Raw genomic sequence first — 48735 nt, 5'->3', positions numbered from 1 at the left:
CGGATCAGAATCGACCACTGGCCGATTTTCGGGGAGCGTGACGGACGGCGGACGCGTCCGGGAAGTGAGGCAGTGGGCGATCCTCGACGTCAGACAGATCAGAATCGACCAGTGGTCGATTTTCGGGAGTCGGACCGGGTGGCGACGCGTCCGGCATGGCCACGCGGGGCACCCGCTCGACCCCACTCCTCCGGCGCCCACACCGGCCGTCCCTACCCACATCCAGGCTTGCCGACGGGCCATCGCGCTGCCCCATCCGCCACAACCACCGCAAAGCCGTCCCCACTGCCGGGATGCTTGCCGACAGGCCATCGCGCCGCCCCATCCGCCACAACCACCGCAAAGCCGTCCCCACTGCCGGGATGCTTGCCGACGGGCCATCGCGCCACCCCGTCCGCCACAACCACCGCGAGGTCGTCGCCCACACCCAGGCTTGCCGACGGGCCATCGCGCCGCCCCGTCCGCCACGGTTCCCCTCTCGGGCAAATCTTCCATCGGATTTGTATTGACAATTCGTCGCCAGGTGCTATCGTTGGATCCATGGAGCGCTCCAAGTTGCGCGGACCTGTTCATCAAGGAGGATGAATGACCATCGGAATCGCCGTCATCGGCGCAGGCATGGCGGGCAGGGCACATATCGCGGCGTACCGGGTGGCCCCCACTCTCTACGCCCCGACGCTGCCGGAACTCCGCTACATCTCCGTGTGCGACATCAACGCCGAGTTGGCCGACGTCACCGCACGCAAGTACGGCTATGAACGCAGCGACAGCGACTGGCGGGCCATCGCGGCCGACCCCGACATCAACGTAGTCAGCGTCGTCATCGCGAACCGCCTTCATCTGGAGGTCGCACGCGGCCTCGTCGAGGCAGGCAAGCACGTGCTCTGCGAGAAACCCCTGAGCGACACGATCGAGTCGGCCAAGGAAATGGCCGAACTGGCCGCAGCGGCCAACACCGTCGTGCGAATCGGCTTCACCTACACCCGGCAGCCAGGCATCGCCGCCATCCGGCAGTGGATCCAGGACGGCACCCTTGGCAAGGTGCTGCACTTCAGCGGCCGCTACTGGTGCGACTACGGCTCCTCGCCCAAGGCCCCGATCAGCTGGCGCTACAAGGGGCCGATGGGCTCCGGCGCCCTGGCCGACATCGGCAGCCACCTCACCTACCTGTCCGAGTTCCTCTGTGGCCCGATGACCGCCGTCTCCGGCGGCTCGTTCTCGACCGCGATCACCGAGCGTCCGGTGCCGGTCGGCGCCGTCACCGGGCACGGCCTCGCCGAGGTCTCGGACGAGCTTGAACCAGTGGAGAACGACGACTACGCCACCTACACCGCCCACTTCGGCGACACCGTCGGCAGCCTCGAGGTCTCCCGCGTCGCGGCCGGCTATCCGAACGCCTTGTTCTTCGAGGTCTTCTGCGAAAACGGCGCCGCGAGCTTCCACCAGGACACCCCGTCACAGGTGCGCCTGTACCTCAACGACGATTCGTCGGCTACCAACGGCTACCGCACCGTCAATCTCGGCTCCGACCATCCGTATCTCGCCGGCGGCATGGCGATGGACGTGTCCGGTGTCGGCTTCGGCCAGAACGAGGGCTTCATCTTCCAAGCCCGCGCATTCCTCGAAGAGGTCGCAGGTATCGCCGCGGCCGACTCTCTCCCCCAAAACGCCGGTTTCGACGCCGGTCTGCACAACATGGAAATCCTGGCTGCCGTCGCAGAGTCGGCCGGCCACAATGGTATGGAGGTAACACTATGAAGTACGGGTTCTACAACGCGGTCCTGCACGACCGCTCGCTCGACGAGGCCATCAAGGTCGCGGCCGACCTCGGGCTGGACGGCATCGAGATCAACTCCGGCGGCTTCCTGCCCCCGGTCCACATCCCCGAGATCGACGAGATCATCGCCGACCCCTCCGTCGCGAAGAAGTATCTGGCCCGCTTCGAGGGCACCGGCGTCGGCATCGGCGGCCTGAACTGCAACGGCAACCCGCTGCACCCCAACCCGGTCATCGGGTCCAAGCATGCAGGCGACGTGCGGCGCTCCATCCGAGCCGCCGCGGCCCTCGGCCAGACCCGCGTCGTGACCATGTCGGGCCTGCCCGGTGGCGAGCCCGGCGCGACCCATCCGAACTGGATCGTCAACGCCTGGAACTCGGCCGCGCTGGACGTGCTCGACTACCAGTGGGAGATCGCCGCCGCCTTCTGGAGCGACATCGACCAGCTTGCGAAGGACAACGGAGTCAAGGTCGCCCTCGAGCTGCACCCCCAGAACCTGGTGTTCAACGCCCGCGACATCCGCAAGCTGGTCGACCTGACCGACGCGACCAACATCGGCGTCGAGCTCGACGCGTCGCACCTGTTCTGGCAGCAGGCCGACCCGATCGCGGTCGCCCGCGAACTCGGACCCCTGATCTTCCACGCTGCTGCGAAGGACATCCGGATCAACACCAAACACGCCCGCCTCAACGGCGTCCTCGACAACGGGTTCCGCCGCCTGTCCCCCGACGAGCAACGCACCAACCTGGGCGGCGACGAGTGGGCCAACGAGTGGCCGAAGGACTCCTCGTGGGACTTCGTCGCCCTTGGTAGGGGACACGACGCGCAGTACTGGGCCGACTTCATCCAGGCACTGGATGACATCGACGCGAACATGTGGCTCAACATCGAGCACGAGGACGTCGAACTGGCCGGTCTGCCGGGCCTCGAGGTCGCCGCCGCGGTACTCAACGAAGCCCGGCAGCTCGCCGGGCGCGACTGATCGGACAGAGGTGAAATCACAGTTCAACCGCAGGATCATCGGGGCGGTCGCCGCAACCGCGCTCACCATCACCCTGACCGCGTGCGGTCAGGGTGGCAACGAGGCGAACGGCGAGGGCAACTCCGTCAGCGTCGCGATCATCGCGAAGTTCAACGCCGGCGAGTTCTGGGTCGCGGCCCGCCAAGGTGCGATGGCGGCCGGTGAGGATCTGGGCGTCGACGTCTCCTTCAACGGGCCCGACACCGAGAACGAGGGCGAAAAGCAACTCAATCAGTTGCAGGCGGCGATCAACGCAAACCCGGACGGCATCGGCTTCGCGGCCCAGAACGGGGCGGAGGAGGGGGCCCCGGCCATGCTGGACGAGGCCAAGGCGAACGGCATCGACATCGTCGCCTTCGCCACGCCGATGTCCTTCTCGGACGCACCCATCGCCACTGTCGCCTCGAACAACGAGAAGATGGGCCAGATGGCCGCCGAGCATCTCGCCGAGCTGCTGGGCGGCAAGGGCAAGGTTGCGGTGATCACCAACGGCATGGTCGGAGACGCAGCCGTTCGCCGCGACAGCTTCATCGAGCACCTCGCCGAGATTGCCCCAGACATTGAGGTTGTCGATGTGCAGGACGGGCAGGCCGATCGTGCCATCTCGCTGAACAAGGCGCAGGGCATCCTGCAGGCGCACCCCGATCTGAACGCGTTCTTCGGCACGTCCGACAACGCGACGATCGCGGCCGCCGACCAGGTGAGCGCGATGAGCAAGGATGTCCGGGTGGTAGGTATCGACGCCACCCCTGAGATGCTCGACATGATCAGGGACGGTGAGATCTCGGGCATCGTGACCCAGAACGCGTTCGAGGTCGGCTACCAGACGGTCCAGGTCCTCGCCGACGCCGCAGCTGACAAACTGCCGGAATCCGACTATATTGATATTACATCTGTATGGGCGGATGCTGACAACCTGGACGACCCGGAGGTCCAGAAGGCCCTCGGCTTCTGACCCATGAACTGACCTGATGCCTGGCCGCACGTCTCCTTGCGGCCAGGCACCAGGTCCCTCAAGCTTTGGAAAGGAAAAACGATGGTAGACATCGCACTGGACCCGAACATGTACTACGCATCGATGTCGACCGCCGACACGCTGCACAAGGCCGCCGAACTCGGCTTCGAGTACGTCGAGCTCTCCCCCAACGCCGAATTCCACTTCTGGAACCGCTACCCGAAGGGCGACGACGACTTCGTCGCGGGCCTGCTCCGCGCCGAGAAGGAATCCGGCGTCAAGGTCCGCACCCTGAACCCCGTGTTCAACTGGTCTGCGGTCGACGAAGCCGAACGGACAGCCCAGGTGCGAAACTGGCGGCGTCTGTTGCAGCTCGCCGACCAGCTCGATGTCCGTGAGATCACCTCCGAGTTCGCCGGCAACCCCAACACCCCCCGCGAATGCGAGGGACAGTGGTACCGCTCGATCGAGGAACTCACGCCCGATTTCGAACGCTACGGGATCCGTCTCAACATGGAGGCGCACCCATACGATTTCGTCGAGTTGCACGACGACGCCTACGCCACCGTGCGGGGCGCGAACCTCGACTGGCTCGGCTACGAGTTCTGCTGCCCACACGCCTTCCACCTCGACGACGGGGCCGGCGACGTGCGTCGGATGCTCACCTCGAGCGCCCCGAAGCTGCGCGAGGTACATCTCGCCGACACCCTCAACCACCGCGCCAACGACGGCAACCGAATCATCGTCAACCCGCCGGGGGTCGACGCCCGCGTACACCAGCACGCCGAGATCGGCAGGGGCGAGGTCGACTTCGACGCGGTCTTCGCGACGCTGCGGGAGCTGAAGTTCGACGGTGTCGTCTCGATCTGCGTGTTCGGTTGGCATGAGGTCTCCGACGAGGTCAACCGCCGGATGCTCGAGCGCGTCCGAAGCGAACTGGCCTGACCATCCCGAAGGTGCCCCACGCGCCCCGCGCGTGGGGCACCGCCACGTCCTGCACCTGGTCGCCGGGCGACCTCTCGTATCAGGACGCACCGCTGCCGACTCCTGAATGGTATGAGCGCCCCCCGTCAGCCGCTTGATGCCCTCCGGCGCCCGTTCCTGGTCGCCGCACTGCTGTGTGTGGTGGCCAGCTTCTGCATCTGCCTCGGCGCGCCGCTGCTGGTCGCCCCACCTCCATTCGACGCCCGGGTTGACAACGTCTTGTCCAACCCACAAACCCAGGACCTGCTGGACGCCTTCGACCTGGATGCCGATGACGTCGGCGATGCGCTGGCCGACGCTTCGCCAGATTCCCCGCCGGGGCTCGGGATCCCTGCGCTGGCCCTGATCAACGCGGTTCTCGTGCTCGTGCTCGCCCTGACCGCTGCGCGGCTGCTGATCGGTGACCGTGCCGTGGGTGCGGTGCAGGGGATCGTGAGCGTGGTCGTCGGGTTGGTGGGTCTACTCTGCGCCGTCGGCGTCGCCCTGGCCTCCTTCACCGCTCTCCTGGCGATGGTCTCGCTGCTTGTCTCCGCGCCGTTCGGGACTCTCGCCTATCTGGCGGTGTTCGGCTCGTTCCCCGTCGGGTCGGCCGCGGTTCTGGTCGGGTTGATTCTCGTGCTGCAGCTGAGTGGGTTGGTGTGCCTCGCATTGGCCCAGCAACGGTTCCTGACGAGCAAGGGGCTGGTGCTGCTTTTCGCCTCTGCTGCCGCGCTGACGATTGTCACCGGTCTCCTGCACAGTTTCGTGCCCGGGTTCATGGCCAGCATCACCGACGCCCTGGCTGCGTTGATCTCCGCGGTCGTGGCCGCAGTCTGGTTCGTCCTGCAACTAGTGCTGGGGATCGTCGCGGTGTTGCGGGTCTTGCAGTTAGGTCGTCAGACCAGCCTCAGGACACAGGGCGCTGCGAGCGAAGGGCAGGACACCACCAGCACAGAGTCCTCGTCGTAGAGGTCGATCCGTCGAGGCTCGTCTGCACATGCGCGTACGTCCCGCACCTCTTGGCGACCGTATCGGGCCCCCCTCACCTGGACCCTGGGCGGGTCCCCGGTCTCGACACAGAGCAGCATCCGCGTCCGGTCCTGGGGTAGCCGGGTCAGGCACGACGCCCCGACAGGTACCGTGAGCCGCCCGGTGTCATCCCAGCAGTCGCTGTCCCCGACATCGCTCACCTCCACGGTCGATACAGGTAGCAGGCTCGCCACGACCGACACGATGGCGCCGGGCTCCTGGAAGTCCCCGTCGCTCCGGGACCCCGGGCGCCATGCCAGGAGCCCGAGTGCCAACACCGCAACCATGACGCAGGCGAGGATGGCCGCGCGCCTCACGGTGTGGCTCCCTCACCGGCTGTCCGGACCGCCACGACGTCGGCGAAGAGGTGGGCGGGCTTCTCCTGTGCCACCACCTCTCTGACCAGGTTGAGTTGCGCGGGGCTCGGGTCGGCGACCTCGATGCGGACCCGGAACGGGGCGACCGGTTGGATTCGGCAGTCCCGGACGCCACTGGCCACAAGGACCACCTCGCGAAGGCCGACGGCGGTTCCCCTGCGTGCCCCGAGCAGAGCCGCCAGGTGGACCAGCTGACGGAGTCGCTCCGGCTCGAGCGGCCCCGCCACGGTCCGGTCGAGCCGGTCCAACCCGACCCACGCGGCGAGCCTCGCCAGATTCGGTTCCGGCGCCCCGAGCGGATCCAGGTCTGACCAGAAGGAGCGCAACGACGCATCGGCCGGACCCTGAAGCTCCACCATGACCTCGATCAGAGCGTGCAGCACCGATCCGGGTTGATCTGCCCGCCGGTAGACCTCGGGCAGCAGCAGTGCCACTTCAGTGGCGCGCATCGTCGTGCCCGACATTCAGGACATGCTCACCCGGTGCGAAGAGCCACGTCCGCGGCAATGTGACGGCGTCGGTGAAGGTATCGTCGCTCGCATGGCGCCAGGTGACGCCGTCGGTCGATGCCCAGATCCCTCCCACGCACCCTGCCAGTACCCTCGTCTGGTCTCCGGCGACACTCTGGATCGGCCGGAACCTCCCCACCTCCTGCAGCGGTAGACCGCTGTCTACCGCTGCGGCGCGCCATGGCCTGTCAGCGGCGGACGTATCTGCACGTGTGACGGCCGACCGGGCTGTCGCGGCGAAGACCCGGTCGCCCACTGTGATCAGGTCACGGCAACTGCCGCCGACCCAGTTCGATCCCACCGGCCGCCAACCCTCCGGGGAGGGCTGATACGGCTGCAGTTCCAGGCGTTGTACCCCTGCCCCTGCCTCTTCACCGGTCGCGTAGGCACCTGCCAACAGGAACCTTCTTCCAGGGCTGCGTTGTACTCTCAGCAGTCGAATGTCGATGCCTTTCAACCCGACCTCCTGGTACGTTCCCGGCTTCGCACCGCTGAAGGAGACCATCACCCCGCCCAGTTCCTGCGCCGCCACCGCCACCTGAAGTTCCGACCCCGGCTCGGAGACGACCGCGACCGCATAGCACGCACGATCCGGCTCCTGTGCGGCCAGAAGCACTGGTTCCGGGACCTCGCCGGGGGTCAGCGCCAAGCGGTAGAGCCCCTTGTCAGTCGCGAGGAACGCCACCGGGCCGAGGGGTGAGGCACCCACGGCGATGTCCTCAACATGGAACTCGAACTCCGCGGCCAGATACCAGGTCTCCCCATGGTCGGCCGAGGCGTGGACACGGGACCGGTCATCCTCTCCGATACGGCTCACCGCCAGCACCGAACCGGGCCGACCGGCACACGCTGCCAGCCGTTCGACGTGCTCCCCCGGCCAGCGTGCGACCAGTTCCCAGCCTTGGGCGTCCCTGCTTCGGAAGACCCGCTCATCGCTGCCACAGAACCACATGCCCGGCTGGTGCGGGTCTGCGATCACCGTGGACACGTCACCCGGCACCTCGTCCACAACCAACCGGACATCGTCGACATAGCGCACCCCGCGCTCCGAGAGCAGCACGTCGAAGATGGTCGAGGCACGCAACGGTTCCCCGAAGTCCCAGCCTGGCCGCCCCTCGAACGGGAAGGGGGTCAGGGTGCGTGCCAGCCTCCCGGCCAGGCGCTGCCGGGCCGCATCGAGGTTCTCCGCCCGATGGAGCACCACGGAGGCCTCAATATGGAACCTCTTCCAGCCAACCCACCCCACGCGATGCGTGATGCCAAGAGGCTGCCGCAACGCGATCTTCCCGGACACCTCGGCCGCCACCTCGGGAAGCTGACGGGCCAGGATCTCGTCGACGCGCAGGCTCAGCGCCTCGGCGTCTGAGGCACTCGGCACCAGGAGGACGCTGACATCGCCAGGCTCCCCGCCGTTCCACAGTTCGGCGGTCGTGTGGACGGCGGCGCGGCCGACCCCTCCGTGCGCGGCTACCGCAGCCCGCTCGTAGTCGGTGGCGGTGACGACCCGATCGCCGTCGTAGAGCCCAGCAGCAATCCGATCCAGCGCTGCGGCAACCGTCTCTCCGTCGCGACCTCCGGTGGCCGGTTCGTGGTTCACCACGGTGACCCCTTGGACCTGATCAACCAGTGAGGTGAGCGTGCCTGCCCGCACGTTCCCGGAGGCTCCACCTCCTGTGCGGTAGCTGACGGCGACGCGCCGACCAACCGGTGCCGGGCCCCCGACGGCCCCCGAGCCCAGCGTGATCGTGCCCGAGGTCCGATCCACAACGAATGCGTCCCTGTCCCGCTCGGCGGCGTCGAGGCGGGCCACCTCATGCCACAGCCGATAGCTGCCGTCACCGAGTCTGGCTGCCGGGACCCGGTCGTCGAGTTCGCCCTCGAACACCTCGGTTCCGAGGAACAACCCTGCCGCATCCGCCGCAGGCAGCACCAAGGGTCGGTACCCGGTCTCGAAGCGCTGGAACGGTCGCCCGGATGTGGTGCCGAGCACCTCCGCATCGTGCACGACGCAGTGCTGCGCCGTGACGGTTACCGTGTCTGTGGCCGAGACGGTTACCGAGGCGAGCGTGACGAACTCGGGCCCTCCTGCTGCGGCGGTGGTGACACGAGTGCCCCGCGGCACCGTGGCGTTCTGCTCGCCGGAGCCTGAGAACGTGAGGGTGACGCGCGCCGAGGCGGGGGGCAGGAGTGAGGCGCCATACAGGTTGCAGAATGCGATCCGTGCCTTCTCCGGCAGCCTGTTGAGGCGGAAAATCATGTTCTCTGTGAGGAATGCAAACAGTTCCAGAAGCGTGACACCGGGGTCGCCTGGGGTGAAGTCGGTCCATTCTGGAGCATTTCGCGCCGCGATCAACTTGGCGTCGGCCAGGAGTCGCCCGTAGTCGCGGTCGTCAAGGTTCGGCAACGGGAGTGACATGTTCACACCTCCACGGACGGAGCATCGAGGGGAAGCCCGACGGTCAACGAGTCGGGAAATCCCCAGTCCGGCTGGTAGTCCAGCCTGATCTGGAGCACGTTCGGTGCCTCGGGGAGGCGGGTGGCGGAGACATTGAGGATCCGGACCCGCGGCTCAGATCTGGTGATGGCCTCACGCACGTAGTGCATCGCCAGGCCCGCCGTGGTGTCGTCGTTGGGCGAGAAGGCGAGGGTCAGCAACTCACATCCGTATTCAGGTCGCATCACGCGTTCACCCGGCAGCGTCGACAGGAGCAACAACAGGCTCTGCCGCACGAGTACTGCTCCTGCGACCCGCTCCGGTCTGCCGTCAGCACCGCAGAGGAGTCCTGCTTCGCGTCCCTCGTCCAGATCGGGATGCACGAAACGCAGCCCGACCGGGGGCTCCACCCTGATCATGCCTTCTCCCACAAGAGTTGTTGCCCGGCATCGCTGATCCTGTATTCCACCGCGCCGGGCGGTGTCCCATCGGTGAATCCCACCAGGTCGGCGCGAACCACCGGCACCCGGTCGATCCGTACGAGCGGCGACAGACCCTGACGCACTGCAAGGGTCCCGGTACACGGCTTGATGCTGATGCCGATGTTCGGGCAACCGCCGATGCTGCGACCCACCGGGTCGGGAGCGACGAGCAGAGGATGCCCCATCACCTGCACCCAGTTCTGTGACGCCTGCTGGGGGGCCCGACCCAGGACATGGGTGCAGCGGACATCTGCCTGGTCCGTGGCCAGCGGGAGAGCTGTCATCTCAACCCCTTTCAAAGTCGATCCGGTCGGCCCGCACGACGATGGTGCGGCCCGGAGCCTCAAGGGTCAGGTTGGTCTCGGCGTGCAACCTGACTTCGTCTGCGCCCAGTTCGAGGTAACTGCCGGCCCCATTCGTGACCACCACGGTGTCACCGTCGCGGTTGAGCCGGATCTCCTGACCATCGGGGGTTCTCCACGCCAGCTGCCGGACGGCGCCGTCACGGACACCGGCACGGTCGGCCGGAGCACCGTCGGCGAATAGCCCGCCGAGCACAACCCCACGCCCAGGATCGTCCAACGCATACAGCACCACGACGGCATCACCCACGTCGGGTTGACAGGTCAGCCCCTTCCCACCTCCGGCGCCGGCCGTCACGACCGGTAGCCACTCGGACTCGGCCCCGTCCCATCCGGGGAACGAGCACCTCACCCGCCCCATCCCATCGGGATCGGACACCTCCAGCACCACCGCCTGCGTGAACCCGCAGCCGTCGGCCGGCTGAGGTGGGGGGTCCGGCGGAGGCACCGAGGTCGCAACACACAGATACCCGGTGGCCTGATCCAGGACGTGCTCAACCGAGGTCAGCACGAACGCTTCAGTAGGAGTCCCCGGAACCGCGGCGACGTGCACCTTCACCCCCGGTCGCCACCCGGAATCCCCGCGCAGCACGGCGCGCAGGGACAGTCGCGCCGTGCCGGAGCGGTCCACGACCACGCGGGCGGCCCGGGCTGCGTGCTCGCTGCCCGCAAGCACACCCGCAGCGAGGAACCTCACTTCGCCCTCACCCACAGGGGTTCCGTCAAACACGGTCCGTTCGACTGGGTCCCATCCAGATGCCCGGACTGTGCGGGGCGGCGTGTCTGAGTGGGTGATCTCGGCCTCAACCAACTCCTCGCCCCACCGGGCATTCCGCTCGGGCCCGCCCGTCCAGCCTCGCAGGCGCAGTTCGCCACCTTCCACCTGCCACCACAGCGACGCGCGTGAGGCCAGCCGGTCGATGAACGCGAGGTCGGACTCCCCATGCTGCATGACCCTGGGCCAGAGGGGCCCCTGCTCCTCTGCGGAGGAGCCCAGGCCGTGCTCGGCCGCGAGTCGACGCACCACGTCCGCGACCGTCACCTCGGTGTAGGCAAGCACCCGAAAGCCTGCGCGCAACCGACGGGCCCGGTCCTGTGCGCGTACACGGAGCCGGGCACGGCCGTTGGGTCCGAGGACGTGTACCAGGCTCACCACCTCACCGTCGAAGAGCTGGTCAAGTTCGCCCTCCAGCGTCAGGGTGATGGCATCGCCCAGCTCCGGGATCGGCCCAGGATCCCATTGGAGTTCACATGCGGCGGGCGCAGAGGTTTCAAACCGCACCCGGATGCAGCCGAGCGTCCCCAGCTCTGCGGGAGGCAGCACCCGGCCAGCCAACGTGACTGTTGGCGTTGGGATTGCCGCAATGCCCGGGATCATGGCCCCACCCCCGGAGGAGGCTCGGGGATCGCAAGCGGAACCCCTGGGGGGACGAAGGGTCCGTCCACCTCGTCGAACAGCGAGGCGATCAGCCGCCACAGCCACGGCCTTCCGGGATAGTGCTGCTCCGCCACCGCGACCCAGGTCTGTCCCCCTGACACCTCACCGTCTGGCCCTACCCCTGGGACGGGGGCGACGTGATGCGTCCGGATCGTCGTCACCTCATCCACGGCCGCCAGCACGGATTCAGAGGAGGGCGCCACTGTGGCGACCTCGGCCGTGGCATCGCTTGCCGGCTCCGCGAGACGGACAAGCCGCATCCGCAGCCAGGAACGCTGCGGATGCCCCGACACGTCGAATCGTTCAAGCCGCTCCGCGACCGCTTCCACCGCACAAAGCACGTTCCATGTTCCCCAGAACATGCGCACCGCCGACACCGGGTCGGTCAGCGAGCGGCCAGGCTGGTTCTCGGCGAGATCCCACAGCGGCCCGGTGAGATCGCGGACATCGGTGATCGGGACCCCTCCCTTGGTTGGGCTCTGCCCCGCGAGTTCGGTGTCGAACAGCAGGTCGAGGTCGTACTCGGTCCGTCCGCCCCCTGTGGCGAGCAGAAGGTCGTCGCTGGCAAGTCGGGCCGTGACGTGGCCGCTTCCCGACTCGCTACGACGCAGCCCGGCCTCACGTCGCCGAACCAGGTGCTCCGGGTTCAGCAGGCACGAGATTCGCGTGCCGTTGACGGGCAGAAAGGTGACGCGTTCCACGGTCTCCGTCCAATCTTGCGCGCTGCTCAGCGATGATCTGGTCCTCCGTGACCCAGAGCCGAGCCACGAGCGGAGCGGTCCGCGCCTCATGTGCAGGCTTGGCGGACGGGAGTGTGGGCCAAGGGTCGTCCCGTGCTCCAACTTCCTCACCCACCACTCCGGTGCGGCGATGCTGCGGAGCGTCAAAGGCGGGGCCGCGGTCCGGCGTCACGTTCACCTCGCTCAGTTGGGTCGAAGCGGTAGGCCGGGGCGCCTCGGGCCCGGTCTGGGATGAGGGTCGCCGCAGCCAGAATCGCATCGCGACCGGTTCCGGCGACCGAGGCATTGTGACGTGGTCTGCAGCCAACTGCTGCGACGCCGGAGACGCCAGGGCAGCTGTCTCCGGCGCAGGCGGCCTGTTCGACGCTGGCCGGGGGGCCTCAGCAAGCGAGGGCGCCGGGCGGACCAGACGAGGACGTTCCCGGACTTCACGGAGGGCTGCTGGCGGCCCCCGGTGGACGCCGACGGCAGCCAACTGTCCCACGCCTCGGCCTTGCCAGTGGCCACTTTCGGCGGCTGCGGCGGCTGCGGCGGCGCCGCCGTCGGTGGCCATGACCGGCCCGGAGGGTTGCTCGCGGAGTTGACCCACGCCGCCCCGCGCGGCGGGCAAGGGACGCCGAACCGACGCACGGCGACTGGTGTGGTCGTCCGGCGCATGAGCTCGCACCACCGGACGTGCGGTGGATTCGTTGAACCAGACGGGATCCCTGGCTGCCACGTAATCGAGCCAGTGCTGTGGCGGGTCTCCCGGTTCGGGCCAACCCGGAGGCTCTGGATGCCGGGACGCTCGACGTCGACGTGCCTGCCAGAGCGCACGCAGTAGGGCTGCGAGGGCGCCGACGAACGCCTCCCAGGCCTCGCGCACGCCTCCCGCCGCTCGCATGGCCTCAGGCCGCCCTTCCAAGCGACTCGTAGGCCAGTACGATCTCCTCGATCGCGACCTCGCGGGCCGTTGCCCTCAGCACCGCACCCGTCCATCCCTTGATGAACGCATTCTTCAGGTCGAACTGCAGCACGGGGGTCGAGCCAGCGGCGTCGAGCAGCACGATACTGACGTGTTGCCGCCTGACCTGGCCGGAGACTGTCGTCATAAACCAGTCCCACAAAGCGTTCGATGAGGTGAGCCCGTATCGGAGCGTGACGTCATGGAAGGTCGTGATGGTGGGGACTTGGCGGACAAGTGCCGCGACGCCCGACTCGCGGTACGCCACGGTGGCCACATCGACGCCGATGCCGGAACACTCGGTGAAATGGGCCACGGTCTCCCCGCCCACCACCACCTTGAAGTTGTACGCCGGGTAGGGGTCAACCCAGTCTGGCTCAGCCATGGCCTTATCTCACTTCCTGAGTAGTGGCGCCGCCCGAGAACTGCGACACCTTGAACACGATGAACTCGGCCGGTTTCACCGGCGCCAGGCCGATCAGCGCCACCACCCGACCGGCGTCGACGACATCGGCGGGGTTGGTCTCGGAGTCGCACTTGACGAAGAACGCCTCCGCAGGCGTTCGACCCATCAGTGCTCCGTCGCGCCACAGCCGCGTCAGGTAGTCGGTGATGTCGCGGACGATCAGGTTCCACAGAGTGTGGTCGTTGGGCTCGAAGACGATCCACTGGGTGCCCAGCGCAATCGACTCCTCGACCATGCAGAACAGCCGACGAACGTTCAGGTAGCGCCATTGAGGATCGTCGCTCAGGGTGCGGGCACCCCAGGGACGGGTCCCCATCCGGTCGAACAGCCGGATGACGTTGACGCCGACCTGGTTCAGTTCTCCCTGCTCGGCGGAACTGATGCGCCGCTGTACCCCTACCACCCCGCGCAGCGGCTCATTGGCAGGGGCCTTGTGGACGCCTCTGGTGGCGTCGGTGCGGGCCCACAACCCAGCCATATGCCCTGACGGTGGGGCGGCCACCACTTCGCCGGTCACCAGGTCCCGCACGAGGATCCAGGGGTGGTAGAGGGTCGCCAGGTCGCAGGGGCGCGGCCTGTGCGCCTCGAGTTGTCGACGCGTGCGGGTTGGGGGACGCTCGCGCGCCGCACCCGAATCCACGCCGTCTCCTCCGGTTTCGGGGGGCGACTCCGACGTCACCGGTGCCTCAACGGTACTCACCCGGGTCAGTGACATGATGTCGGTCACTTCGCGGGGGGCGTCGAGGATGGCCACGCGGTCTCGCATCTTCTCGCAGTGGGCCATCACGGCCTCCTGGTCTGCCGGTTCGGTAAACGCCGGCGCCAGGACGATCGAGATGTCCTCGATGCCCTCCAGCACCGAAAGCCCCGGCTGCTCAACGGTTCCGGCCAGGCTGCCCGCGCGGCCGATGTCGAGGATGTAGCAGCGTCCCTGGGTGTTCATGAAGAACCCGTTGACGGCGTGGGACAGCGGCGTCATGGCACCCTCGCCAAGGAATGTGCCTGCGTACTGTGTCCAATTGTTCACGGCGAACGGAACGCCGAACTCGGCTCCTTCTGGGAGGCTTGCGCGCCCCCCGGTGCCGATGATCACCGGTGTCGAGGTGGATTGGGATTCGATCGGGCGCGGTCCTCCCTCGACCTCTTCGACATAGACGCCTGGTGTCAGGTAGGTGGGCAAGGCGGTCTCCTTATCTACTTGGTCACGTGCTCGGTCTCCAGCGGATGCCGGACGAGCGGGGCAGGGGCGTACGGGATCTTGGATTCAACGGCCACGCTCACGATGAACGCGACCTGCGGGCGCTGGCCCAGCGCTGACCAGAGCAGGTCCGGCACAGCTTCGAGCCGACGCGTGGCGTCAGCCTGCAACTCCAGCAGCGCCCGGACCACGGAGTCCGCTCCGGCGTCATCTGCCGCTGTGACCAGCACCCTTGCCTCTGCCCGGCTCACGTGCCGGTTCGGGTCGGTGAACCCGGGCACCAGCCCGACCACTTCCAGCCGCGTCCCGGCACCATCGAGCGCCGAGCCCAGCGTGGTCAGCGCCTGGGCCAACGGCGAGGACACCGCCTGGCTGGTCACGGTCCCTCTCCCTGCTGAAGGGGGATGGTGATCTCAAAGGGCAGATAGCGGTCGTTGATCGCGCCCAGGTCGGGCAGGAAGAGGCAGAACTGCTGATATGCCACGGTGAGCGTCACCGCGGTGCCCCGTTCGACGAGGGTTCCGGCCTGGATGGACTGTGTCAGGACCACTGAACACCAACTGTTCTGCCCAATCACATTGGCCGTGAGACCGAGCGCGTCGATCAGCGTCTGGCCGTCTCCCAGTTGCAGACCCAGCACGAGCGGCACCGGCACCTTGGCCACGCCGATGGGCCCGAGCGTATTGGACGACAACATCATGGTGCCGCCCGGGTTGGTGGCCGTGACGTCGGCCCGCACCATCTGTGCCGTCAGGGTCTCCCCCACGAGGAGCGTGGTTCCCGTCGCGCCGGCGATCGGGGTACACGCCGAAGCGTCGTCCATCGGACAACTCATCCACTGCTGCTCAATCGTGACGGCATCGTCCCAGGTGCCGACGTCGAGGGTGAGGGTGCGACCCGTCTCAGGGGTTCCGGACAAGGCGGGCAGAGTCGTGTTCCTAGGCGGCGCCTGGGCGACGCGCGAACGGTTCGAGCTTGCGGTGAGCGCCCCGTCTTCGTTGGTGCCGGTCACCTGAAGTTGGAGATCCAGGGTCGCATCCGGCACCGTCGGAACATAGCTGTCTGCGGTGGCGTCGTCGATCGGCTCACAGGTGGAGCCGGTGCAGCGGAACCACTGGTAGGTGAGTTCGGGCTTCCGCTCCCAGCGACCCACGTCGGCCTTCAGTTCGACGCCGACCATGGCCGTGTCGGGGATGGTCGGGGCTGCCGGATTGAGCGGTGGTTGCTTGCGCATGGCGAAGAACCAGAATGCGCCTCCACCCAGCAGCACGAGAACCAGCACCGCCGCGAGGATCGGCACGAGGGGGAGCTTCTTCGGAGGTGGAGGCGGAGGGGGGACCGTCACCGCGACGGCTGGGCCGTCTGTGAGCCTCTCGGGGTCTGCCTCGTCGACGGCACGGAGGCTGAGTGTGCTCGTGCCTTCGGGCGCATCTCCGGGCACCCTCGCCATAACCTCGACGCTGAGGGTCGCCCCGACCGCCATCGGGACCTCGCGCTCCCCGGTGACCTGATACCAGGCCTCGTTTCCCGGTGCGGCGGCCCTGGGCTGAAGCCGGACACGGATCGGACGACCGGTCAGGTTGGTGACGGTGAAACTGGTGGCACCGATCCTCTCCGGACCGAGGCGAAGCTCGGCGGGGCCGGCGATGGCGAACGGCACCGGCGCGTCGGCGCGCGGGCCGACAGACGTGGAGACACTCATGGTATTCAGGAGTTGGCTTCATCGCCCCTGATACGTGCCCGTCAAAGAAACCGCCGGATTTGACCGGATCAGGATCTGGCCACCGCGGTTCAGTCGGAGCAGCGCAACTGCACGCCTGCACCGAGGCCGAGCCCCAGCCGAACGAACCCCTCATGTCCGCACTCGTCGGCGACCCGGATCTGCTCGGCCGTCCCGATCGCAAACACCGCAGGCCCCGCCCCCGAAATAGCGGCGGGCACCCCGTCCGCCCGGAGCCTGTTCATCAGGTCCCAGGACTGTGGCATCAAAGAAGCCCGGTAGCTCTGGTGCAACAGGTCACCGGTTGCCTTCAGCAGCAGGTCGTGGCGGCGCTCAAGGGCCAACGGCAACGCCGAGGAGGCGATCGCCTGCGCTACCGCGTCCGCACGGGGCACCGAATCCGGCAGCACCGCACGGGCCCCGGCCGTCGGCACCTCGAACTCGGGGATCCACACCCTCGTGGCCAAGGCGTCGGGCACGTCCAGCTGGATGAGACGCACCTCGTCGGTGGTGAACCAGGCCAGGATCGCACCACCCCACACCGCGGCACCCGCATTGTCCGGGTGTCCTTCGAGCCGACTCGAGATCCGCGTCAACTCAGCCAGGTCGAGCGGCTCACCCGGATGGGCGATCCCCCACGCCAGCGCCAACCCGCCGACGATCGCCGCCGCCGAGGACCCGAGCCCGCGCGAGTGGGGAATCCGGTTGCGGCAGGCCAGCGCCATGCCTGGGCGGGCCACGCCCCAGGCTTCGAGCCCCGTCAACAACGAAGAGACCACAAGATGGCGCTCGTCCAGCGGCACACTGCCCGCACCCTCACCGAATACCTCGATGCTCAACTCCCGCGGGTCGTCCAGCAACGTGAGGCTCAGGTCGTCGTAAAGATCCAGCGCGATCCCGATGCAGTCGAAACCGGAGCCTACGTTCGCGGTGGTAGCGGGGACACGGACGGTGACCCTTCGCCCCACGTCAGAACCCCTCGACCCGCATCACGCGCACGTTGGACCCGACGAACTCGGACTGCCTGAGTTCGTCGACGACGCGCGCCAGGTTCGCCTCCAGGGTCAGGTGTGTCATGATGCCGAGGCGCGCCGGGAACCCGTCAACCGGTTCGCCGTCCTCCCTCAGCGATTGCTGCACGATCCGCAGCGACACGCCGTGCCTGCCGAACACGGCTGCGCACTTGGCCAGGATGCCGGGACGGTCGACCACATCGAAGCTGACGAAGAACTGCGCAGACGACTCCGCGATCGGGGCCACCACGCGCCGCGTGTACGCCGGGCTGAAGTGTGCGGCGGTGCCGCGCGCCCTGTTCCTCGCGACGGTCACGACATCGCCCATCACGGCCGAGGCGGTCGGATTCCCGCCTGCCCCCTGCCCGAGGAACATCAACTCGCCGGCTTCCCGGGAGTTCACGAAGATGGCGTTGTAGGCGCCGGAGACGCTTGCCAGGGGGTGTTTGTTGGCGACCATGGCGGGGTGGACCTTCACGATGATCCGGTCGTCGTGGGTCAGTTTCGCGATGGCGAGCAGCTTGATCTTGCAGCCCATCTGTTCGGCTGCGGCGATGTCGGCCGACGTCACCTGCGTGATGCCTTCGCAGAACACCTCCGACCTCAGTACCTCGGTGTGGAACGCCAACCCGGCGAGGATCGCGGCCTTGGCGGCCGCGTCGTGGCCCTCGATGTCGGCGGTGGGATCGGCCTCCGCGTAGCCCAGCGCCTGTGCCTCCTCAAGGGCCTCCTGGAATGAGACCCCGTCGGTGACCATCTTGTCCAGGATGAAGTTGGTGGTGCCGTTGACGATCCCCATCACCTCGTCGATCTCGTCACCGACGAGCGACTCGCGCAGTGGACGGATGATCGGGATGGCCCCGGCCACGGCGGCCTCGTAGTAGAGGTCGACCCCCTTGGCCTCCGCAGCCCTTGACAGCGCGCCGAGGTCCTCGGCGAGCATCGCCTTGTTGGCGCTGACGATGGAGGCTCCGTGCTCGATCGCCTTCATGACCAGGCCGCGGGCGGGCTCGATCCCTCCGATGAGTTCGATCACGACGTCGAGATCCCCACGGGTCACCAGCCCCTCGAGATCATCGGTCAGAAGCGCCGGATCAATCCCGGGACGAGGGAGGTCGACGTTTCGCACACCCACCCCGACCAGCTCGAGCCTCCTGCCGATGCGCGACTCGAGGGTGTCGGCCTCCTGCACCAGGATCCGGGCCACCTGCGAGCCGACGACCCCCGCACCCAAAAGGGCTACCTTGAGCGGCTTTCTCACTGTCCCACGTCCAATCTCATCAGGTCGTCGAGCGTCTCCCGGCGCAACATCGTTGAAGTGACACCGTCCTTGGCGCTCACCACCGGTGGTTTCGGTATCTGATTGTAGTTACTGGCCATGCTGCGCGCGTACGCGCCCGCGCCCGGCACCGCGATCAGGTCCCCGATTGCCACGTCACTCGGGAGGAACACGTCACGGATGAGGATGTCGCCGCCCTCGCAATGCTTCCCCACCACGCGGCTGAGCACCGGCTCCGCGTCCGAGGTCCGGTTCGCGACGGCGGCCGAGTACTCGGCCGCATAGAGCGCCGGACGGATGTTGTCGCTCATACCGCCGTCGACGCTCACGTACAGACGGGTCCGGCCGCCCTCGAGTTCGACGTTCTTGATGGTTCCCACACGGTAGACGGCGACCCCGGCGGGCCCGCAGATCGCCCTTCCCGGTTCGAGGCTGAGCCGCGGACGGGCCAGCGCGAAGGCACGGCACTCGTGCTCGATCATCTCCTCAAACGCCGCGGCAAGATCCGAGGTGGGTTGCGGGGTGTCGGCCGAGGTGTACGCAATGCCGAATCCGCCACCCAGGTCGAGTTCCGGCAGTTCGACGCCGGTAGCGGTGCGGAACTGCGCCGCGAGTTTCATCGTTCGGCGGATGGCGACCTCGAAGCCCAGCGTCTCGAAGATCTGCGACCCGATGTGGCTGTGGATGCCCAGGAGGTCGAGATACTGCGACGAATGGCACCGCACCAGCGCGGTGAGCGCCTGCCCACCCATGATGCTCAGCCCGAACTTCTGATCCTCATGCGCGGTCGCGATGTACTCGTGCGTGTGCGCCTCGACACCCGTGGTGACGCGCACCAACACCTTCGCCCGGTGACCGCCCTCGACGCAGGCCGCCTCAAGCCGCGCGATCTCATCGAAGGAATCGACGATGATGCGGCCGACACCCTGCGCGAGCGCGAACGCGATCTCTTCCTCGGACTTGTTGTTGCCGTGGAACCCGAGTCGCTGGGCTGGCATGCCGCCTTCCAACGCGATGCGCATCTCCCCGAGCGTGGTTACGTCGAGGTTCAGCCCTTCCTCCGCCGCCCAGCGGGCGACCGTGCGGGTCAGGAGCGCCTTGCCCGCGTAGTAGACGTCCCAGTCGGGGAACGCGGCCCGGAAGTCGCGCGCCCGCGATCGGAAGTCGTCCTCGTCGATGACATAGACCGGCGTGCCGTGTTCGGCCACGACGTCGGTCAGCGCGACCCCCGCAACCACGACGCGCCCGGTCTCATCACGGTGGGTACCCCGGGGCCAGAGCGACAGGTCGAGTTCGTTCAGGTCGTCAGGCACGGTCAGCCACGTCGGCCCACCCTGGACGGCGTCCGCGTGGATCGACCCGGCGATGTGCATGTGCGTCATGCCGCAAGCCTGCCAGAGCCCGCAACCTCGGCGCTATCCGGGAACGCGGCTGTCCATGCTCAGGACACGCTGACGGCGACCTGGTCAAGGCCGCGCAGCGTAAGTTCCGTGGGCGCATCGACGGGTTGCCCGTCCGCGGTGACGGTCAGGTCGCCGCACACGTCACCGAGGCAGCCATCCCCGAAGCGCACGCCCCACAAGTTGAAGAAGTCGCCAAGCGTCGAGGCCCGATCCTCTTCACCTTCCAGCCATACCTCGCCTCCCGGTTCATGCGTATGGACGGGGGCTTGGACGGCCCTGAGCCGGTCGATTCCGATGTAGGCGGGGATCTCGATGTCCTCTCCGCGGTACTGCACCGAAATCTCGAGGATCCACGGATCCTCGTCGGCTCCGAGGCTGAGCTCTGGCAGTCCCGCAGCCTGGATGTAGGAGATGGCGTCGCGTGGCGCGTCCCATGGCGGTGGGGTCGAGCGCAGCACGGCTGGTTCGGGGTCGGGGCGGCCGACGCAGCCGACCAGCAGCAGCGCCGCGAACACGGTTATCAGGGCCCTTCGCACGAGACCAACCGTAGCGGGTGCGACAGGCGGGTCCCAGGGGTGCTAACCTTGCCGTCGTCGCGCACTCGTGGCGCGTCGGCCCCCGTAGCTCAGGGGATAGAGCACCGCCCTCCGGAGGCGGGAGCCGAGGTTCGAATCCTCGCGGGGGCGCCACGCGGCGCATGGACATGGAGGCCGTCGGCGCCTCAATCGACGTCGGACGGCACCGGTAAATTTCGATCACTGACGAGGAGACCGGGTTGTCACACGCAGCGATGGTCGACAAGGGCCCAATCAGCACCCGCCAGTTCATGGTCGTCACGGGACTCATCCTCGCCTTCCTGGCCACACGGCTGTTCACGGTCCTGACGCTGCAGCTCGAGAGCGTGAAGTTCGTCATCAACGACATCTCGTACTACGGCGCGAACCTCTACAGCCTGCTCGAAGGACAGAGCGACGTGATGGGGGAATACCCGGTACCTGCGGTGTGGATCCTTCAGTCGCTGTACGTCGCCTTCGGCGGCTTCTACGAGTGGACCGTCCCGTTCATGATCGTGTTCATCCTGCTCGACGCTGCGGTGACGATCTCCTTCTACCGCCGTGACAACGCGGCCGGGGCACTGTTCTGGATCGTCTTCACCGGCGTCCAGGGGGCCGTCGTCTGGTCCCGCTTCGACCTGATCCCGGCGGCGCTGGTCGCCTGGGCGTGCATGCTCGTGATCACCCACCCCCGTATCGCCGGTGGGCTGGTCGGTCTCGGGGCCGCCATCAAGCTGTGGCCCGCACTCCTGATCGGGCCGATGCTCACACCCGGGCTGCGCGAGGATCAGGGAGCGAGGAGGCGTGCCGCGGGCTTCGCTGTGGTCGGGTTCGGGCTGGCGGCCGCCTCGCTGATCACCAGCGGCTGGACCAGATCGGCGTCGCCGATCACCTGGCAGTCGGAGCGTGGGCTCCAGATCGAGTCGATCCCCGCCATGCCCCTGATGTTCCTGCGCACGTTCACCGACAACCCCTCGTGGGAGATCAACCTCTCCGAGTTCAACGCGCTCGAGATCTTGCCCGGGCAACCAGGGGTCGCGTTGCTGCTCAAGGTCTCCACCGTGTTGACGGTGCTCAGCATCCTTCTCGCCTGTTACCTCAGCTACCGGCTGATCCGGAACCTGCGTGCGGGCGACGAGCGGATCCCGGAAGCGGTGGTGCTGGCGATCCTGACCATCGTGCTAGCGACGATCATCGCGAACAAGACCCTGTCACCTCAGTACATCTTGTGGCTGGGTGGCCCGGTGGCGGCCCTCTACCTGCACCGTCGCAGCCAATGGCTGCGCCGCCACCTCAACGTGTTGGCCGTGACCCTGGTCACCGTCGGGGCGCTCACCCAGTTCACCTACCCGTGGGGTGCCTACGGCGTGATGGCCAATCCCCTCGGCTCCGGGCCCGAAACCTCGGTGCTGCTGATCCGCAATGTGGCGCTGCTGGTGCTGACCGGATACTGCCTCTGGCTGACGCTGCGGTCCACCCGCCGTCGCGAGCATCCAGTTTCCGTCTGATTGGGTAAGCTTCGTTTCGCAGCCGCAGGAGCCTGCGGTCGACGTCCAACAGAGGGGATCGTGGCCACCGCCACTAGGCATATGTCAGCACCTGACTCCACCGACGCATTCGGGGCAAACTCCTGGCTGATCGACGAGATGCGGGAGGCCTACGCGGCCGACCCGCAGTCGGTCGACGAAACCTGGCGGGCGTATTTCGCCGCCGAGAAGACGACACCGGAAAGTAGCCCGGTTGAGGCGACGCCTGCCAAGGCCACCACCCGGTTGGCCGAACCGCAACCAGCCAAGCCCAGCCAACCAGAGGCCGAGCGGCCAGCCGAGCCGCCAGCCCAGCAACCCGCAGAGCAACCGGCCACCAGGCCCGCAGCTTCCGCTGCTCCAAAGGCCAAGCCGAAGGTCGAGCCGGTTCGCCGCGGCACCGGAGCCCCGGCGAACCCGGGCAGCGGGGCCGGGCTGTCTGCCAACGCCCCCAACCCGTCACACCGGCCCGAGCCGACCACGGCCGAGCCGAGGCACGTGGCGCTGCGTGGCGCCCCGATGCGCACCGCGAAGAACATGGACGCCTCCCTCAGCGTCCCCACCGCCACGTCGGTGCGCGCCGTCCCCATGAAGCTCGTCATCGACCAGCGGACGCTGATCAACAACTTCCTGCGCACCTCGAAGGGCGGCAAGGTCTCATTCACCCACATCATCGCCTACGCGATGGTGCAGGCTCTGAAGTCCCTGCCCGAGATGAACAACGCCTACACGGTCGTGGACGGCAAGCCCACGCTCGTCGAGAACCCGAGCATCAACCTGGGCATTGCGATCGACCTGAGGAAGGGCGACACCCGCCAACTACTGGTGCCCAACATCAAGGGCTGCGAGAGCCTCAACTTCTCCCAGTTCTGGTCCGCGTACGAGCAGGTCGTGGCGAAGGCCAGGGCCGGCGAGTTGCAGGTGACCGACTTTGCCGGAACCACCGCGTCGCTGACCAACCCGGGTGGCATCGGCACCAACCACTCCGTACCGCGCCTGATGACCGGGCAGGGCATGATCCTTGGCGTCGGCAACATCGACTACCCGGCCGAGTTCCAGGGGATGAGCACGTCAAGGCTCACCGAACTCGCCGTCAGCAAGGTCACGACCCTCACCAGCACCTACGACCACCGCGTCATCCAGGGCGCCACCTCCGGCGAGTTCCTCAAGCGGATCTCCGCCCTCCTACTGGGCGAGGACGGCTTCTACGACCAGATCTTCGAGGCGCTACGCATCCCGTATGAGCCGCTGCGTTGGTCGTCGGACATCTCGGCCCACCGCGATCAGCAGGTTGGCAAGACCGCCCGTGTGCTGGAACTGGTCAACGCCTACCGCACCTTCGGCCACCTGGTCGCCGACACCGACCCACTGGAGTACCGGCAGCGCGCGCAGGAGGACCTGCGGCTGGAGAGCCACGGCCTGAGCATCTGGGATCTGGACCGGGAGTTCGCCGTCGGCAACCTGAGCGGCAACGCTCGGACCTACCTGACGCTGCGCGAGATCATCTCAATCCTGCAGGATTCCTACACCCGCACCGTCGGCGTTGAGTACATGCACATCTCCGACCCCCGCCAACGCGAATGGTTCCAGCGGCGGATGGAGGTGCCCCACCAGGCCCTCACCCACAACGAACACATGCACGCCCTCGACAAACTCAACGAGGCCGAGGTCTTCGAGACCTTCCTGCAGACCAAGTTCGTAGGTCAGAAGCGGTTCTCGCTCGAAGGGGGCGAATCCCTGATCGTGTTGCTCGACGAAATCGCGCAACTGGCGGCCAACGATTCCCTCGACGAGGTGTGCATCGGCATGCCACACCGCGGCCGACTCAACGTGCTGGCCAACATCGTCGGCAAGAAGTACGCGCAGATTTTCAAGGAGTTCGACGGCCTCCTCGACGTCACAGGCACCGGCGACGTCAAATACCACCTCGGCGCCGAAGGCACGTTCGTGGCGGCCAACGGCGCCACGATCAAGTCGTCAGTCGCGGCGAACCCGTCACACCTGGAGGCAGTCAACCCGGTGCTGCAGGGCATCACGCGTGCCAAGCAGGATTCGCTGGACACCTCCGACTACCCGGTGCTGGCGCTCACCCTCCACGGCGACGCCTCGTTCGCCGGGCAGGGTGTGGTCTTCGAGACGCTGCAGATGAGCCAGCTACGCGGTTACAAGACCGGTGGCACCATCCACGTGGTCGTCAACAACCAGGTCGGGTTCACCACGGCACCCACCGAGTCGCGCAGCTCGACCTACTGCACCGACGTCGCCAAGGCGATCTCGGCCCCGGTGCTCCACGTCAACGGCGATGACCCCGACTCGTGCATCCGCGCGGCCCGCATCGCGTTCGACTACCGGCAGAAGTTCCACCGCGACGTTGTGATCGACCTGGTCTGCTACCGTCGCCGCGGTCACAACGAGGGCGATGACCCCAGCTTCACGCAGCCCAACATGTACGACCTGATCGAGCAGAAGCGGTCGACCCGACGGATCTACACCGAATCGCTGATCGGTCGTGGCGACATCTCGATGTCCGACGCCGAAGACGTGATGAACCGGTTCCGCAGCAGGCTCGAGAACGTGTTCCGAGAGGTGCGCGACAGCTCCGGTTCGGATGACGACTACCGTCGCGTGCCCTACTACCCCACCAAGCCCGACGAGCGGCTGACCGAGATCACCCCGGACATGATGCGGACGATCGCGGATGTGCACACCCAGTTCCCCGAGGGGTTCACAGTACATCCGAAGGTGAGGCCGCAGCTCGAGCGGCGCGCCCACGCGATCCTCGAGGGGCCCATCGACTGGGCGACCGCCGAGATAATCGCAATCGGCTCTCTGCTGATGGAGAACCGCCCCGTGCGGCTGGCGGGCCAGGACTCCCGACGCGGCACCTTCTCGCAACGATTTGCAGCCATCGTCGACCGGGTCACCAACGAGGCCTGGGTGCCGCTCAAGCACCTGACCGACGACCAGGCGACCTTTGACGTGTTCGACTCGTTGCTGAGCGAGTACGCCGGCCTCGGTTTCGAGTACGGCTACTCCGTTGCGCGTCCTGATGCCCTGGTGTTGTGGGAGGCGCAGTTCGGCGACTTCGTCAACGGCGCCCAGACGATCTCGGACGAGTTCGTCGCGGCTGGCAACGCCAAGTGGGGCCAGAAGTCCGGCGTCGTCCTGCTCCTCCCCCACGGCTATGAGGGGCAAGGGCCTGACCACAGCTCGGCCAGGATCGAACGGTGGTTGCAGCTCTGCGCCGAGAACGCCTTGGCCGTCTGCCAGCCGTCAACGCCCGCCAGCTACTTCCACCTGCTGCGCCAGCACGCCTACGTCAACTACCATCGCCCGGTGGTGATCGCGACGCCAAAGTCCATGCTGCGCAACAAGCTGGCCACCTCCCAGCCGAGCGAGTTCACCACGGGGCAATGGCGACCGCTCCTCGACGATCCGACGATCGAGGACGCAGGCAAGGTGCGCCGGCTGGTGCTGTGCTCGGGCAAGGTGCGTTGGGATCTGGTCGCGGCCCGCCAGAAGGCAGGCCACGACGGCTCCATCGCAATCGTTGCCCTCGAACGGCTCTACCCGCTCCCCGCGGCCGAGCTGGCTGAGGTGCTGCGCCGCTACGGGCACGTGACAGATGTGCGCTTCGTGCAGGACGAACCGATCAACCAGGGCAGTTGGCCCTTCATGTCGGCACACCTGCCCAACGCGGTCAAGGCGCACTTCCCCGAGTTCAACCTAAACATGTTGCCAGTTACCCGCGAATGGTCCTCGGCCCCGTCTGTCGGGTCGCTGAGGGTCCATAAGTCGCAGGAGGACGACCTCATGGCCGCGGCGCTAGGGTAACCGGCATGTATTTCACCGACCGCGGACTCGAGGAGCTCGTGGATCGGCGCGGCCACGAGGAGATCACATTCGAGTGGCTCGCCGAACAGCTGCGCACCTTCGTTGATCTGAACCCAGAATTCGAAACCCCGGTCGAGCGGCTCGCCTCGTGGCTGGCCCGGCTCGACGATGAGGAGGACTGAATGCTCGACCTCGACGCACTTCGTCGACGCTATGTTGAAGTAGCGGGCGCCCAACCGGAAGGTCTGTGGTTCGCCCCGGGCCGAGTCAACCTGATCGGTGAGCACACCGACTACAACGACGGTTTCGTGCTGCCCTTCGCGCTGGACCGGAAGGCCGTCATCGCCGCAGGGAGGCGCGATGACGCCGTCTTGCGGCTCGTCTCGCTGGAGCTGGACGAGGACGTCACGGTGCCGTTGGACGCCTTGGCGCCCGGCCAGGAGGGCTGGGCCGCGTATCTGGCAGGCGTTGCCTGGGCGCTGCGGGAGGCCGGGCACGACGTCGGCGGTGCCACGTTGGTGCTCACCTCCGACGTGCCGCTGGGAGCCGGGCTCTCCAGCTCGGCTGCGATCGAGTGCGCCACGGTGGCGGCGCTCTGCGACCTGTACGGCCTGCAGATCGCGCCCATCGACCGGGCCAAGCTGGCCAGGGTCGCGGAGAACGCCTACGTCGGGGCCCCGACCGGCCTCCTCGATCAGGCAGCCAGCACCCTCTGTGAGAAGGACACTGGGCTGTTCCTCGACTGCCGCACCCTTGAGACCGAGCAGGTTCCGCTACCACTCGAGGCACAGGGCCTGGAGATCCTGGTGTTGGACACCAAGACCCCGCACAGCCACGTCGACGGTGAGTACGGTGCGCGCCGCGCCACGTGCGAGGCCGCTGCCAAACTCCTGGGCGTCCCCGCGCTTCGTGACGTCACCGATCTGGCCGATGCCCTGGCCAAGCTCGACGACGAGACGATGCGCAAACGGGTCCGGCACGTCGTCACTGAGGACGAGCGGGTACTCAAGGCACTCGAGGTGGCCCGCAGCGGCGACCTGGCCGCCTTGGCTCCACTCCTTGATGCCTCGCACGCCTCGATGCGCGACGACTACGAGATCACGGTGCCCACCGTCGATCTGGCCGTCGAACAGGCGGTGCGCTCGGGGGCCCTCGGGGCCAGGATGACGGGCGGTGGCTTCGGCGGCTGCATCATCGCGCTGTGCCGGGCCGGTGAGGGTGAGCGGATCGGTGGCGAGATCACTCAGGCGTTCGACGAGGCTGGCCACGGCACTCCAGAGTGGTTCACGGTGGTACCAGCCCCGGGGGCCGGTCGACTGGCCTAGACGCGCCGGTTGAGCGGGGCCGTCGCTGTCGGTTGAGCCGGGCCCCGCTGCTGGTTGAGCCGGGCCACGCTGCTGGTTGAGCCGGGCCGAGAGGTTCGAACGGCCCGTGACGAAACCAACGCGACCATGCCTATGGACTGCCCCAAAGACGCTGCGGTAGAGACGCTGCACCGTGCGCCAGCAGGTTTCGACACGCCAGCGCGTCGGTTGAGCCGGGCCGAGAGGTTCGAACGGCCCGTGACGAAACCAACGCAACCTTGTCTATGGACTGCCCCAAGGACGCTGCGGTAGAGACCCTGCACCGTGCGCCAGAAGGTTTCGACACGCCTGCTCGCAGAGCTCGCCGGGCGGCTCAACCACCGTGCGCCAGAAGGTTTCGACACGCCTGCTCGCAGAGCTCGCCGGGCGGCTCAACCAACGCGAGGGTTCGACACGCCTTACTCGTACCTCGCCGGGCGGCTCAACCAGCCTCCCCGTGCCTAGACGCGGCCGTTTCGGTCCTGGACGGTCGTACGCTGCAACTCGCCGCGCCCGACCGCCAACACCGACGTGATCACCGTCGCCAGGATGAACGGCCCGATGATCGCCATGATGATGCCCTGCGTGCGGTCGGCGCTCGTCAGGTAGCTCGCCACCGCGCAGGCATGAAGCAGTGAGGAGGCCACGATGAGGCCGAGCGCCCATCGGTGTCCCCGCACCACGAGCCAGGCGATCAGAGCGAGGCATGCTCCGTAGCCGATGAGCATCGCACCGACCCCGAGACCGAACGTCTTGGAGTTCGCGAGGGAGGCCGCGGCGCCCGCACTGATGAAGGCGAGCCCGGTGAGCAGGGTCAGGATCACGGGGATCGCCAAGAGTGGCCGACGGAGCGCGGAGAGGTTCACGGACCAGAGCCTGCCAAGTCCGCGACGCAGGTTCAAGCCTGGATCACCGGATATTTGTCGCGATCGCGCACTAAGACCCTGTGCTATTGCCTATCTTGGTTCCCAGGGGTAATCTGCATGAGCTTGCGTTGCCATGCGCGGCCCACTTTTCACTGCCACAGAAGGAGAACAACTATGGATTGGCGCCACAAGGCTGCCTGCCTCACTGAGGATCCGGAGTTGTTTTTTCCAGTGGGTAACACTGGACCAGCGCTACAACAGATCGAGGAGGCCAAGAAGATCTGCGCGCGCTGCGTCGTACGCGAACAGTGCCTCGCCTGGGCGCTCGAAGCAGGTCAGGATCACGGCGTCTGGGGCGGTCTGAGTGAGGATGAGCGTCGCGCGATCAAGCGTCGCGCAGCCCGCTCCCGCCTACGTAGCTGACCGATCCCCGAGTCAGCCGTCCTGCCCGAAGAGATTTGAGCAGGATTCACCACTCAATCGCTCCCGACCCGCATTCTCTGCTGACGATACGAAGCCGACGCCATTGAACCACGGATCCTGCTCAAACCCCCCTGACGCCAGCGACGACCCGAGGATCAGGCCCCGGCACAGGCAGCCTGATCCGGGCCACGGTGCCTTGGCCATCCTCCCGGTTTGAGAGTGACAGCGTGCCGTGCAGGTCGTGGATCAGCGTCGAGATGATCGAGAGCCCGAGCGACTTCTGATTGCCCAGCCGGAAGCCTTCCGGCAGTCCGCGGCCGGCGTCCAGGATCTCGACCTCCAGGATCCCGCCGTCGCGGTTCGGCACGATCTCGACCATTCCGGACGAACTGCTCAGCCCGTGCTCGACCGCGTTCTGGCACAGTTCCGTGACGATCATCGACAGCGAGGTGGCCATGTCGGCAGGCACCACGCCGAACGATCCGCGGCGCACCGCCCGGACCGTGCCGTTCGAGGCCGCCAGGTCGCCGACCATGTCCAAGATCTTGTCGCACAGTTCGTCGAACTCAACCTCCTCGACCAACGAGTAGGAGAGCGTCTCGTGCACCATGGCGATCGACGACACGCGACGCATCGCGTCACGGAGTGCTTCCTTGCCCTCCTCGGACGTGAGGCGCCTCGACTGCATCCTCAGCAGGGCCGCCACCGTCTGCAGGTTGTTCTTCACCCGGTGGTGGATCTCGCGGATCGTGGCGTCCTTGGTTAGCAGCATCCGGTCGCGGCGCGTCAGGTCTGTGGTGTCCCGGCAGAGCACCAACATTCCGGCAGAGGTGTACTCGAACCACAGGGGCAGCACGACGCAGCGCATCGAGGACCCGCGGGTTTCCACATCGAACTCGAGGCTGAGTCGACCGTCCAGATCTGCGTTGACCGTCTGCCCGACGGACTCGACGCCTTGCCGCAACCTCCGCGTGAGCTCCCGGAAGTGCTCACCCTCGATGTCACCCAAGGCTCCTAGACGGCGGAACGCGGTGATCGCGTTGGGGCTGGCATACGAGATGACCCCATCCGGCTGAACGCGCAGCACACCGTCAGCCGGGCGCGGCGCGAGCGCCTTGTCGGACGGCGGGACCAGCGGGAACTCCCCGCGCAGCAGCATCTGGGTGAGGATCTCGGCGGCCTCCAGGAAGTTCTCCTCCAACGCGCCCGTGGCACGCATCCCCATCTGGTTGGTGTGGCGCTCTATGACGGCTATCGGGTTGTCGCGGCGAAGCACCGGGATCGCCCACACGTCGACCGGGATCCCCGCACTGATCGCGTTGTTGCTGGTCTCCGAGATCTCGTGGGTCATGTATGCGACGGTGACCTGATGCTCCGGGTCGTACTCGATCCGTTCCCCGACGATGTCGTCCTCCAGCGCGGTCGGACCCGTCACCGGCCGGACCTGCGCAGTGCACTCGAAGATCTCGCCCTCGATGCCGATCGGTTTCCAGAGGACGAGATCCGAGAAGCTCAGATCCGCCAGTAGGTGCCATTGCGAGACGAACTCGTCTAGCCATTCCTCGTCGGTCATCCGATCCACTTCACGTACCACGACGCCTACTCTGCCACGTCTGGCTTTCTCCTGCGATGTCAGTTCTGGCACAATGGGCAGGTCCACAGAATGAGCACGAGGAGTCCCGATATGGGTAAGACCGGTCGCAAGCGCCGCGCACGCCGCAGGAACAAGGCCAATCACGGCAAGCGTCCAAACGCCTGAGCCTTCGCCTTCTGGCGCTGTCTGGTCGCTGGAAGCAGATAAGCCCCCGCAGTCTTGCGGGGGCTTCGTCGTTCCGGGAGGATCAGCGGCGGGTGAGTCGCATCGTCTGGATCCTCGCAGCCAACGCGGCGGGGGCCTGCTGGACCGGCTGGCTGCGCACGATCATCTCCGTGATCGTGGTTTCGATCTCGAAGTTCTCCATACATCGCTCACAGGCGTGCAGGTGCACGCGGATCGCGTCGGCATCGGCCTCTACGAGTTCGTTGTGCAGGAATGAGTGCACACGTGCGAGCGCCTGGACACACTCGTCCATCTCATCGTGCTCCTGAGACGTGCCCATCGTGCCCATCACTGCCCTCCCCCCGCGTTCGTCCTGCGGCCGATCCCTCTTTCGCTGGCATGTTCCGCGAGCAATCCACGCAGCTGCGCTCGGCCGCGGTTGAGCCTGCTCATCACGGTGCCGATCGGGGTGCCCATTATCTCGGCGATCTCCTTGTAGGAGAAACCCTCGACATCGCTGAGGAGCACAGCGGTACGGAAGTTCTCGGGAAGCTGCGCGACCGCGGTGGCCACCGCCGCGTCGGGGGTCTGGTCCAGCGCCTCCATCTCGGCGCTGCGCAACCCGGCGGAGTCATGCGACGCCGCACGCGCCAACTGCCAGTCGGTGACAGATTCATCGCCGCTGAACTGCGGGCTGCGCTGAGCCTTGCGGTAGGCGTTGATGTAGGTGTTCGTCAGGATCCGGTAGAGCCAGGCCCGCAGGTTGGTGCCGGGTGTGAACGTGTGGCGCGAGGCGAACGCCTTGGCGTAGGTGTCCTGCACGACGTCTTCGGCATCGGCCGGGTTGCGCGTCATCCGGAGCGCGGCAGCATAGAGCCGGTCCAGATGGCTCAGCGCCTCCTCCTCGAACGCAGCCGCTTCGGCATCTTCGAGGTCGGGAGCCTGTGGCGCTGCGGCCAGATCCTGATCTTCCATCAGGCAGTAGAATAGCGCCAGGTCGACGATCGACTCTGCGGTGTTCACCGCTGACACATCCTGCACTACGCTCATGCCTGCCTCAACACGACGTCGCCGCCGGATATTCCCGCCGGTTCAGGCAAGCGCCTCCACGATCAGTTCCGGGCCGTCATTGCGTACCGAGTTGACGGCCCGTGACACCTTTCGGTGGCCGAGCCCCGTCGGCGTCGTCAGTAGCCCGACGGCCGCGTCTGCGTCTGTGAGGCCGGGGTCGAGCCAATCTTCGATCGATTCGGCTGCGACCGTCACCGGCATCCGGTCGTGTACCCAGCCAAGCTCATCGGTGGCCTGGGTGGTGATGATGGTTGTCGACGCGACCCAACCGTCCGGCCCCTTCCAGAACTCGTAGAGGCCGGCCATCACCAGCAGCCCCGTCTCGGGGCTGAGGAAGTAGGGCTGTTTGACGGCTCTGGCTTCCCCTGGGGGCGCCTCGGCGCGCCACTCGTAGTAGCCGGCTGCCGGAAGCAGGCAACGCCTTGCCGAGGCCGCCTTCCGGAAGGCGGGTTTGTGGGTGAGCGTCTCGACCCGCGCATTGATCATCGTCGCGGTCGGAGCCTTGGCCCAGCTGGGCACGAGGCCCCATCTGAGCGGGACCAACTTCCGGATGACGCCCTCGGGGCCGGCGCGTTCCACGACCGCGGGAACCTGATCGGTCGGCGCGATGTTGTAGCGCGCTGAACACACCTGCGCGATGCCGTCATCGACGAAATCGATCTCGAACTCCTCCACGAGTTCTTCCGGATTGGCAGTGGCTGCATACCGTCCACACATGTCCCGAGCCTAGTAGGTGACTGGTGTCAGGCCATGCCACAGCAGCGGTGTACCGGATCGGGCGATCTGACACCCCTACATCTGGCGATCGGCGCCCAGGTCCACGAACCCAGGTGGATCGGCGCCAACTCATCTCGCCCGGCACATCCTCGCCGTGACAGCGTTGGACACCACCCACCTAGTAAGGTGGCAGCATGAGTCTCTTGCGATTTGTTGCCCGGAGCATGTTCGCTGGCTTCTTCATCACCGAAGGAGTCAAGGCGGTCACCAAGCCCGCCGAGATCGCCCCCGACGCGGAGGCGTTCACGTCGAGGATCGCCCCGCTGGTCCAGCGTGCCCTGCCCGCGGATATCTCTTCCTACGTGCCCGAGAAGGCCGAGACCTGGGTCCGGATCGGGGGCGTCGCCCAGATCGCCGGTGGCGCAATGTATGCCACAGGCATCGGCAGACGGCTGGGGGCTCTGCTGCTGGCGAAGGCATCAGTCCTCAATATCGCGATCGCGGCCCCCGGCAAGGACGCCACCAGAGAGGCGAAGGAGGCTGCCCGGCCCGACGTGCTGCGCAACGTCGCATTCCTGGGTGCCTCACTGCTGGCGATGCAGGATACCGAAGGCAGGCCGAGCCTCGCCTGGCGTGCCGACCAGGCCGCGAAGGTGTCTTCACAGAAGGCCTCCGCGCTGGGCGAAGACATCTCCAAGTCGACCAAGGCCGCGGTCGCACGAACCGAGAAGAAGGCGAAGAAGCTGGCCAGGAATGCCAAGCGTCAGGCCAGGCAGATCAGCAAGAAGCTCAACGCCGCCACGTCGTGATGCCGACCCAACTCCCCCATGCTGAAGCTCCCGTGACGGGGGAGATAGTTGTTCCCGGCTCCAAGTCCGAGACGAACCGTGCGCTGGTGCTGGCCGCGCTGGCCGACGGTCCTTCGGTACTTCGCGGCGCTCTGAAGTCCCGCGACTCCGACCTGATGGTTGCGGCTCTCGGCGCGCTGGGGGTTTCGATCAGGCAATCCGGGGACGGGCTGCGGGTCGCGCCACCGGTGCGTTTCAAAGGGGCGGCCAATATCGATTGTGGCCTCGCAGGCACCGTGATGCGTTTCGTTCCCCCTGTGGCCATTCTGGCCGACGGCCCGTCGAGTTTCACGGGAGACCCGCACGCCAGCGAGCGGCCCATGGGTCCGCTGTTGGACGGGCTGCGTCAGTTGGGAGCCTTGGTGCGCGGCGACCGGCTGCCGTTCAGGATCAGCCCGCCCGCGCAATATCATGCGACGGCTTCCATCGACTCGTCGGCCTCAAGCCAGTTCGTCTCCGGCCTGCTTCTCATCGGCGCGAGGCTCCCAGAGGGGCTGACCGTCAGGCACACCGGAGGTCGGCTCCCCTCACGTCCGCACATCGAGATGACCACGCAGATGCTCCGTGAGCGGGGCGTCAGCGTCGCCCAGCCGGACGACACCACCTGGAGGGTCGCACCGGGGCGCATCGCAGCCACCGACACCCTCATCGAACCCGATCTGACCAACGCGTCGGTCTTCCTCGCCGCGGCGGCTGTGACCGGAGGCACCGTTACGGTGCCGGCATGGCCGCGCCGCAGCCTGCAACCCGGGGCACTGTTCCTCGACATCGTCGAACGCATGGGAGCCGACGTCGACCGGAAGGCAGACAGCGCCACGGTCAGCGGCGGGGCGGCACTGCGTGGCATCGACGTCGACCTCTCCGCGGCGTCGGAACTCACCCCTGTTGTGGCGGCGCTGGGGGCACTGGCCGAGGGCACCACGACGATCTCCGGCGTTGCGCACATCAGGGGGCATGAGACGGACCGGCTGGCGGCGCTGGAGACCGAACTGCGCAGGATCGGCGTCGAGGCCTCGCAGACGGCCGACGGCCTCAGAATCGTCGGAGGGTGCGACCTCCGCCCCGCGGTGCTGCACGCCTATGCCGACCACCGGATGGTGCACCTGGCCGCGCTGCTGGCCCTCCGCGTCAACGGCATCGAGATCGATGACATCGGGGCCGTGTCCAAGACCATGCCCGATTTCCCCGCTGCCTGGGCCGGCCTCATCGGATGAGCATCCACGAGGACGACCACACCGGATTCGACCGGCCGCGCAAACGGAGCCGTCCCCGCACCAAGGAAAGGCCCGATTACTCGGGGCTCCCGGTCGCCAGGGTGGTCTCCGTCGACCGCGGTCGCTACCGCTGTCTGCTGGACGGCTCAGGCGTGACCGCGGTCAGGGGACGCCTGATCGCGCGGAAGGGCATCGTCGTCGGCGACCGGGTGCGCCTCGACGGCGACACCAGCGGAGACGGAGGCACACTCGCCCGCATAGTGGAGGTGCTTGAACGCACCACGATGCTGCGTCGCAGCGCTGACGACGCCGACACCTTCGAGCGCCCCATCGTCGCCAACGCCGACCAACTGTTCATCGTCACGGCCCTGGCCGATCCCCCACCGAGGATGGGCATGATCGACCGGATCCTGGTGGCCGCCTACGACGCTGGCATTTCACCGGTCCTGTGTCTGACGAAGGCGGACCTGGCCAGCCCGGACGAGCTGCGGGAGGCGTACGAGCCGTTGGGGGTGCCGATCCTCGTGACAGAACCCGAAGCCGACCTGACGGAGGTGGTCGAGTCGCTGACAGACCGTGTGACGGTCTTCGTCGGACACTCCGGAGTCGGCAAGTCGACCTTGGTGAACCGGCTCATCCCCGACGCGCACCGAGCGACGGCCGAGGTCAGCGAACTCACCGGCAAGGGTCGACACACCTCAACCTCAGCAGTGGCGATGGAGTTGCCAGGCGGAGGATGGATCATCGACACGCCTGGGGTCAGGTCGTTCGGGATCAGCCATGTGCGCACCGGGTCGATCCTCGGGGCCTTCCCAGACCTGGCGGAGTACGCCGAGGACTGCCCGCGCGGCTGCCATCATGAGACCGGCGCGATCGAATGCGCCCTCGACGATGCGGTGGCGGACGGCCGACTCGCGCCGGAACGGTTGGCATCATTTCGGCGAATGGAACGAGCCTTCTCGTAAGCGGCGATCCCCCCGCTTGTCGGGTGCCGGTTCCGGGTAGATTTGGCCGCATGCCCCGCTCTAAGGATCTCACCGACGACGTACGTCTGGCCCATCTCATGGCCGACGACGCCGATTCGCTCTCGATGAACCGCTTCAAGGCCTTGGATCTGCGGTTCTCCTCGAAGCCCGACCACACCCCGGTCACGGAGGCAGACACCGCCGTCGAGCAGTCGATCCGCCGCACGCTGGCGCGGACCCGCCCGAGGGACGCCGTCCACGGTGAGGAGTTCGACGACACGGGAGCATCCTCGAGGCGATGGATCATCGACCCGATCGACGGCACCAAGAACTACCTGCGCGGTGTACCCGTCTGGGCCACGCTGATCGCCCTAGAGGTCGACGGCCGGATCGCCGCGTCGGTGGTTTCGGCACCGGCCCTGGCCAGACGTTGGTGGGCCAGCGAGGGCGGGGGCGCATTCACGGGGCGCTCGATTCTCAGCGCGACGGAGTTGCGGGTCAGCAACGTGGACCAGTTGGAGGATGCGTCGCTGTCCTACTCGGAGATCTCGGAGTGGGTCGAGTCGGGCGTCGGGCAGGGCTTCATCGACCTCATGCGGGACTGCTGGCGCAGCCGCGCCTACGGCGATTTCTGGAGCTACATGTTGGTGGCGGAGGGATCGGTCGACATCGCCTGCGAGCCGGATCTTCAGCTCTACGACATGGCCGCGCTCGACATCATCGTGCGCGAGGCCGGGGGCCGATTCACGAACCTGTCCGGTCAGGACGGGGTGCGCGGCCCGGGGGCGCTCGCAACGAACGGGAAGCTCCACGAGGCGGCGCTGGCCTACCTGAGCTCCTCAGACGTCGATTGAGGCAGCCCCGGCGCCGGTTGAGCCCGGCGTCGGCGTCGTTTCAGCCCAGTTCGGCGTCGCGACCCCGGGCGGTGGCCGATTTTCGACAGCAGACACATCAGAATCGGCCACTGGTCGATTTTCGACGACCCGGGGCCAGCGCCTCAGAGGACGCGGACCCCGATCGTCTCATCCAGGTCCTGCAGCCTGGCCAGCAGTCCGTCGTAGCCATTGCCGCTGACATCGGTGACGGCGTAGCCCTGCAGGCCCTTGGTGGCCAGAGTCTGCGAGCCGATGTTCATGTTGAACTCCGCCAGCACCGAGTTGAGGCGCGCCATGACGCCGGGGACGTTGCGGTGCAGGTGCACGACGCGCGCGTCCGCGGTCTTCGGGCCGACCGCCACCTCCGGGATGTTGACACACATCGAGGTGCTCCCGAGATCGTTGAAGTCGGTGAGCTTGCCGGCCACGTAGCGGCCGATGTCGACCTGGGCTTCAAGGGTCGAGCCGCCGACGTGGGGCGTGAGGATCACGTTTGGCATGTTGCGCAGCTTCGACACGAACGGCTCGTCCTTCGACTTCGGCTCCGTCGGGAAGACGTCGATGGCGGCGCCCGCGATGTGTCCGGATAGCAGGTTCTCGTGGAGCGCATCGAGGTCCACGACCGGGCCGCGGCACAGGTTCAGGAACAGCGCACGCGGGCGCATCTTGGCGAACTCCTCGGCCCCGAACAGGTTCTTGTTCGACGCCCGGCCGTCGACATGCAGCGAGATGGTCTCGGCCTGCGCCAGGAGCTCGTCCAGCGAGTCGACCCGGCGCGCGTTGCCCAGTGCGAGGCGGTCGACGACGTCATAGAAGATGACCCGCATGCCCATGGCCTCCGCCACGACGGACAGCTGCGACCCGATGTTGCCGTAGCCCACGATCCCCAGGGTGCGGCCGCGCACCTCGTGCGATCCGACGGCCGATTTCTCCCAGCGGCCCTCGTGCATCTCCCGGTTGCGGTCGGTGAGCCGACGCGCCATCGAGATGATCTCTGCGATCGCCAGTTCGACGACCGATCGGGTGTTCGAGTATGGGGCGTTGAAGACGGCGACCCCCGCGTCGGTCGCGGCCGAGAGGTCGATCTGGTTGGTCCCGATGCAGAAGGCACCGACCGCACCCAGGTTCGGGGCGGCCTCGAGCACCTTCCGGGTGACGTAGGTGCGCGATCGGATGCCGAGGTAGTCGACGCCGTCGAGGGCGGAGATGAGATCGGCCTCGCCGAGCGCGCCCGGCAGGGTCTCGACCTCGAAGCCGCGGGTGCGCAGCGTCTTTACGGCCTCGGCATGAATGTTCTCGAGTAGCAGTGCCTTCACGGGTCAGGATTCTACTTGGCCAGCCGCGTCCCCCCGCGCATGTTCCATGGTCGCTGTCAGCGAAACCGCGTCACAGCGAAAGCGTCGCCTCGACCAGCGCCTCCGTATAGGGGTGGGTCGGGTTCGTGAGCACCTGCCCGACGGGGCCCTGTTCCACGATCAGGCCGTGTTCGATCACGATGACCCGGTCACACAGCCTTCCCACGACGGCCAGATCGTGGGACACGAGAACGAGCGCCAGGCCGCGTTGGCTCACCTCATCGGAGAGGAGGTTGAGCACCTGGGCACGCACCGACACGTCGAGCGCGGAGACGGGTTCGTCGGCGACGAGCAGCGCGGGGTCGTTGATCAGCGACCTGGCGATGGCGGCGCGCTGGCGTTGCCCGCCGGAGAGTTGGTGTGGGAACCGGTCGAGTAGGTCCACGTCGAGCCCGACTCCTGCCATGGCCGCCGCCAGCACCGATTGGCCGGGTTCGGGCACGTCGCTGCGGTTACGCACGGCCGGTGAGAGGAGCGGCTCGGCGATGATGTGTCGTAGCCGGAGGCGAGGGTTGAGCGACGAGTTGGGGTCCTGGAAGACCATCGACGCCGACGCCCGCAGCCATCCGCGTCGACGCTCGGGCAGTCCGATTATGGACCTCCCCTGGAACCGTACGTCGCCAGCTGACGGTTTGAGCAGCCCGAGCATCAGCCGTGCGAGGGTGGTCTTGCCGGAGCCCGACCCTCCGACTACCCCGACCTTCTCCCCCGCCTCGATGGCGAGTTCCACTTCACGCAGCGCCACGAAGTCCCGCCCGGCTCTGCGGTAGGTCGCGGCGACGGAACGCAGTTCGACGAGGCTCATGCTTCCTCCGCCGGGGTGTAGAAGTCGGCGACGCTGGGCAGCGGCTGGTCTCGGGGCACCCGGTCGATCCTTGCGGAGGCGATCAGCCCGGCCGTGTAGGGGTGCCGGGGTTCGGCGATGATCTGCTCGATGTCTCCCTGCTCGACGATGCGGCCTTCGAGCATGACTGCGACCCTCGGACACACCTCGCGGACCACGGCGAGGTCGTGCGACACGAAGACGGTGGCCCGGTCACGCAGCTGAACGTCGAGGAGGCGCAGGATCTGGCGCTGCACCAGGACGTCGAGCGCGGTGGTCGGTTCGTCGCACAGCACCAACGCAGGCTCGTTTGCGAGCGCCATTGCCACCAGGGCCCGCTGCCGCTGGCCCCCGGACAGTTCATGCGGATACGAGTCGGCGATCCGGGCCGGTTCGGTGATGCCGACCCGGCCGAGCCAGTCAAGGACCCCGTCCCGGATGGAGCCGCGGCGCTCACCGTGGTGCAGCGCGACGACCTCCCCCAACTGTCTGCCGACCCGCATCGTCGGATCGAGCGCCGTCATGGGCTCCTGAAACACCATCGAGACCGCATCGCCGCGCAGCTTGCGGTACTCGCGCTCGGGCAGCCCGACTAGCTCCCGGCCGTCGAACCGGATGGACCCGCTCACCTGCGCATGTTCGGGAAGCAGCCCCATGATCGCGAGGGAGGTAACCGACTTGCCCGAGCCGGACTGGCCGATGATGCCCAGCCGGTCGTGCGCTCCGAGGGTGAAGCTGATCGAGTCCACCGCCGGTCGGTTGCGCCCGAACCGGACCGTCAGGTCCGTCACTTCGAGGATGTTCACGACATCTCCCTCAGACGTGGGTCGAACAGGTCTCGCAGCCCGTCGCCGAGCAGGTTGAAGCCCATGGTCGCCACCGCGATCGCGAGCCCGGGCCAGAGCGCGAGAATGGGAGCGTTGAACAGGTAGTCCTGGGCCTCGCGCAGCATCCGTCCCCATGTCGGCGCTTCCGGCCCGGAACCGAGCCCCAGGTAGCTGAGCCCCGCCTCGGCGAGGATCGCGATCCCGAAGCTGACGGAGGCCTGGACCCCAAGCACCGGCGCGATGTTGGGCAGCACGTGACGCACCGCGATCGCCACCTTCGGGATGCCGCTGACGCGGGCGGCTTCGATGTAGCCGTGGCTCATCACCTGATAGGTGGCCGCGCGGGCGAGCCGGACGAAGGCGGGGATGGTGGCCACGGAGATCGCGATCATCGCCGTCCAGGTCGACCCGCCGACGGCGGCGGCCAGCAGAATCGCGAGCAGGAGCGCCGGGAATCCGTAGAGGATGTCGGAGAGCCGGGCAGGAAGGTCGCTGATCCAGCCCCTCGTCATCCCGGAGAAGATGCCGATCGGCACTCCGACGACGGCGGCGCCAGCGACTGAGACGATGCCGACCAACAGGCAGATCTTCGCGCCGCTCATCAACCTCGAAAGGACGTCGGCGCCGAGGCCGTCGGTGCCGAGCACGTGGGGCCAGCCGGGTGGTTGCAGCGGCGACCCGGTGATCTTGGTCGGGTCGAACGGGGTCCAGACGAGCCCGACGGCGGCGAGCACGACGACGATGCCGATCAGGGTGAGCCCGAGGTTGAGGGTGCCGCGTTTCACTGGAGTTCCCCTCGACGACGCAGCCGCGGGTCGACGAGCTGGTAGGTGACGTCGACCAGGAAATTGATCAGCAGCACCGCCCACACGAGCAGCAACACGATGGCCTGGACGATGCCCAGGTCGCGCCGCGACACCGCCATCAGCAGCGCCGAGCCGAGGCCGGGCAGCGCGAACACCTGCTCGATCAGGATCGCCCCCACCAGCAGTGTGGCCAGCTGCAGCCCGATGACGGTGAGCAACGAGATCGCGATGTTTCGCATGCCGTGCCGCCAGAGCGCCCCGATCCGGGACCAGCCGACCGCCCTCGCGGTGCGGAAGTAGTCCTCGTGGCTCACGTCGATCACGGCACTGCGCACGTAACGCGACAACACCGAGGACTGGACCAGCGCCAGCGACGTGACCGGGAGGATCAGGTGTAGGAGCCACTCGCCCGGGCTCTCCCACCACGACACGTAGCCGCCTGCGGGAAGCCAGCCCAGGTTCACGGCGAACACGATCACCAGCCAGATCCCCGCCCAGAACGCCGGGATGGCCAGGCCGATCTGCGAGAGCGCAGAGACGGCCACCCCGTCGGCGTGGCGGCGTCGCATCGCGGCATACGAGCCGACCGGGATCGCGATCACCACCGCAAGCAGCATTCCGAGCCCGACCAGCCAGGCCGACACCTCGAAGCGGGAGGCGATCAATGGGTTGATCGCCTCGCCGGAATAGTAGGACACCCCGAAATCGAAGCGCAGCACGCCAGCCATCCAGTCGAGATAGCGCGTGAAGAACGGTTTGGTCAGCCCCAGCCGCTCCTCAAGCGCCGCCGCCTCACCCGGGCTGGCGTTCGTGCCGAGGATCACCTGCGCGATGTTGCCGGGCAGCTTGTTCGTGATCAGGAAGATGAGGAAGGACGCCAGCGCCAGGCTACCGATGAACCAGGCGAGCCGTATCCCCACCCGGCGCAGCACTGTCATGCGTCAGCTCCGGGCCGCCAGCGTTGTCAGGTCGAAGGAGAGGCTGATCTGATTGTCCTGGACGCCTGCGATCGCAGGGGTCGCGATGGTGATGCTCGGGAGCAGGAACAGCCAGACGGCCGCGGCGTCGTCGGTCAGCATCCGGGCGGCCTCTTTGAGTTTCTCGGTCTGGTCGGCCTCGGTGCCCGTGTCGGCCTCCGTCAGCAAGGTGTTGAAGGCGTCGTTGCGGTACCCCCAGTAGTTTCCCTCCGCCGCGAAGGCGCCCAGGTCGCGAGGCTCGACATGTGCCACGACGGTCATGTCGTAGTCGTGCTGGCCGTAGACCTGGTCGAGCCAGCGGGCCCACTCCAGCTCCTCGACCTCGGCGGTGATGCCGACGTCCTTCAGCTGTGCGGCGATGAACCGCCCTGAGGTCGGGCCGTAGGGCAGGTTGGGTACCCGCAACCGCAGCGTCAGCCCCGAGGCGTAGCCAGCCTCGGCGAGGAGTTCCCTCGCCTTGTCCGGGTCGTATGGGTAGACGCCTGACAGATCCTCGAACCAGGGGTCGGTGGGTGGGACCATCGAGCCGATGAGCATGCCCTTGCCACCCCAGACCGAGTCGACCAGGGCCTGACGATCGATGGCGTGGCTGATCGCCTGCCGCACCCGCACGTCCGAGAGCGCCTCATTGGCGTGGTTGAATCCGAGGACGACCTCACCGTCGGTGGTTCCCTCGTGGATGGTGTACTTCTCGGCGTCGCTGAACTGGCCGATCGACTGTGGCACCGTCAGGTTGGAGATCATGTCGAGTTGTCCGGACAGCATCGCGGTGTTCATCGCGTTGGGGTCGGCGAAGTAGCGGAAGTTGACGGGGCTGAACCGGGCAGGTGTCCCCCAGTAGCCCGCGTTAGCCTCGAGCTCGACACGGGAACCCTGCTCCCAGGTGACGAACTTGTAAGGGCCGGAGCCCGCTGGAGTGGTGTTCAGGTCGGCGGTCGCCGTCGGGTCGGAGATGGAGCCTGTCGGCCCCGTTAGGTCGTAGAGCAGCCCGTTGGACGGGCGGCTCAGGTTGAGCCTGACCGTTCGTTGATCGACCGCCTCGATGGTGTCGACGGGGGCCCACTTGAGCCTGATCGATTCGGCGGCAGTCTCGCCCCTGGCCCGCTCGAAGCTCTTGACCACGGCGTCAGCGTCCACAGGGGCGCCGGAGGCGAACTTCGCCGCGGGGTCGAGAGAGAACGTGTAGCTGAGCCGGTCCGGGGTCTGTGACCACTCGGAGGCGAGCAGTGGCCTGATGTTGCCTTCGTTGTCCAGCTTCACGAGCGTCTCGTAGACGTTGTAGAGCAGCACGAAGGGGGTCCCGGCACCGGTTGTGGTGATCATGTCGAGCCCGGCGGGCTCGGTGGCCGCCCCGATGTTGAGTTCGCGCCCGCGCGGCTCGTCTGTCTCGGGGCGGGTACAAGCGCCGAGCGCGACGGTCAACGCAACGGCGAGGAGCATGCCCAGGAAGGAGCGGCTTCGGCGCATGTTCTGAGGTTCCCTTCAGAGGGTGGTTAGGCCACGACATTCTAACCGGTCGATCCCGCTCTGGTTCCTCGCCGCCCCCGGTGCGCCGCAATCCCGTCCACGCCACCACAGTTCAGCCGGTCGGATGCAGCCCGACTGCGGTGCCGATATTCAGGTTGCGAGGAAGTCGGGGCGCTCGTGTGTGACCAGGCTCGGCCGGACGAGCCGTCCCTCGAACCGTGTCTCCGGGTCGGCGAGTTGCGCGAGCACCATATCCAGCACCTCGGCCGCCACCTCTTCAACCGGTTGACGGATGCTGTCGAGGCCGAGGGTGCGTGAGATCGGGGTGTCGTCGAATCCGACCAACCGGACGTCGCCCCGGTCGCGTCTCCTGGTCTCGGTGAACGCCCCCAACGAGAGGGTGTCGCTGGCGCACACCGCGGCATCGGCTCCCCTGCCCAACAGCTCGGCCATGCCTTGGGCGCCCGCGAGCACCGAGTCGTCGCCCTCCACGGTGAGCGCGTCCGCGCCCGCCGGGTCGAGCCCGAGCGCCTCCACCCACCCAGCCCTGCGGTCGCTGCCTACCGGTGACCCGTCGGCCCAGCCGATGAAACCGATGCGTCGGTGCCCCAGCCCACGCAGATGGTTTGTCGCCTCGCGGGCACCGGCCCGGCCGTCGACGTCGGCCCAGCGCCCGTGATCGACGCCGTCCCATGGCCTACCGAAGGAGGCGAACGGGACCCCTTCCTCTGCCAACTCGGCGGGTCTGGTGTCGCCGTACCACGTGTCGGTGAGGATGCACGCGTCGATGGCCAGGCTGCGGCGCAACTCGATGAGCTTGTCGACCTCCTCGTCGTTCGTGGCCGCGGGGAACAGCACGATCCGGTAGCCACGCTGGTCGGCGCGCTGGACGAGCGCGTGCATGAAACCGTCGACGATGGTGCCGGAGATCCCGTTGCGGCGTTGGCTGAGCCTGAGCCCGAGCGCCATCGCCCGCTGGCTGCGCAGCGCCCTCGCCGCGGCGGAGGGCCGGTAGCCGGAACGCTCGATCGCCTCCAGCACGTGGGCGCGGGTCGCGGGCCTGACGCGGTCGGGGAAGTTCAGCACGTTGGAAACGGTCTGTCTTGACACCCCGAGCTCCGTCGCGAGGCTCGCCAGCGTCGGCTGATTCATCGCACCCCCTGGTGGATCGTTCAAAACTCGTGGCCCAACCTAATCCGGCTGGTGCGCGGGGTGTCAACCACCGCGTCGCGATTCGCTCCTATTGTTACCGTTCCGTCATGTTTGCCGGGGACCGAACCATCGCAGGGGCCTGACACCACCCACCGATAGCATCGGTGATCAAAGCATCACCGACTCGCAAATTGGAAGGGTGTGCCATGGCGCTCAGGGACGGCATCAAGGTCGAAATCGAAGGGGGCAGGCTTGTGCGGCTGTTGCTCTCCAACAACTGGTTGTCCGAGGGTTCCCCGGAAGACCTGGCCAAGGCGATCTCGGCAGCGATCCAGGAGGCGATGCCCGTGGCGTCGGGGCTGGATTCTGCGGCACCGACGCCTCCGCGGGTGCGGCACCTCACCCAGGTCGAGCGGCGTGAGCACATGGCCATGCATCGCGACTACATGAGGCGCTCGCTCGAGCTCAGTCGACGTGTGCGCGACGGTGAGTTCGTCGGCCAACCGGCGCCTCAGGACGAGGAAGGCGCCAAGGTCGCCCTCCGGTTCCTGGCCGGGCGCTTCGCCGAGCTGCGGATCGATCCGCGCTGGGCCGAGGCGGCCACTGCCAACAGCATCATGGAGGCGGTGTTGGAGGCCTTCGACGGGGTCGACCTGGCCCCGGAGCCGCCGGCCGCCGAGGAAGTGGTCGCCCTGCGCAGACAGCGCGCCCGGATCCGCGAATTCGCACAGGCCTGAGGGGGTTGGGATGAACGACGCCTACAACGCCGCGAAGGCCATTGAGCAGACCTGCAACGACCTGGTCGACAGCTACGGGACGCTGGCCGAGATCGGCGCGAACATGCTGTCCACCATCAAGTCGACCATCGGCCAGCTGAAGCAGTACAAGTACACGATGTACTACGGCCGGAGCAACTACGAATCGGTGGAGTACCGCGACGACCGTTACGCCTGGTGGGAGAGGGCTCTCATCTACATGGGTGGCGCCTCGATCACCGAGGAGGTCGTCGACCATCCCCGCCGGCAGGAGGCCCTGAACCACCTCGCACAGACTCAGGGCATCGTCGACGGCGCCGACGAGAAGTTCGAGTTCGACGCCGGCCACATGCGCGATTCGGTCAAGAGCATCGCCTCCCACATGGGCGGTTGGGTGAGCGTCTCGGGGCAGGTGTCCTCGCTGGTCTTCGCCAGCAGGACCAGCCAGATCCCGACCTCGGGCGACGCTGACGGCTGGCGCAGCCCCACCGCGATGAGCACCTATGAGGACAACGTCGGCATCCAGCACGAAGCGCATGAGACCACCGCTCAGCAGATCGAGACCATGCTCACCCGGGACGGCGAGTTCGTCGAGACTCTCGGCGACCACCTGACGGCGTTCGCGGAACTGCAGGGCGACCAGAACGAGTACTACGCCGGGATCGTGGGCATGGACTGGCTCCCCGACAAGTGGAGCATCGAGTCGGTCATCCAGCTCGTCGGGCAGATCGGCACAAAGGTCACCGAGTTCCAGGGGTTGCAGGTGGACGAGATCAAGGCCGTGGTGTCCACCTTGAACGCGGCGGTCTCCGCGATCCTGCAGACCGAGCAGCAGAAGAATGTGATCAACCGCCTGAGCCAGCCCAGCGGGCAGGGCGAGGTGGGCTGGCCCGACCCTGCGCCCCTTTCCGGCAAGAAGTCGGAAGGACTGTCGTCGTTCAATGATCTGAAGTTCCAGACGCAGTACTTCAAGGACCACATCACCCACTGGTCGGATCTGTCCGACGACTTCGCCACGCCCATCGGGTCGGCCGCCTCGGCCCCGGCCATCGAGACGATGTTCCACCAGTTCCCCGGGTTCCAGGCCACCACGGCTTCGGGGTTGAACAGCCTCGCCGACCACATCGAGGACAAGGCCCTCAAACGTGGCCAGAACGCCACCTCGGCCATGGCGGAGAAGCTGGACCTGACCATCCGCAATTATCTCGAAGGCGAGAACATCAACACGCAGCAGGCCGCCGAGCTTCAGAAGATGCTCGACGAATGAGGCGGCCCCACATCGTTCGGGGAGCCGGCGCCGTCGCGGTGGCCCTTGCTCTCTCCGCGTGTTCCGCACCGGAGCCGGAAGTCACTCCCCCGGCCTCCGTCGTGGCCGAGCGCCTCGTCGAGCTGGGCACCGCCGCCGACGCGTTCTCCGGGGTCGCCGTCGGACGTCAGGCGATCACCGCCCGCGCCGTCAAGGACAGCACCCTCCAGTTCTGGGACCTGTCCGACGGTGTGCGCCCCGTCACCGACGCTGCCACGAACTCGGCCGCCGTGCCGTTCGAGGAGCTCGATCCTGGCGCCGTCCAAGAGCAGGTCGCACAGTTGGCGAAACTGTGCGAGGCCAGCGAGTTCCGGGTCAGCGTCGACGTCGTCACACCGTCCGCGATGCTCGGGGAACTGAGGTGCGGGGACGACACCTTCGAGGGGCTCACCACGCATGACCCGGTCGCCGTGCGGCTGAACGGCTCCCCGCTCCCCTCGTCGATGGCCGTCTCTGTGGAGGAGACCTGGCAGGTCGTGTTGGACCTGTTGGCCGAGCTGGACCCGGGGCTGGGCGTCGGGTCGCTGTCCATCGACGCCGACACCATCTCGCTGGAGCTCTCAGATGGGGCCGCCACCCAGGGGTGTCGCCCGGCGCTGGTGTTCGAGCGGGACGGCAGCGACGTCACCAACGCGTGTCGGCGGACCGGGCAGAAGCCCGCCATCTCGTTGGCTGGGTTCACCGCTGCGAACCTCGCCCGGCTCCAGTTGGAGGCCATGGAGCAGGCCGGGATCATCGGCACCGATCGAGCGAGCGTGAGCGTCGACAGCTCGGCACGGCTGGAGCCACAACTGCGCGTCCGCCAGGGCTCCTCCGAGGCCACCGTCGCATTCGAGCAGCCGCGAGCCTGAGGGAGTCGGCGGGGTCGACGGCTCGATGATCTGGGATGGAGACACCGCCATTTCCCCTTGCCGCGCCGTCTCGGGAAGCAGTGGGGTACGTGAGGATCTATCAGTCATGAATGTGTATTATTCACAGTGGAAAGTGTGCAGTTCTATCAATTTGGAGCAGGCATGGCGACACAAGCCAGTGATCGACCCTACTTGCCTCGTGTGGCTGACGGCATCCTAGAACGCCAACTCCGCGCTATGGGAGCCGTACTCATCGAGGGTGTGAAGGCGTGCGGCAAGACCGAGACCGCCCGCCAGAAGGCGGCCAGTGAAGTCCTGCTCGACCGTGACCCCGAGGCCGAGCACCGCGCGCTCTTCGACCCCAGGTTGATCCTCCCCGGCGACACGCCACGTCTACTCGATGAATGGCAGCGCGTCGAGCCGCTGTGGGATGCGGTACGACGCGAGGTTGATGACCGCAGGGAGCGTGGCCAGTTCATCCTGGCCGGATCATCCACGCCGACCGACGATATCAGGCGTCACTCCGGGGCAGGCAGGATCGGGCGCATCCACATGCGCACCATGACGCTCACCGCTACGCTTCACCATGAGGGTGCTCCGATCCTTGGACGACTACAAGCCTTGACAACTCGTATCCTCCCAGGTCAGAGCACCCTTCCACGTCCAGACCCGCAACACGGGCCACACCCCTGTGAATACCCCAGGTCCATGGGCAGACGCTGGAGTTGGATTTCCGGGATACGCGGAACGCGACCGAATCTGGCGCCCCAAGCGCCATGCATGTGGTCAGGCTGGTCGACTTTGCCGCGACGATCCCACGGGGCGCACGGGTGCTGGCTGCTTGCCCAGGCGGCTATTCGCGCTCTGCGGCAGTCGCAGTTATCCTTGCGGTAATCCTCGGCACCAGCCCTACAGACGCCTTCAACCGGATACACAAGGACCACTGGCAGGCGACTCCCAACCCAGTCCTGCTTGCGACTGCCGAAACCCAACTGGGCCTAGACGGGCACCTCGTCAACGCTTGGACAGCATGGCTTGAGATGATTGGGCTGAGCGACTCCTACTTCGCTCCCCTGAAAGTCAGGCGGTGCCGGACATGACATCACGGGTACCTACCTGGGCAATGGGCCTGATGGGTGCCCTGCTCCTGGTTTCCATCGCTGTAGGGCTGGGCAGTGACGCGGGCGTGTTCTTCGTCCCCAGTTTCACACTGAACCTGGTTTCATCAGTTACGGCCTTCACAGCGTCGGGGCTTTTCGCCAGTGCATTGGTCAACCGGTTTGTGAGAAAACGGTACTGGGGTGTCGAGTTGAACCGCAGAGTGGCGGCCAGCGCCAGAATGGAACTGCTGACTGGAGATGTTGCTGAATTCCTTCAGCTCGACCTAGATGGTGAAGCGATCCGAGATGGCAAGATCTATGATTCAACGGCTGAACGGGCGGTTGCTCGTCTCCGATCTGCTATCGAACTTCGCCAGGCTGAGATAGGTCAGACGCGGCCGCCTGACGACGAACTTCGAGTCAGCAAGGTTTCGACCACCGGGGAGAACGCACCTTGGGTCGCGCATCCAGGGGCCACGCTTGCGGAACAACTCGGCTTCGTGTCGGACGCTCAGTTGTTGCACGCGACTGACCGTCTGGACGTCAAGCTGGACGAGTTTCGAACGGCGTTCAACGCGTGGCGAGAGTCGGGCAGCGTCGCTGATTATTCGTCGCTGCTACGGACTGGCCAAACGGTCACCTCAGCTATCAGCGCCAACATCGAGTGGCTGGTCGCTGCCCCAGGCAAAACCATGAGCGCGATGGTTCGAGAGGGGTTGAGGGACTCGGAAGGGGCTCAACGGCCTTGAGTGTCACGGAGCTTAGCTTAGTTGGCTCTTCACAGAAGTGAGTGGATCATGGGTCTGAACCCGCCTGCGTCGAGTAGGCAGCGGGCGATGTAGTTGACGATGCTTCTGAAGCCTCTGGCGGTGCCTCGGAGGTGTTCGAGGAGGCCGTTGATCGCTTATGCCGACGTGTGGATTATGCCGACCGTGACCACGTTTACCCTTGTCAGAGACGATCGTCTCCTGGTGGTGTCGGCATAGTCAGAGGGCTTCGAGCCAGGTGAGGATCTCGGGGGGCGGGGTGAATGTGCCTGGGGTGACTCCTGGGGGTCTGGTCTTGTCGAGGGCTGCCTTCTTTGTCTCCATGTCGGCGTGGAGGTAGATGTCGGTGGTGGAGGTCTGCTCGTGGCCTAACCAGAGCGCGATGACTGTGATGTCGACTCCGGCGTGGAGGAGGTTCATGGCGGTCGTGTGCCGGAGGGTGTGC

At 66.8% G+C, this 48735-nt stretch carries 48 protein-coding genes and 1 tRNA gene; 21 read left to right on the top strand and 28 right to left on the bottom strand.

All coding sequences use genetic code 11. The features are described from left to right. Positions 1 to 585 precede the first annotated feature (585 nt). The 5 genes from BUC15_RS08570 (at position 586) to BUC15_RS08550 (ending at position 5685) form a co-directional block, all read left to right on the top strand. Positions 586 to 1758: a Gfo/Idh/MocA family protein gene (locus BUC15_RS08570; RefSeq protein WP_073187104.1), complete on the top strand. Its 1173-nt coding sequence runs from the start codon at positions 586 to 588 to the stop codon at positions 1756 to 1758. After that, complete coding sequence (locus BUC15_RS08565; RefSeq protein ID WP_073187102.1) at positions 1755 to 2759, top strand: sugar phosphate isomerase/epimerase family protein; 1005 nt, start codon at positions 1755 to 1757, stop codon at positions 2757 to 2759. Before BUC15_RS08570 ends, BUC15_RS08565 begins: the two co-directional genes overlap by 4 nt. Positions 2760 to 2769: 10 nt before the next feature. Then, on the top strand, positions 2770 to 3753 hold the full coding sequence (locus tag BUC15_RS08560; RefSeq protein WP_073187099.1) for a substrate-binding domain-containing protein: 984 nt from the start codon (positions 2770 to 2772) through the stop codon (positions 3751 to 3753). Between the two features lie 81 nt (positions 3754 to 3834). Beyond that, the gene (locus tag BUC15_RS08555; RefSeq protein ID WP_073187097.1) at positions 3835 to 4698 is read left to right on the top strand and encodes a sugar phosphate isomerase/epimerase family protein; all 864 of its coding nucleotides are present in this window, start codon (positions 3835 to 3837) and stop codon (positions 4696 to 4698) included. Between the two features lie 111 nt (positions 4699 to 4809). Beyond that, complete coding sequence (locus BUC15_RS08550) at positions 4810 to 5685, top strand: hypothetical protein (protein WP_073187094.1); 876 nt, start codon at positions 4810 to 4812, stop codon at positions 5683 to 5685. Here the strand turns inward: BUC15_RS08550 and BUC15_RS19450 are convergent. The 15 genes from BUC15_RS19450 to BUC15_RS08480 form a co-directional block, all read right to left on the bottom strand. Continuing rightward, positions 5613 to 6062 carry a hypothetical protein gene (locus BUC15_RS19450; RefSeq protein WP_139280170.1) on the bottom strand — a complete coding sequence of 150 codons (450 nt, stop codon included), beginning with the start codon at positions 6060 to 6062 and terminating at the stop codon, positions 5613 to 5615. The two genes, BUC15_RS08550 and BUC15_RS19450, sit on opposite strands and share 73 nt — an antisense overlap. Continuing rightward, a complete protein-coding gene (locus BUC15_RS08545) occupies positions 6059 to 6586 on the bottom strand; it encodes a phage tail protein (protein ID WP_084189459.1) in 528 nt (175 codons plus the stop codon). Before BUC15_RS08545 ends, BUC15_RS19450 begins: the two co-directional genes overlap by 4 nt. After that, complete coding sequence (locus BUC15_RS08540; RefSeq protein WP_073187090.1) at positions 6558 to 9047, bottom strand: baseplate J/gp47 family protein; 2490 nt, start codon at positions 9045 to 9047, stop codon at positions 6558 to 6560. The genes BUC15_RS08545 and BUC15_RS08540 overlap by 29 nt, the downstream gene beginning before the upstream one ends. A gap of 2 nt (positions 9048 to 9049) precedes the next feature. Then, the gene (locus BUC15_RS08535) at positions 9050 to 9484 is read right to left on the bottom strand and encodes a GPW/gp25 family protein (protein WP_073187087.1); all 435 of its coding nucleotides are present in this window, start codon (positions 9482 to 9484) and stop codon (positions 9050 to 9052) included. Next, positions 9481 to 9831 (bottom strand): hypothetical protein, encoded by a 351-nt coding sequence (locus BUC15_RS08530; RefSeq protein ID WP_073187085.1) that lies wholly within the window; start codon positions 9829 to 9831, stop codon positions 9481 to 9483. The genes BUC15_RS08535 and BUC15_RS08530 overlap by 4 nt, the downstream gene beginning before the upstream one ends. Before the next feature lies 1 nt (position 9832). Further along, positions 9833 to 11287: a phage baseplate assembly protein V gene (locus tag BUC15_RS08525; RefSeq protein ID WP_084189458.1), complete on the bottom strand. Its 1455-nt coding sequence runs from the start codon at positions 11285 to 11287 to the stop codon at positions 9833 to 9835. After that, complete coding sequence (locus tag BUC15_RS08520) at positions 11284 to 12048, bottom strand: hypothetical protein (RefSeq protein ID WP_073187083.1); 765 nt, start codon at positions 12046 to 12048, stop codon at positions 11284 to 11286. Before BUC15_RS08520 ends, BUC15_RS08525 begins: the two co-directional genes overlap by 4 nt. Before the next feature lie 926 nt (positions 12049 to 12974). Further along, on the bottom strand, positions 12975 to 13415 hold the full coding sequence (locus tag BUC15_RS08515; RefSeq protein ID WP_073187082.1) for a phage tail protein: 441 nt from the start codon (positions 13413 to 13415) through the stop codon (positions 12975 to 12977). Between the two features lie 4 nt (positions 13416 to 13419). Further along, a complete protein-coding gene (locus BUC15_RS08510; protein ID WP_073187081.1) occupies positions 13420 to 14676 on the bottom strand; it encodes a phage tail sheath family protein in 1257 nt (418 codons plus the stop codon). Positions 14677 to 14690: 14 nt separating this feature from the next. Then, entirely contained in the window at positions 14691 to 15074 is a 384-nt protein-coding gene (locus BUC15_RS08505) for a hypothetical protein (protein ID WP_073187080.1), read from the bottom strand. Then, positions 15071 to 16396, bottom strand: coding sequence for a PASTA domain-containing protein (locus tag BUC15_RS08500; RefSeq protein ID WP_073187079.1), 1326 nt, complete (start codon positions 16394 to 16396; stop codon positions 15071 to 15073). Before BUC15_RS08500 ends, BUC15_RS08505 begins: the two co-directional genes overlap by 4 nt. Before the next feature lie 89 nt (positions 16397 to 16485). Then, positions 16486 to 17382 carry a homoserine kinase gene (gene thrB, locus BUC15_RS08495; RefSeq protein WP_073187078.1) on the bottom strand — a complete coding sequence of 299 codons (897 nt, stop codon included), beginning with the start codon at positions 17380 to 17382 and terminating at the stop codon, positions 16486 to 16488. 1 nt (position 17383) lies between these two features. Next, entirely contained in the window at positions 17384 to 18688 is a 1305-nt protein-coding gene (locus BUC15_RS08490; RefSeq protein WP_073187077.1) for a homoserine dehydrogenase, read from the bottom strand. Further along, a complete protein-coding gene (gene lysA / locus BUC15_RS08485; RefSeq protein ID WP_073187076.1) occupies positions 18685 to 20088 on the bottom strand; it encodes a diaminopimelate decarboxylase in 1404 nt (467 codons plus the stop codon). The genes BUC15_RS08490 and lysA overlap by 4 nt, the downstream gene beginning before the upstream one ends. Before the next feature lie 59 nt (positions 20089 to 20147). Beyond that, positions 20148 to 20645 (bottom strand): hypothetical protein, encoded by a 498-nt coding sequence (locus tag BUC15_RS08480; RefSeq protein WP_073187075.1) that lies wholly within the window; start codon positions 20643 to 20645, stop codon positions 20148 to 20150. Positions 20646 to 20723: 78 nt separating this feature from the next. Between BUC15_RS08480 and BUC15_RS08475 the strand changes: the two genes are divergently transcribed. The 5 genes from BUC15_RS08475 (at position 20724) to galK (ending at position 27348) form a co-directional block, all read left to right on the top strand. Continuing rightward, positions 20724 to 20798: transfer RNA gene (locus BUC15_RS08475), tRNA-Arg, on the top strand. Between the two features lie 86 nt (positions 20799 to 20884). After that, positions 20885 to 22171: a glycosyltransferase family 87 protein gene (locus tag BUC15_RS08470; RefSeq protein WP_139280169.1), complete on the top strand. Its 1287-nt coding sequence runs from the start codon at positions 20885 to 20887 to the stop codon at positions 22169 to 22171. A gap of 60 nt (positions 22172 to 22231) precedes the next feature. Continuing rightward, a complete protein-coding gene (locus BUC15_RS08465; protein WP_425443341.1) occupies positions 22232 to 26023 on the top strand; it encodes a multifunctional oxoglutarate decarboxylase/oxoglutarate dehydrogenase thiamine pyrophosphate-binding subunit/dihydrolipoyllysine-residue succinyltransferase subunit in 3792 nt (1263 codons plus the stop codon). 5 nt (positions 26024 to 26028) lie between these two features. Beyond that, positions 26029 to 26205, top strand: coding sequence for a DUF6104 family protein (locus BUC15_RS19445; protein WP_139280168.1), 177 nt, complete (start codon positions 26029 to 26031; stop codon positions 26203 to 26205). Then, positions 26206 to 27348: a galactokinase gene (gene galK / locus BUC15_RS08460; protein ID WP_073187072.1), complete on the top strand. Its 1143-nt coding sequence runs from the start codon at positions 26206 to 26208 to the stop codon at positions 27346 to 27348. Between the two features lie 479 nt (positions 27349 to 27827). On the opposite strand, the gene BUC15_RS08455 is transcribed toward galK, so the two are convergent. Then, a complete protein-coding gene (locus BUC15_RS08455; protein WP_084189455.1) occupies positions 27828 to 28232 on the bottom strand; it encodes a hypothetical protein in 405 nt (134 codons plus the stop codon). Positions 28233 to 28406: 174 nt separating this feature from the next. Here BUC15_RS08455 and BUC15_RS08450 point away from each other — a divergent pair, with 174 nt between their 5' ends. Beyond that, positions 28407 to 28655 carry a WhiB family transcriptional regulator gene (locus tag BUC15_RS08450; RefSeq protein WP_073187071.1) on the top strand — a complete coding sequence of 83 codons (249 nt, stop codon included), beginning with the start codon at positions 28407 to 28409 and terminating at the stop codon, positions 28653 to 28655. Positions 28656 to 28776: 121 nt separating this feature from the next. Here the strand turns inward: BUC15_RS08450 and BUC15_RS08445 are convergent, their stop codons facing one another. Beyond that, a complete protein-coding gene (locus BUC15_RS08445; protein ID WP_073187070.1) occupies positions 28777 to 30228 on the bottom strand; it encodes a sensor histidine kinase in 1452 nt (483 codons plus the stop codon). A gap of 111 nt (positions 30229 to 30339) precedes the next feature. Between BUC15_RS08445 and BUC15_RS21225 the strand changes: the two genes are divergently transcribed. After that, positions 30340 to 30414, top strand: coding sequence for a 50S ribosomal protein bL37 (locus tag BUC15_RS21225; protein ID WP_425443342.1), 75 nt, complete (start codon positions 30340 to 30342; stop codon positions 30412 to 30414). Positions 30415 to 30496: 82 nt separating this feature from the next. Here the strand turns inward: BUC15_RS21225 and BUC15_RS08440 are convergent, their stop codons facing one another. The 3 genes from BUC15_RS08440 to BUC15_RS08430 form a co-directional block, all read right to left on the bottom strand. Next, positions 30497 to 30763, bottom strand: coding sequence for a zf-HC2 domain-containing protein (locus BUC15_RS08440; RefSeq protein ID WP_084189454.1), 267 nt, complete (start codon positions 30761 to 30763; stop codon positions 30497 to 30499). Further along, entirely contained in the window at positions 30763 to 31389 is a 627-nt protein-coding gene (locus BUC15_RS08435; RefSeq protein WP_084189462.1) for a sigma-70 family RNA polymerase sigma factor, read from the bottom strand. Before BUC15_RS08435 ends, BUC15_RS08440 begins: the two co-directional genes overlap by 1 nt. A 117-nt stretch (positions 31390 to 31506) precedes the next feature. Then, a complete protein-coding gene (locus tag BUC15_RS08430; protein WP_073187069.1) occupies positions 31507 to 32202 on the bottom strand; it encodes an SOS response-associated peptidase in 696 nt (231 codons plus the stop codon). A gap of 194 nt (positions 32203 to 32396) precedes the next feature. Between BUC15_RS08430 and BUC15_RS08425 the strand changes: the two genes are divergently transcribed. From BUC15_RS08425 to BUC15_RS08410, 4 genes are read left to right on the top strand one after another with little or no spacing between them, the layout of a single operon-like run. Next, positions 32397 to 33011 (top strand): DoxX family membrane protein, encoded by a 615-nt coding sequence (locus tag BUC15_RS08425; protein WP_073187068.1) that lies wholly within the window; start codon positions 32397 to 32399, stop codon positions 33009 to 33011. Then, positions 33011 to 34264 (top strand): 3-phosphoshikimate 1-carboxyvinyltransferase, encoded by a 1254-nt coding sequence (aroA, locus tag BUC15_RS08420; RefSeq protein ID WP_073187067.1) that lies wholly within the window; start codon positions 33011 to 33013, stop codon positions 34262 to 34264. The genes BUC15_RS08425 and aroA overlap by 1 nt, the downstream gene beginning before the upstream one ends. Beyond that, positions 34261 to 35229 carry a ribosome small subunit-dependent GTPase A gene (gene rsgA, locus BUC15_RS08415; RefSeq protein ID WP_073187066.1) on the top strand — a complete coding sequence of 323 codons (969 nt, stop codon included), beginning with the start codon at positions 34261 to 34263 and terminating at the stop codon, positions 35227 to 35229. The genes aroA and rsgA overlap by 4 nt, the downstream gene beginning before the upstream one ends. 50 nt (positions 35230 to 35279) lie before the next feature. Beyond that, entirely contained in the window at positions 35280 to 36083 is an 804-nt protein-coding gene (locus BUC15_RS08410; RefSeq protein ID WP_073187065.1) for an inositol monophosphatase family protein, read from the top strand. 143 nt (positions 36084 to 36226) lie between these two features. Here the strand turns inward: BUC15_RS08410 and serA are convergent, their stop codons facing one another. The 7 genes from serA to BUC15_RS08375 form a co-directional block, all read right to left on the bottom strand. After that, on the bottom strand, positions 36227 to 37420 hold the full coding sequence (gene serA / locus BUC15_RS08405) for a phosphoglycerate dehydrogenase (RefSeq protein ID WP_073187064.1): 1194 nt from the start codon (positions 37418 to 37420) through the stop codon (positions 36227 to 36229). 70 nt (positions 37421 to 37490) lie between these two features. Then, entirely contained in the window at positions 37491 to 38264 is a 774-nt protein-coding gene (locus BUC15_RS08400) for an ABC transporter ATP-binding protein (RefSeq protein ID WP_073187063.1), read from the bottom strand. Then, on the bottom strand, positions 38261 to 39088 hold the full coding sequence (locus BUC15_RS08395; RefSeq protein WP_073187062.1) for an ABC transporter ATP-binding protein: 828 nt from the start codon (positions 39086 to 39088) through the stop codon (positions 38261 to 38263). The genes BUC15_RS08400 and BUC15_RS08395 overlap by 4 nt, the downstream gene beginning before the upstream one ends. After that, positions 39085 to 39894 (bottom strand): ABC transporter permease, encoded by an 810-nt coding sequence (locus tag BUC15_RS08390; protein WP_073187061.1) that lies wholly within the window; start codon positions 39892 to 39894, stop codon positions 39085 to 39087. The genes BUC15_RS08395 and BUC15_RS08390 overlap by 4 nt, the downstream gene beginning before the upstream one ends. Beyond that, positions 39891 to 40853, bottom strand: a complete 963-nt coding sequence (locus tag BUC15_RS08385; RefSeq protein WP_073187060.1) for an ABC transporter permease — start codon at positions 40851 to 40853, stop codon at positions 39891 to 39893. The genes BUC15_RS08390 and BUC15_RS08385 overlap by 4 nt, the downstream gene beginning before the upstream one ends. A gap of 3 nt (positions 40854 to 40856) precedes the next feature. Next, complete coding sequence (locus tag BUC15_RS08380) at positions 40857 to 42359, bottom strand: ABC transporter substrate-binding protein (RefSeq protein WP_073187059.1); 1503 nt, start codon at positions 42357 to 42359, stop codon at positions 40857 to 40859. Positions 42360 to 42509: 150 nt separating this feature from the next. Continuing rightward, entirely contained in the window at positions 42510 to 43511 is a 1002-nt protein-coding gene (locus BUC15_RS08375) for a LacI family DNA-binding transcriptional regulator (protein WP_073187058.1), read from the bottom strand. A gap of 206 nt (positions 43512 to 43717) precedes the next feature. Between BUC15_RS08375 and BUC15_RS08370 the strand changes: the two genes are divergently transcribed. The 5 genes from BUC15_RS08370 to BUC15_RS08350 all read left to right on the top strand — a co-directional run bounded on the left by BUC15_RS08370 (position 43718) and on the right by BUC15_RS08350 (position 48272). Next, entirely contained in the window at positions 43718 to 44248 is a 531-nt protein-coding gene (locus BUC15_RS08370) for a hypothetical protein (protein ID WP_073187057.1), read from the top strand. Between the two features lie 10 nt (positions 44249 to 44258). Continuing rightward, the gene (locus tag BUC15_RS08365) at positions 44259 to 45533 is read left to right on the top strand and encodes a hypothetical protein (protein ID WP_073187056.1); all 1275 of its coding nucleotides are present in this window, start codon (positions 44259 to 44261) and stop codon (positions 45531 to 45533) included. After that, positions 45530 to 46423, top strand: a complete 894-nt coding sequence (locus BUC15_RS08360) for a hypothetical protein (RefSeq protein WP_139280167.1) — start codon at positions 45530 to 45532, stop codon at positions 46421 to 46423. The genes BUC15_RS08365 and BUC15_RS08360 overlap by 4 nt, the downstream gene beginning before the upstream one ends. A 162-nt stretch (positions 46424 to 46585) precedes the next feature. Continuing rightward, a complete protein-coding gene (locus BUC15_RS21220) occupies positions 46586 to 47317 on the top strand; it encodes an AAA family ATPase (RefSeq protein ID WP_073187054.1) in 732 nt (243 codons plus the stop codon). A gap of 193 nt (positions 47318 to 47510) precedes the next feature. Further along, positions 47511 to 48272 carry a hypothetical protein gene (locus tag BUC15_RS08350; protein ID WP_217652179.1) on the top strand — a complete coding sequence of 254 codons (762 nt, stop codon included), beginning with the start codon at positions 47511 to 47513 and terminating at the stop codon, positions 48270 to 48272. Between the two features lie 237 nt (positions 48273 to 48509). On the opposite strand, the gene BUC15_RS08345 is transcribed toward BUC15_RS08350, so the two are convergent. After that, a partial coding sequence (locus BUC15_RS08345; RefSeq protein ID WP_175558277.1) for a tyrosine-type recombinase/integrase occupies positions 48510 to 48735 on the bottom strand: 226 nt, incomplete at its 5' end.

The sequence above is a fragment of the Tessaracoccus bendigoensis DSM 12906 genome (assembly GCF_900141915.1).
Lineage (GTDB): Bacteria > Actinomycetota > Actinomycetes > Propionibacteriales > Propionibacteriaceae > Arachnia > Arachnia bendigoensis.
Note: the sequence above shows the minus strand (reverse complement) of the source record. Positions and strands in the feature narration are given on the sequence as shown.

Bases quoted from the DNA above. Each gene is read 5' to 3' on its own strand.
- BUC15_RS08570 (WP_073187104.1), top strand. From the start codon at position 586: ATGACCATCGGAATCGCCGTCATCGGCGCAGGCATGGCGGGCAGGGCA.
- BUC15_RS08565 (WP_073187102.1), top strand. From the start codon at position 1,755: ATGAAGTACGGGTTCTACAACGCGGTCCTGCACGACCGCTCGCTCGAC.
- BUC15_RS08555 (WP_073187097.1), top strand. From the start codon at position 3,835: ATGGTAGACATCGCACTGGACCCGAACATGTACTACGCATCGATGTCG.
- BUC15_RS08550 (WP_073187094.1), top strand. From the start codon at position 4,810: ATGAGCGCCCCCCGTCAGCCGCTTGATGCCCTCCGGCGCCCGTTCCTG.
- BUC15_RS08545 (WP_084189459.1), bottom strand. From the start codon at position 6,586: ATGTCGGGCACGACGATGCGCGCCACTGAAGTGGCACTGCTGCTGCCC.
- BUC15_RS08540 (WP_073187090.1), bottom strand. From the start codon at position 9,047: ATGTCACTCCCGTTGCCGAACCTTGACGACCGCGACTACGGGCGACTC.
- BUC15_RS08535 (WP_073187087.1), bottom strand. From the start codon at position 9,484: ATGATCAGGGTGGAGCCCCCGGTCGGGCTGCGTTTCGTGCATCCCGAT.
- BUC15_RS08530 (WP_073187085.1), bottom strand. From the start codon at position 9,831: ATGACAGCTCTCCCGCTGGCCACGGACCAGGCAGATGTCCGCTGCACC.
- BUC15_RS08525 (WP_084189458.1), bottom strand. From the start codon at position 11,287: ATGATCCCGGGCATTGCGGCAATCCCAACGCCAACAGTCACGTTGGCT.
- BUC15_RS08515 (WP_073187082.1), bottom strand. From the start codon at position 13,415: ATGGCTGAGCCAGACTGGGTTGACCCCTACCCGGCGTACAACTTCAAG.
- BUC15_RS08500 (WP_073187079.1), bottom strand. From the start codon at position 16,396: ATGAGTGTCTCCACGTCTGTCGGCCCGCGCGCCGACGCGCCGGTGCCG.
- lysA (WP_073187076.1), bottom strand. From the start codon at position 20,088: ATGACGCACATGCACATCGCCGGGTCGATCCACGCGGACGCCGTCCAG.
- BUC15_RS19445 (WP_139280168.1), top strand. From the start codon at position 26,029: ATGTATTTCACCGACCGCGGACTCGAGGAGCTCGTGGATCGGCGCGGC.
- galK (WP_073187072.1), top strand. From the start codon at position 26,206: ATGCTCGACCTCGACGCACTTCGTCGACGCTATGTTGAAGTAGCGGGC.
- BUC15_RS08450 (WP_073187071.1), top strand. From the start codon at position 28,407: ATGGATTGGCGCCACAAGGCTGCCTGCCTCACTGAGGATCCGGAGTTG.
- BUC15_RS08445 (WP_073187070.1), bottom strand. From the start codon at position 30,228: ATGACCGACGAGGAATGGCTAGACGAGTTCGTCTCGCAATGGCACCTA.
- BUC15_RS08440 (WP_084189454.1), bottom strand. From the start codon at position 30,763: ATGGGCACGATGGGCACGTCTCAGGAGCACGATGAGATGGACGAGTGT.
- BUC15_RS08435 (WP_084189462.1), bottom strand. From the start codon at position 31,389: ATGGAAGATCAGGATCTGGCCGCAGCGCCACAGGCTCCCGACCTCGAA.
- BUC15_RS08430 (WP_073187069.1), bottom strand. From the start codon at position 32,202: ATGTGTGGACGGTATGCAGCCACTGCCAATCCGGAAGAACTCGTGGAG.
- BUC15_RS08425 (WP_073187068.1), top strand. From the start codon at position 32,397: ATGAGTCTCTTGCGATTTGTTGCCCGGAGCATGTTCGCTGGCTTCTTC.
- aroA (WP_073187067.1), top strand. From the start codon at position 33,011: ATGCCGACCCAACTCCCCCATGCTGAAGCTCCCGTGACGGGGGAGATA.
- rsgA (WP_073187066.1), top strand. From the start codon at position 34,261: ATGAGCATCCACGAGGACGACCACACCGGATTCGACCGGCCGCGCAAA.
- BUC15_RS08410 (WP_073187065.1), top strand. From the start codon at position 35,280: ATGCCCCGCTCTAAGGATCTCACCGACGACGTACGTCTGGCCCATCTC.
- BUC15_RS08400 (WP_073187063.1), bottom strand. From the start codon at position 38,264: ATGAGCCTCGTCGAACTGCGTTCCGTCGCCGCGACCTACCGCAGAGCC.
- BUC15_RS08385 (WP_073187060.1), bottom strand. From the start codon at position 40,853: ATGACAGTGCTGCGCCGGGTGGGGATACGGCTCGCCTGGTTCATCGGT.
- BUC15_RS08380 (WP_073187059.1), bottom strand. From the start codon at position 42,359: ATGCGCCGAAGCCGCTCCTTCCTGGGCATGCTCCTCGCCGTTGCGTTG.
- BUC15_RS08375 (WP_073187058.1), bottom strand. From the start codon at position 43,511: ATGAATCAGCCGACGCTGGCGAGCCTCGCGACGGAGCTCGGGGTGTCA.
- BUC15_RS08370 (WP_073187057.1), top strand. From the start codon at position 43,718: ATGGCGCTCAGGGACGGCATCAAGGTCGAAATCGAAGGGGGCAGGCTT.
- BUC15_RS08365 (WP_073187056.1), top strand. From the start codon at position 44,259: ATGAACGACGCCTACAACGCCGCGAAGGCCATTGAGCAGACCTGCAAC.
- BUC15_RS08360 (WP_139280167.1), top strand. From the start codon at position 45,530: ATGAGGCGGCCCCACATCGTTCGGGGAGCCGGCGCCGTCGCGGTGGCC.
- BUC15_RS21220 (WP_073187054.1), top strand. From the start codon at position 46,586: ATGGCGACACAAGCCAGTGATCGACCCTACTTGCCTCGTGTGGCTGAC.